The following is a 56,632-nucleotide window of genomic DNA, read 5'->3' as shown; positions in this document are numbered from 1 at the left end:
CTTCAAGCACCCGACAAAACCGGGGCTGGTGACGATTCCCCATCCAAAGAAGGACCTGTTGGACAAGACCGCCAAGAGCATTTTGAAACAGGCTCTGCTGAGTTAACCGTCCGTGGAGGACAACAGACATGCTTTACCCGATTGCAATTTCAACCGGCGACGACGACCACGCCTGGGGCGTAGAAGTCCCGGATATTCCAGGCTGCTACTCCGCCGGCGACGACTTGGACGACGCCATGGCCATGGCTCGCGAAGCCATTGAAGGACATTTCGAAATCCTGGCGGAAGACGGTGCACCGATTCCCAGTGCGCAAAAGGTCACCTTGCACGCCGCCAACCCTCACTATGCAGGTTGCACCTGGGCGGTGGTGGACATTGATGTCACCAAGTACCTGGGCAAGGCGCAGAAGCTCAACATCACGCTGCCCGGTTATCTGTTGAACCGCATCGATGAATATGTGCTGCACCACCCGGAAGAAAAAAGCCGTTCCGGCTTTCTGGCCTCAGCGGCGCTTAAAGTGTTGCAGCAAGACCACTGAACAAACCGAATTCAATCGCAAGAAACGTAGTTTCTCGTTGGGCGGCGTGTTCTAGATTCAACGCTACCCCGCCCACCCAGGAGCCCGCTCATGTCCTACGAATACAAGCTCATGCCTTCGCCTGTCGGCGTACTCACCCTCGTGGCGCGTGCTGGCAAGCTCAGTGCCATCCTCTGGGAAGAGGAACGCGCCAACCGTGTGCGCCTGGGTGAGCTGCACGAGGCCAATGACAGCCCGGTGTTGCTGGAAACCGAACGCCAGTTGCACGAGTACTTTGCCGGCACCCGCAACCAGTTCGACCTGGAGCTGGAGTTTACCGGCACCGATTTTCAGAAGCAGGTCTGGCAGGCGCTGCTGACCATTCCCTTTGGCGAAACCCGCAGCTACAGCCAGATTGCCCAGCAGATCGGCAACCCGAAGGCCGTCCGTGCAGTGGGCGCAGCCAACGGGCGCAACCCGATTTCAATCATTGCGCCGTGCCATCGGGTGATCGGCGCCTCAGGTGGCTTGACGGGCTTTGCCGGAGGTTTGGAAGCCAAGCAATACTTGCTCGCGCTGGAGGGCACCGGCCAGGCGGAAATGGCGTTCTAGCAAAGCCTATAAAAAACGGCGGTTGGAGATGATCCAACCGCCGTTTTTCAATTCAAGTAACAGGTTCAACCGTCGCCTTGATGGCCTTTGCCATAGGTCGACGCCAAGGCACGAGCCTTTTGCAGACGCTCTTCCAGCTTGGGCAACGTCTCATCGACCAGGGCTTTGATTTCCGGCACATCCGACGCCGCGCCTTCCTGCTTGAACAAGGCGATGGCGTCTTCATTTTCCTTCACCTGCTGTGCGGTGTAGGCCGCATCGAAGGAGTCGCCGTCCTTGAGTTCGGGCATCAGGGTTTCGGCTTTATCGACGATCTTCTCGCGCGGCGCCACGGGCAAATCGAGCTTCTTGGCGATGGCCGCCAGATGCTGGTTGGCCAGGGTGCGCTCGTTGATCACCTCGATGGTGTAGTCCTTGATTTCCTGGGACGAGGTCTTGGCGTGGGCCATGCGACTGGTTTCGATATCGGCCATGCCTTTGGCCGAAGCCTGCTCGATGAATTCAGCAGGCGACTGGGCGAAGGCATTGCTGGCGCCGAGGCCCAGCAGCATCGCGAAACTGGCGGTGCGTAACCGGATAGCCATGCGGCTCATGATGGGTTCCTCCAGGGCAAAAAAAGGGACCGGGGAATACACCCCGCCCTCATTTCGAATTTTGAGGGCGGTAAAGGTTTAGAAAAAACTCGCCGGTGCGACGAACGGTCCTCCTCCAATCCGCGGGGTTGCGGTCAAGATCAACCTTTATCGAGGGTGCGCAACTTCTGCGGCAGTCCCCACAGCAACAGCGCCGCCGCCAACAGCGCGCACACACCGATCACGTAAAGCGCCGGGGTGGTACTGCCGGTGAGGTCCTTGATCCGCCCCACCATCACCGGGCTGACAATGCCGCCGAACTGCCCGAGGGTATTGATCACCGCAATGCCTCCCGCCGCGCCGGCACCGGCGCCGGCCAGTAGCTTGGGCGGCAGGGTCCAGAAGGTCGGGATCGAGGCGATGATGCCGGCGCCCAACATGCCCAGGGCAATGATCAGGAAGGTAGTGTGGTCGGCAAAAATCCCGGCACTGAAGAAGCCTACCGCCCCCAGCACCACCAGCCCGCAGACAAACTTGCGCCGCTCGCCGGTGGCATCCGACAGGCGCCCGATCACCACCATGCTGATGGCGCCGCACACATAGGGAATCGCCGTGAGCAGGCCGATCATCACCGGGCTCTGGGTACCGGCGCTGCGGATCAATTGCGGCGCCCAGAAGTTGAGGCCGTAGGACGCCACCTGGATCAGGAAGTAGATAAAGCCGAGCATCAGGAACCCGGGGATGCGGATCGCCGACAGCAGCGAACCGCCGTGCTGGTTCGGCTCATGCTTGGCGATACGGCTCGACAGCAGGGTCTTCTCCGCCGCCGTCAGCCAGTGGGCGTCTTCGATGCGATCCTTGAGCAACGTCAGCACCAGGAACCCCAGGCCGATACAGGGCAAGCCGCCGAGCAGGAACAACCAATGCCAGCCGCGCATTTGCAACACCCCGTCGAGGTGTTCCAGCACCAGCCCAGAAAACGGAGCGCCTACCAGGCCGGCAAACGCCGAGGCCAGGAACAGCATCGACGTGATGCGCCCGCGGAAGTGCTGCGGAAACCACAACGTCAGGTAATACAGCACGCCCGGCGCGAACCCCGCCTCCATCGCGCCGATGATGAAGCGCAGCCCGTAGAACTGCCATTCGGCCGTAACAAACACCATGGCCGCCGTGGCCAGGCCCCACGACATCATGATCCGTGCAATCCAGCGCCGGGCACCGACCTTGTACAGCATCATGTTGCTCGGCACTTCAAAGATCACATATCCCACCACGAACAATCCGGCACCCAGGCCATAGGCGGTGTCGCTCAGGCTCAGGTCCGCTTGCAGCTGAAACTTGGCAAAGCTGATGTTGATCCGGTCAAAAAACGCGAACAGGTAGCACACCATGATCAGCGGCATCAGGCGCCAGGCGACCTTGCTGACCAGGGCTTTTTCGGCATCGATTTCAGCGGCCGGGCGCACGCCAGCCTCCAACGTATTAGTGCTCATGGTTTCTCTCCAGCGGGCTGCTCAGCGGCGCCCGATTGTTTTTGTTGTCTGGTACGGCGTTACAGCGTGGCGATGTAGGCCGGTGGCGCATGCAGGTCGCAATTGCGCCCGGCCTTGGCCACCTGGCCAGGCAGCTCGTGGCCCAACAGGGCTGGCAAGCGGCGGGACATGTGCAGCAGGTGCGGCAGGTCGATCCCGGTGTGAATCCCGACTTCTTCGCACAGGTTCACCAGGTCTTCGGTGCAGATATTGCCCGAAGCCCCCGGCGCAAACGGGCAGCCGCCCAAACCGCCGAGCGCCGCGTCAAAGCGACGGGCACCAGCCTCATAGGCAGCCAGCACATTGCACAGGCCCAAGCCGCGGGTGTTGTGAAAATGCAGGGTCAGGTCACGGGCGGATACGCGCTGCAGCACGCGCTTGACCAGGCGCTCCACCTGACGCGGATTAGCCATGCCTGTGGTGTCAGCCAGGCTGATGCCCTGGATGCCCAGCTCGAGATAAGCGTCAACGATCTGCAGCACGCGGTCTTCGTCGATCCTGCCCTCGAACGGGCAACCGAAGGTGGTGGCGATGCTGCCGTTGAGCGTTACCGGATGCTCGGCGGCAAACCGTGTGATGTCGCCAAACGCCGCCAACGAGGCTTCGCAACGCATACGCAGATTGGCCAGGTTGTGGGTCTGGCTGGCGGACATCACCAGGTTCAACTCATCGGCGCGGGACTCGACGGCGCGCTGGGCGCCCTTGAGGTTGGGGATCAGCGCGACGTAGATCACACCCGGCTTGCGGTCGATACCCTGGAACACCTGCTCACCATCGCGCAATGCCGGGATGGCTTTGGGTGAAACGAACGAACCGGCTTCGATCCGCGAAAAACCGGCGAGGGACAGTTGATCGATCAAGGCGATCTTATCCGCTGTTTCGACCCAGGTTGGCTCGATTTGCAGGCCGTCACGCGGGGAGACTTCCTGCACGATCAGCGGGTCGCAATAGTCTGTGATCATTGCACCACTCCCGAGGTTTTCAGGCGTTGGATATCGGCACCGGCCAGGCCCAGGCTGCCAAGAATTTCGTCGGTGTGTTGGCCCAGGGTCGGGCCTTGCCAGTTCACACCGCCGGGGGTCTCCGAGAGTTTGGGCACGATGCCCGGCATCTTCACCGACACACCGCCGGGCAGCTCGGCATTGAGCAACATCTCACGCGCCTGGTAGTGCGGGTCGCTGACGATATCCGCCACGGAGTAGATGCGTCCGGCCGGCACTTCGGCGGCTTCCAGGGCGCTGAGCACCTGCTCGATGGGCAGGCTGCTGGTCCAGTGGGTGATCGCGGCGTCGAGCAGACCACTCTTGGCGGCGCGGCCATCGTTGTGGGCAAACTCGGGGGCTTCGGCCAGGTCGGCGCGGCCGATGGTGTGCATCAGGCGCTTGTAGATCGGGTCGCTGTTGCCGGCGATCACCACATAAGCCCCGTCGGCGGTCAGGTAGGTGTTGGACGGCGCAATGCCCGGCAAGGCGCCGCCGCTGCGTTCACGCACATGGCCGAGCATGTCGTATTCCGGCACCAGGCTTTCCATCAGGTTGAACACACTTTCGGCCAGCGACACATCGACAATCTGCCCGTCGCCCTGGCCGGTCTTGACCCGCAGCAGCGACATCAGCGCGCCGATCACGCCATGCAGTGACGCCAACGAATCGCCCAGGCTTACGCCGACCCGCGCCGGTGGCGAGTCCGGGTTGCCGGTGGTGTAGCGGATGCCGCCCATGGCCTCGCCGATGGCACCGAAGCCAGGGCGGTCGCGATACGGGCCGGTCTGGCCATAGCCAGAGATACGCACCAGGGTCAGCTTGGGGTTGAGCGCATGCAGCACGTCCCAGCCGAGGCCGAGCTTTTCCAGGCCGCCGGGGCGCAGGTTTTCGATGAGCACGTCGGCATCGCCAAGCAATTGCTTGATCAGGTCCAGGCCTTCCGGCGACTTGAGGTCCAGCGCCAGTGACTTCTTGTTGCGCGATTGCAGGTACCACCACAGCGACGTGCCTTCGTGCAGCTTTCGCCATTTGCGAAGTGGGTCGCCCTGGCCCATGGCTTCGATCTTGATCACCTCGGCACCAAACTCGGCCATCAGCCGGGCGGCGAACGGCGCGGCAATCAGGGTGCCGATCTCGATCACCTTGATACCGCTCAGGGGAGCCGTCATGGGGTGCACCTCTTATTCTTGGAATGTGCGGCCAAGACTAGAGGCCAGGTGCAGGAGAAATCCAACCGTCAGTTGGCAAGCAGCGTTCGCTAAACGCGAACGCTCAAATAATCGAACAACAATCGACTGACCGGTGACAGCTGGGTTTCATCACGCACCACCAGGATCAGGCTGCGATCCGACCAATCGTCCGTCAGCGGTACGGCATGCAAACCCAGTGCGCGACCAAACAATTCGTACGCCTTCTGCGGCAGGATGCCGATGCCCATATTCGCCTGAACCATCCGGCACATCGCATCAAACCCCGGTACATGAATGCGCAGGCGCAGCAGCTTGCCCGCCTCGCGGGCGGCGGCGTGGGTGCGCATGTTGATGGAACTGGCGGCGTGCAGGCCGACGTAATCGCTGTCGAGGGTGTCGACGAACGCCAGGCTTTCACGGGTGGCCAACGAATGATCCTTCGGCATCAGCACCACCAGTTTGTCGTGGCGATAGGTCACGCTGGGCAGGCCTTTGGTGTCGGTGTCACTGGAGCAGATCCCCAGGTCAGCGACCCCATCCAATACGCCCTGCACCACGCCTTTGCTGGGGCGTTCTTCCAGGTCGGTTTTGACTTCGGGGTGCAGTCTGGAAAAGTCCCGCAGGTCTTCCGGCAGGAACTGAATGATCGCCGACAGATTGGCCAGCATCCGCACATAACCGCGCACGCCATGGCTGTGTTCGCCCAGTTCCAGGCCCATCTTCTCGACGTTGAACAACATCTGCCGCGCATGGTGCAGCAGGGTCTCACCAGCGGCCGTCAGGTCCATGCCCTTGGCCCGCCGCACAAACAGGCTCACGCCCAGCACCTGCTCCAGTTCCATCAAGCGCTTGCTGGCGGCCGACACGGCGATGGCTTCGCGGTTGGCGGCACGGGTCAGCGTGCCCTCCTCGAACACCGCGACGAACAGCTGCAGCGTGATCAGGTCCAGCCGACGCACCAGGCTCTTGTGCAGCATCAGCGACGCTCGCTGGCCAGCCGGTTGATCTCGGCCTGTTCCACCACCGGCTGCGGCGCGCCGTGGCTGGCCGCCTGCAACATCGCCCGGCCCACTGTCTCGGTGCTCACCACCCAACCCGGTTTCAGCTGCCGTACACACGACAACAGGGGGCCAAGCACCGAGTAGAAGGATTGGTAAAGCGGCGTCTTCGAACGCACGCCATGCAAGGGTTGGATGACGCCCGGACGGAACAGGTACACCGCCTTGAACGGCAGGCGCAGCAAGGCGTTCTCGGTCTTGCCCTTGACCCGTGCCCACATCGATTTGCCCGCCTCTGAACTGTCGGTACCAGCACCGGACACATAGATGAAGGTCATCTGCGGATTGAGCCGCGCCAGGGTGCTGGCGGCGACCAGGGTGAGGTCGTAGGTGAGGTGGGTGTACCGGGTTTCATTCATGCCCGCCGATGAAACGCCGAGGCAGAAGAAGCACGCATCAAAGCCTTGCAGCAGGTTTTCCAGGGGTTGGAAATCCAGCATGTCGCTGTGCAGCACCTGGTGCAGCTTGCCATGCTCCTGGGTCAGGGGCGTACGGCCGACGGCGACCACTTCCTGCACGTCGGCGGCCAGCAGGCACTCACGCAGCACGCCCTGCCCGACCATGCCGGTGGCGCCGAATAACAGAACTCTCATAAGGGGACCTCAGCGGCAAGCCGCAAGCTTCAAGCGCAAGTTGAGCGCATTCAGCTTGTAGCTTACCGCTTGCAGCTCAAGGCTGCCCCTATTCAGAACGCGCTGCGAAAGATCTCCTCGATCTGCCGCTGGTCCGCGCGCCGTGGGTTGGTCAGGCCGCACGCATCCTTCAACGCGTTGGTCGCCAGCAGGGGAATGTCCTGCAACTTGGCGCCCAGTTCGCGCAACCCAGCCGGGATGTCGACGTCGTGGGCCAGGCTGCGAATCGCGGCGATGGCGGCCTGGGCGCCCTCTTCGTCGGTGATGCCCTTGATGTCCGCGCCCAACGCTCGGCCTACGTCGCTCAGGCGTTTGGCACTGACGCTGGCGTTGAAGCTTTGTACGTGGGGCAACAACACCGCGTTGCACACGCCGTGGGGCAGGTCGTAGAAACCGCCCAGTTGGTGGGCCATGGCGTGTACGAAACCCAGGGACGCATTGTTGAACGCCATGCCCGCAAGGAACTGCGCGTAGGCCATGTTTTCCCGTGCGGCCTTGTCGGTGCCGTCGCGAACGGCCAGGCGCAGGTTGGCGCTGATCAGTTCGATGGCCTTGATCGCACAGGCGTCGGTGATCGGTGTGGCGGCGGTGGATACGTAGGCCTCGATGGCGTGGGTCAGCGCGTCCATGCCGGTGGCGGCCGTGAGGCCCTTGGGCATGCCGACCATCAGCGCCGGGTCGTTGACCGACAGCAGCGGCGTGACGTTGCGGTCGACAATGGCCATTTTCACGTGGCGGCTTTCGTCGGTGATGATGCAGAAGCGGGTCATCTCGCTGGCGGTGCCGGCGGTGGTGTTGATGGCCACCAGCGGCAGTTGCGGCTTGCTCGATTGGTCGACGCCTTCGTAGTCGCCGATATGCCCGCCGTTGGTGGCGCACAGGGCGATACCCTTGGCGCAGTCATGGGGCGAGCCGCCGCCCAGGGACACCACGAAATCGCAGGCGCTCTGCTGCAACAGCGCCAGGCCTTTCTCGACGTTTTCCACATTGGGGTTGGGCTTGGCGCCGTCGTAGATCACCGAGTCGATGTCCTGCATCGCCAGTTTCTCGGCGATCATGCTGGCCACGCCGGCCTTGGCCAGGCCGGCGTCAGTGACGATCAGTGCCTTGCGAAAACCATAGTTGCGGATGGCAGTCATGGCTTCGTCGAGGCAGTCGGTGCCCATGATGTTGACGGCGGGAATAAAGAAGGTGCTGCTCATGGTCAATCCTCAGAGGCTTTATGCCTACAGAATCAACCGGTGACGCGTTCTGCATCTTGATCAGGATCAACGCCCGCTCGTGATAAAGTCACCGTCCAGCCGATTTCGAGTAGACCCGCCCCGATGAAGGATTTCCAGGATATAGACGCCCACCTTGAAGACTGGAGCGCACTGCGCGCGAGCCGCGACTTCAGTGGGATTCTGATCGGCAATGGCGCCAGCCGCACGATTTGGGAAGACTTTGCCTACGACTCACTGTTCGAAAATGCCCGCACCGTCGAAGAAAAACCCCTGAGTCAATCCGAACTCAGCGTGTTCGACGCCCTGCAAACCCGCAGCTTCGAGCAGGCGCTGGGCGCGTTGAAAACCACCAGCCGGGTCAACAAGGCGCTGGCGGTCAGCTCGGCGGCGCCGCGCAACCGCTATTACGCGATCAAGGAAGCGTTGATCAATACCATCCACGCCGTGCATATCCCGTGGCGCCTGGTGCAACCGTCGACGCTGGTGACCCTCAATACTGAGTTGCAGCAGTACGCGACGGTGTTCACCAGCAACTACGACTTGCTCAACTATTGGGCGATCCTGCACACGCCGGGCATCGACGACTTGTTCCGCAGCGCCGACGCCAGCTTCGACCTGCGCAACACCCGCACCGACGCCACGCGCATTTTGTACCTGCACGGCGGCCTGCACCTGGTGCGCAACCTCGACGGCACTGCGCGCAAACTGCCGACTACCGACAGCACTTTGCTCAGCAGTTTTGCGATCAACAACACCATCAAGACCCTGGATGATGTGCCGCTGTTCGTCAGCGAGGGCAAGGTGGAAGAGAAGCTCAAGACCATCCGCAGTTCGGATTACCTGTCGTTCTGTTATGAGCAGTTGCTGAGCCACGAGGGCGCGCTGTGCATCTTTGGCCACGAGCTGGGGGCGCAGGATCAACACTTGGTGGATGCGATTCGCCAGGCCAACGTGACGACGCTGGCGATCTCGGTGTCGGGACGCAGCGATGGGTTTATTCGCCAGCAGAAGCGGCGGTATTCGCAGTTGTTCGACGGGGCTGGAGTGGAGCTGAAGTTCTTTGCGGCGCGTACCCATCCACTGGGTAATCCGGCGCTGTCAGTCCCTGTCGAACGCTGATCACTCTTCGCCGCTGTGCACCACCACCAATAGCTGCGCCTGCACCGGCCCCACCGAGCGCAACCGATGGGGCTTCTGCGCATTGAAGTGCAACGCGTCGCCCCGCTCCAGGATCACCCGTTCATTCATGAAGTCCACCTCCACCTGGCCTTCATGCACGAACAGAAACTCTTCACCCAGATGCTCCTTGAAGGTCTTGTCGGTGAACTCCGCCGGCGGGTAGATGATGAACGGCAGCAGGCTGCGCTCACTGACCTGATGGGCCAGCACCGCATAACCGGGCGAGGTGTCGGGCCGCTCATGGCTGCGCACCAGGCTGTAGCTGTCCAGGCTGACGCTGTCTTCGCTGAACAGTTCCTCGACTTTCACGTTCAATGCCTTGGCCAGTTTCAGCGCGGCGGCAATCGATGGCGTGTTGAGCCCGCGCTCGACCTTGGACAGGTAACTCTTGGTCATCCCGGACTTTTCGGCCAGGGCCTCCAAGGTGACGCCAAGTTTTTTTCTCAATAATTTCAAACGGATAGACATGCGCTGCGGTTAATCCATGCAGTAAGCGATGAGCTGTGCTTGCCAATGACACAAAGTGTCATATAGCATCTTTAGTGTCATTTGCCTTCACCCAACGACCTTGCGAGCAGCGGGAGACAGCAAATCCGACGTCCATTGAACCACCCAAAGGACACCGATATGGCCAAGACATTAGCACTCCCGAAAGACCAACTGGTCAAGCAAGCGCTGATCCAGATGCAAAACACCCTCGCGGATAATACGTGGACCGACCGGCAAAAGCTGGCGCTCACGTGTCGCATCCTGTTCGAGAACGGCCACGACTCCGGACTGGCCGGGCAGATCACCGCGCGTGGGCCGGAACAGGGCACCTATTACACCCAGCAACTGGGCCTGGGGTTTGATGAGATCACCGCCAGCAACCTGTTGCTGGTGAACGAAGATCTTGAGGTGCTGGAAGGTCACGGCATTCCCAACCCGGCCAACCGTTTTCACAGCTGGGTGTACCGTGGGCGGCCGGATGTGAATTGCATCATCCACACGCACCCCACGCACATCGCCGCGCTGTCGATGCTGGAAGTGCCGCTGCAGGTGTCCCATATGGACCTCTGCCCGCTGTACGAAGACTGCGCGTTCCTGGAGGCCTGGCCGGGTGTGCCGGTGGGCAACGAAGAAGGCGAAATCATCACCACGGCTTTGGGCGACAAACGCGCGATCCTGCTTTCGCACCACGGCCAGTTGTCCACCGGGGCGAGCATCGAGGAAGCCTGCGTGATCGCGCAATTGATCGAACGCGCGGCCAAGTTGCAGTTGCTGGCGATGGCGGCCGGCACCATCAAGCCGATCCTGCCAGAGCTGGGTCGCGAGGCCCATGACTGGATCTCCCGGCCCAAGCGCCACGGCGCCGCGTTCAACTACTACGCCCGGCAGAACCTGCGCCAACACGCCGATTGCCTGAACTGACCTGCCCTTTTTCGACCGGAGACTTTCCATGTCCAGCCCAACCATCCACGGCATCATCGGCTACACCATCACCCCGTTCAGCGCCGACCGCCAACGCATCGACCTCGACGCTTTGGGCCGCTCCATCGACCGCCTGATCGCCAGCGGCGTACACGCCATCGCGCCGTTAGGCAGCACCGGCGAAGGCGCCTACTTGAGCGATGCCGAGTGGGATGAAGTCAGCGCCTTCAGCCTGGCCAAGATTGCCCGGCGCGTACCAACCATCGTCAGCGTTTCCGACCTGACCACTGCCAAGGCCGTACGCCGTGCGCGCTACGCCGAGGCCAATGGCGCCGATGCGGTGATGGTGCTGCCGACGTCTTACTGGAAGCTCAGCGAAGCGGAAATCCTCGCCCACTATGCCGCAATCGGCGACAGCATCGGCGTGCCGATCATGCTCTACAACAACCCGGCCACCAGCGGCACGGACATGTCGGTGGAGCTGATCCTGCGCATCATCAAGCAGGTGGCCAACGTGACCATGGTCAAGGAGAGCACCGGGGATATCCAGCGCATGCACCAGTTGCATCGTCACAGCGACGTGCCGTTCTACAACGGCTGCAACCCGCTGGCACTGGAAGCTTTCGTGGCGGGTGCCAAAGGTTGGTGCACGGCGGCGCCGAACCTGATCCCACAGCTCAACCTGGATTTGTACGACGCGGTATTGAGCAACGATCTGACCCAGGCCCAGGCGCTGTTTTACCGCCAGCTGCCATTGCTGGAGTTCATCCTCAAGGGCGGGTTGCCGGCGACAATCAAGGCCGGGTTGCGGTTGACCGGTTTGGAAGTGGGTGCCCCACGGTTGCCGGTGTTCCCATTGAGTGAAACGGCACGCAATCAATTGAAGGCGCTGCTGGACGCCGCCTGAAAAAACGCCCCGGTTCTTGCGAGCCGGGGTGTTTGTTTTTTTGCGACACCTTCAAGTCTTGTCTTTGATCGTGGTCGTCGGGCCATTGGCCTTTACGCTTGCAATGCCGTTGTCCCGTGCCGCTGTCGAGGAATACTGCTCGCTGCTGCCGATCACCTGGTGATTGGCAGCCTTGAGGTTAAAAAACGGCTGGCCATTGCTGGCCACTTTTTTCTCATAGCGCTCGTCATGCGGGCTGTTGGTCTGCACGGAAGCAATACCGTTTTCGGCTGCGCTGCGGGTGACGTAAAGCTCGCTGGTCAAAATGGTTTCTGCGTTCGCCGCCTTCAACACAAAACGGAATTGCCCGTTGCTGCTTTTACTCAACTCATACCATCCAGCCATGACTCTCTCCTTATCAAGTGGGATTTTGTTCACTTGCTTGTAGGATTAAAGGTCACACCCGGCTGATTACAAGCCATGGACTCAGTGGCTGTCATTTAACCGAATGACAAATGACAATAGTTCTCGATATCATTCACGACTTTTCCACGTCGTGCTTCGTCAAGAAGGATATCCATGTCTCGTCCCAAGCCCGACCCGTTGTCGGCCGATGCCTTTCGCGGGTTTTATACAGATATCCTGTATTTCCTGCGCAAACGCACGGACAACGCCAGCGACGCGGCGGACATGACCCAGGATGTCTTCACTCAGTGGCTGGACTACCGCGACCGGGCCAAGGTCGAGCAGCCACGGGCGTTTCTGTTCCAGATGGCGCGCAACCTGCTGCGTGATCACTGGCGCAAACAGAAGGTACGGCACACAGTCCACTCTGATCAGGCCGAAATGGACGCGGAGCCTGTCACCGACGAGCAAAACGATCCCATGGCCGCCGCGCAACGCTTGCAACGCCTGGAACAGTTGAAAGAAGTCCTCGCCGAACTCTCGCCCCGCAGGCGAGAAGCCCTTATGCTGCACCGCTTCGAAGGCCTGAGCCAGGCGCAGATCGCCGAGCGCATGGGCATTTCGACCAGCATGGTGGAAAAGCACATCGCGTTTGCCCTGCTGCATTGCAAGCGACGCCTTCAACACGAACCCGGCACGGAGCAGCCAGAATGAACCGCCTGAGCGACACCGACGTGCTGGACATCGAAGACAGCGACGCCATCGATGCCCAAGCCGCCAGCTGGTTTGCGCGCAACCGCAGCGAAACCGGGCGTGCCGAGCGCAAGGCCTTTGCCGCCTGGCAGGCCGATCCCGCCCATGCCCGTGCCTACGCCGAATTCGAACAGCTGTGGGCAGACCTGGCCCAGTTGCAACAACTGAACAAACCCGTGGCGCTGCCCCAGCGCAAACCGTCGGTATGGCGCCCTGCCCTGGCCGTGGCCGCTGCTCTGCTGTGCGCGGTGTTGGCCACCCATATCGGCGCGCCCCGCGAGCTGTATCACACCCAGGTCGCGGCCCATGCCAAAGGCATGCGCACCCTCAACCTGCCCGATGGCAGCACTTTGTATGTGAATGCCAACACCCGCGTACGCGTGGATTTCACCGCGCACCAGCGCATCCTGCACCTGGACAAGGGCCAGCTGTACATTGAAGTGGCCGCCGACAAGGAACGGCCGCTGTTCGTACAAGCCGGCGAGGCCAATGTGCGCGTGGTCGGCACTGGCTTCGATGTGCGCCGCAGCCAGCAGCAACTGGTGGTCAGCGTCGCCCATGGCCAAGTCGCCTTCGAGCCGGACGCGAAAAGCCCCATCACCCTGCTGGGCGCCCGGCAACGTGCGATCTACAGCTACGCCAAGGGCACGGTGCAGCAGCAGACCCTCACCGCCGAAGAGGTCGCCGACTGGCGCAGCGGTCACCTGTCATTTCGCAACCGCGAGCTGGCCAGCCTGATCGATGAATTGAGCCTGTATCGCCCCCAGGCGCCGCTGCAGGTCAGCAGCGCCGTGGCGCACCTGAAGGTCTCGGGCAATCTGGATGTGAATGATCCGGACGCCCTGCTCAACGCCTTGCCCGCCTTGCTGCCGGTGAAAACCGTGATGTCGACCGACGGCATCGTGAGGATCGAACCGAGCAAATAAACTCACAAGATTCTTATTTGAGAATATTTTGCATTCGCAGGTGTGGATTTTTTCAGCTGCCCCGTCTTCCTCCGGTCTGAGTTCGATACGCACACCTTTTCGGCCACTTGGCCACACCGGGGGATTCCATGTTTCGCGCGCCTTGCCACGCTTCGCACCTGTTTCTTCGACCGACGCTCATCGCCAGCTGCCTGGCGTACAGCCTCAGCGCCCAGGCCGAGCCCTTCACGCTGCCGGCCCAGTCGCTGGCCACGTCCCTGAGCCAGGTGGCGCAGCAGGCACAGATCCAGTTGCTGTTCGATGAAGAGTTGCTCAAGAACGTGCAGGCGCCCGCGCTCAACGGCGACTTCACGCCGGAAGTGGCGATTCGTACCCTGCTGAAAAACGGCGAGTTCACCCTGATCAAGGTCGGCAGTACCTATGTGGTAAGGCCCGAAGAGGCCAAGACCACCAATAGCGGCGTTGTTCAACTGGATGCACTGAGCGTGATCGGCACCGGTAGCCAGGTCGACTCCAGCACCGTGGGCCGCTCTACCCTGAGCCAGGCGGATATCGACCGTTACCAGCCCGATAACATTCCTTCGCTGTTGCAGACCCTGCCCGGGGTATCCATGGGTGGCTCGCCCAAGCCGGGCGGCCAGACCATGAACATTCGCGGCATGGGCGATGCCGAAGATGTGCCGATGACCGTGGATGGCGCGGCCAAAAGCGGTTTCGAGCGTTATCAACAAGGCACTATCTTCATTGAGCCCGAGTTGATCAAAAGCATTGAGGTGGAGAAAGGCCCTTACTCGCCATTTACCGGTAACGGCGGTTTTGGCGGCACGGTCAACATGGTCACCAAGGACGCACCCGACCTGCTCAAGGACGGGCAAAATGCCGGGGCGATGGTCAAATACGGCTACGCCAGCAACAACCACGAGCAGGTCTACACCGGCGCGGTGTATGGCCGCACCGACGACGGCCGCATGGATGGCCTGGCCTACCTGACCAAGCGCGACGGCGGCGACCTCAAGCTCGCCGGCACACCGCCCGACCCGCGCAATGAATACCCGATCAACCCCAAACGCTTGCCCAACAGCGCGCAGGATGTCGAAGGCCAACTGTTCAAGTTCAACGCGTACTTCACCGACGAACACAGCATGGGCCTGTCTTACTCACGCGCCCAAAGCCAGCGTATGACGCCGTTCTCGGCAAAGTCCTACCCATCACCGCCGACACAATCGGCCATCGACCGCTACGGCTACGCCACGGCCGTATCACGCTTTCTGGCCGACCGCGACACGGTGGACACCACCTGGTCGAGCAAGTACGAGTACCACCCGTTGAACAACCCGCTGATCGACCTGAAGCTGAGCTACTCGGAGTCCAATACCGACCAGACCGATGAGCGCGCCGCGAATGCCGTCATTAGCCTGGCGACCGGTGGACGCAAGATGGATACGTCCTACAAAGACCGCATCCTCGAACTGCGCAATACCAGCCTGCTGACCACCGGCCCGTTGGAACACGCGGTGACCACGGGCGTACAGATCCGCAAGCACAAGCGCGAAACCGAAAGCTGGATGCCAGGTGCGACCTACAACACTGCCAGATACAACTATGGGCATTTCCAGCCGTATTTCATGCCCCACGGCAAGGTCGATAGCAACGCGTTCTACATCCAGGACGCGATTACCCTGGGCGACGTGACCCTCACGCCGTCCCTGCGCTACGACCATGTGCGCAATCGCGGCGAAGCCAACGATGCGCCGTACTACAGCAACCCGGACCCGAAAGTGGGTCACGACTACAGCGACCGCACCTACACCGGCTGGTCGCCACGCCTCGCCGCGTTCTGGAACGTAACCCCGGATGTGGCCTTCTTCGCCAGTTGGAACCGCACCTGGCGCGCGCCAGTGATCGATGAACAGTACGAAGTCCAAGGCGCCCTCAGCACCCGCAGCGCCACCAGCCTGAACCTCGACCCGGAGCGCATTACGGCGATTACCGCAGGCAACGTCACTAACTTCTCGGGGCTCTTCACCCACGAGGACAACCTGCAACTGCGCACCACGCTGTTCCACAACCGTATTGAAGACGAGATCATGAAAGCCACCGGCGTCGGCTGCGAACGGCAACTGACAGTATCCGGCAGTATCGATGCGGTATGCAGTGACGCGGCGTCCAGGACCAACTATCGCAATGTGGGCGGCATGACCATCAAGGGCGTCGAGCTGGAAAGCTACTACGACTCGACCTACCTGTTCGGCTCCCTGACTTACTCCTGGGCCACAGGCAAGCGCGACAACCCCTACACCAACCCCTGGGCGACCAACCTGCACGTGTGGGCGCGGGACATCCCACCGGCCAAATGGGTGGTGGTGCTGGGTACCAAGATCCCGAGTTGGGACGCGCAGGTGGGCTGGCAGGGCCAGTTCGTACGCAAGACCGATCGCGTGCCCACCGATATTTACGCGGGCGGTTTGAACTCCAGCATCGGCGACTTTATCTACGACCAGACGGAGAACGCCAGCTACGACACACAAGGCCTGTTCGCCAATTGGAAACCGCAGCAGGCCGGTCTCAAGGGCACCGAGATCAACTTCACCGTCGATAACCTGTTCAACCGCTTCTACCAACCGGCACTCAGCGGTGAAGGTGTCTACAGCCAAGGCCGCAACGCCAAGATCAGCATCACGCGCTTCTTCTGAAAAACTGTACGGATAAATCCGCACCCAGCTGTAGGCCCGCAACCGACGGGGGATGTGGCTAGATGGGCTTCCCTTGAAGCCCTCTCGTTTTGGTTGCCCCATGAGCTCGCGCGAAAACACCGGCATGGCCCTCGGCCTGCTGGGCGTCATCATCTTCAGCCTGACCCTGCCCTTCACCCGCATCGTGGTGCAGGAAATCCACCCGTTGCTCAACGGCCTGGGCCGCGCACTGTTTGCGGCGATCCCGGCGGCGGCGCTGTTGCTGTGGCGTCGCGAACGCTGGCCCAACTGGCGCCAGGTGCGTGGGTTGTGCCTGGTGATCGCGGGGGTGATTCTCGGTTTCCCGGTGCTGTCGGCCTGGGCCATGCAGACCTTGCCGGCATCCCACGGCGCATTGGTCAACGGCCTGCAACCGCTGTGCGTGGCGCTGTATGCGGCGTGGTTGTCCCATGAGCGGCCATCGAAAGCCTTCTGGGCCTGCGCGGCACTGGGCAGTGGCCTGGTGTTGAGTTACGCCTTGATCACCGGCGCCGGCAGTATCCAGGCCGGTGATTTGCTGATGCTCGGTGCAATTGCGGTGGGCGGCCTGGGGTATGCCGAAGGCGGACGATTGGCCAAGGAGATGGGCGGCTGGCAGGTGATCTGCTGGGCGCTGGTGCTGTCGACACCGGTGCTGATCGGCCCGGTGTGGTACCTGGCGGCACAACATCAAAGCGCGATTTCGATGCGCGCATGGTGGGCATTTGGCTATGTGTCGCTGTTCTCGCAGTTCCTGGGGTTCTTTGCCTGGTACGCCGGGTTGGCCATGGGCGGGATTGCGCGGGTCAGCCAGATCCAGCTGTTGCAGATCTTCTTCACCATCGCGTTTTCGGCGTTGTTCTTTGGAGAACACATCGAGCCGATTACCTGGGTGTTCGCGTGCGGGGTGATCGTGACGGTGATGCTGGGGCGCAAGACGGCGGTGCAGCCTGCGCCCGTAGCATTGGCCGATCAGGCCAGGTAACCATCCGCGCGCAGCAGGGTTTCCAGGCAGTGTTCGGTGATGTGGTAGAACGCCTTCAGCTCCTGGATTTTTTCCAGCAACTGCGCATTGTCCAGCGGCTCTGCGCGCTTCACGGCCAGGATCATCTTGTTCTTGTTGGTGTGCTCCAACGAGATGAACTCGAACACCTTGGTCTCATAACCACAGGCTTCGAGGAACAACGCACGCAAACTGTCGGTGACCATTTCCGCCTGCTGCCCCAGGTGCAGGCCGTATTGCAGCATCGGCTTGAGCAGTACCGGACTCTGGATTTGCAGGCGGATCTGCTTGTGGCAGCACGGCGAGCACATGATGATCGACGCGCCGGAGCGGATGCCGGTGTGGATCGCGTAGTCCGTGGCAATGTCGCAGGCATGCAGGGCGATCATCACGTCCAGTTCGCTGGGCGCCACGCTGCGCACGTCGCCACATTTGAACACCAGCCCCGGGTGCTCCAGGCGGGCGGCGGCGGCGTTGCACAGGGTCACCATGTCTTCGCGCAATTCAACGCCGGTCACTTCGCCCTCGGCCTTGAGGGTGTTACGCAGGTAGTCGTGGATGGCGAACGTCAGGTAGCCCTTGCCCGAGCCAAAGTCGGCGACGCGCACCGGCTGGTCCAGCTTCAGCGGTGACGAGGTCAGCGCATGGCTGAACACCTCGATGAACTTGTTGATCTGTTTCCACTTGCGCGACATCGACGGGATCAGCGCCTGCTTGGCGTCGGTCACGCCCAGGTCAGCGAGGAACGGCCGGCTCAGGTCGAGGAAGCGGTTTTTCTCGCGGTTATGCTCAGCCGATGGCGCTTCGCGCAGTTGCTGCGGCTTGCTTTTGAACAACGAGCTTTTGTTCTTCTTGCTGTATTCCAGCTGCGCTTCGTCGCTCAGCGACAGCAGATGGGCGTTCTTGAACGATGCCGGCAGTAGCTCGGCAATCGTTGCCACTCCCTCGGCCACCGGGAAGTTCTTGGTGATATCGCGGGTCTTGTAGCGATAGACGAAGGACAGGCACGGCTGCTCCTTGACCGTTACCGGCTTGATGATCAGCCGCTGCAACTCAGCCTCGTTACCGACGTATTTGGCCAGCACCAGTTTGATAAAGGCACTCTGCGCGAGGCTTGCGCTCAGCAGTTCGATGAACTGGGCATGATGATCCGGTTGAGCAGTGACAGACATGAACAAAAACGCCTCGGGCAGGGAATGCCGGGCATTTTAGGGGGGATAGTGATTCAGAGCACGGGGTTATTTGATCAGTGGTCATTGGATGGAACACCGCCCCTCCCACATTTTTTTGCCCAGTGTTGAGTCTTTTATTCGAGTACGACCAGGCGATTGGGCAGTTCGTTACGGGTTTGGGTGACCGGCACATGCACCTTGAGCAACTCACCGCACGCCTCGATACACGCCACAAACCCCGCCAACGTCTGCCCCTGCTTCACCTGCTGGGTAAACGCCTTGACGATCCCATCCCAGTTGCTGTCATCCAGGCGACTGGAAATGCCGTCATCCACCAGGATCTCCACATACCGCTCGGCCTCGCTGACGAAAATCAGCACACCGGTGCTGCCCAGGGTGTGATGCAGGTTCTGCTCCAGGAACTGGCGTCGCGCCAGGTTGGACGCGCGCCAGTGGCGCACCGAACGCGGGATCAACCGTGTCGTCACCTTGGGCAAGCGGAACACCAGGCACAGCACAATGAAGGTCGCCCATTGCGCCAGCAGCAAGGTGTACATGGTCAGGTAGCCCGACAGGTAATGCACCACACCCGGCACTACCAGCGCGATCAGGCTAGCCCACAACAGCGGGATGTAGGCGTAGTCATCGGCGCGGGCGGCCAGCACGGTCACCAGTTCCGCGTCGGTGGTCTTTTCCACCCGGGCGATCGCTTGCGCGACCTGGCGCTGCTCGTGTTCAGTCAGTAATGCCATGGTTGTGCTTGCTCTCTCATTATTATCATCACCAGCCGCCTGAAGCCCCGCCACCGCCAAAGCCGCCCCCGCCGCCGCGGAAACCACCGCCGCCGCCCCCGCCACCACCGCCACGGCCGCTGCTGCTGAGAATCGCCAGCAGGATCGCACCCACCGGCAGGCCCAAGCGATTGCACAGCCACAACACGCCGATCAGCAGGATAAACAGACCGATGGAAAACCCGGGATTATCCTTGGCAAAGTTGGCGTCCGCCACATGGGCCGGCACGGCCAGCGGTTCGCCGCCCACCACCTGAATCATCGCCGCCACGCCGTCGCTGATGCCCTGGCTGAAGTTGCCGGCCTTGAACTTGGGTGCAATCACCTGGTTGATGATCACCCACGACTGCGCATCGGTGAGCACACCTTCCAGGCCGTAGCCGACTTCGATGCGCAATTTGCGCTCATCGCGGGCGACGATCAACAGCGCGCCGTTGTCCTTGCCCTTCTGGCCGATGCCCCACTCGCGGCCCAACTGATAACCGAAGTCCTCAATCGGCACGCCTTGCAGGTCGGGCACGGTGACCACCACGATCTGGTCGCCGGAGGTCTGTTCCAGCACCTGCAACTGCTGAGTGAGTTGCTGGCGCGTGGCCGGGTCGAGCATCTGGGCGTTGTCCACCACCCGCCCGGTCAGCGCCGGGAAGGTCAGCGCCGCCTGGGCCACGCCCACGCAGGCCAACAGCCACAGTGCCAGGCCTATCCGTAATAAACGCATCGACACCTCAGCGCGGCCTTATTTGAACTTCACTTGCGGCGCTTTATCGGCATCGGCACTGGTGGCTTCAAACGTGGCGCGAACCGGCAAGTCGCTGTACATCACGCTGTGCCACAGACGGCCCGGGAAGGTGCGGATCTCGGTGTTGTAGGCCTGCACCGCCTGGATGAAATCGCGGCGGGCCACGGCGATACGGTTTTCGGTGCCTTCAAGTTGGGATTGCAGGGCCAGGAAGTTCTGGTTGGCTTTCAGGTCCGGGTAACGCTCGGACACCACCATCAAACGGCTGAGTGCACCGCTCAAGCCGTCCTGGGCTTGCTGGAACTGCTTGAGTTTTTCCGGGTTGTCGAGGGTGCTGGCGTCCACCTGGATCGAAGTGGCCTTGGCCCGCGCTTCGATCACGGCGGTGAGGGTGTCCTGCTCATGGGCGGCATAGCCCTTGACCACTTCCACCAGGTTGGGGATCAGGTCGGCGCGGCGCTGGTACTGGTTCTGCACCTGGCCCCAGGCAGCCTTGGCCTGTTCGTCCAGGGTCGGGATGTTGTTGATGCCGCAACCGCTGAGCACCGTGCCGATCAATAGCAGAACCGCGGCTTTCAAGCCCCAGCGATAACCTTGTGCTGCTTGCATGGTGTTTCTCCTGGCGAACCTTGATGGAATTGGGCACCGGTAAGGCATAATCCGTTGCCACGACTGGATTGCATCGAATCAATCAGCTAAAAAGATGCCCACCGCTAATAAGAGTTCCGAAGTGTGCGGCATTTGTCGGTATAACACTCGAACAACAACATACGTTCCCCACATTTTGGCAGAACAGCGCATTTTCGCTGTGCAGTGAGCCGAAAAAGGATATTCATGAAGAAGCTGTGTTTGCTCGGCCTTGTTGCCACACTGGCCACCCACCCCGTCTGGGCAGAAACAAAGCCTGCTGCGCTCAAGGACAAGGACGCCTTCGTCAGCGACCTGCTCAAGCAGATGACCCTCGATGAGAAGATCGGCCAATTGCGCCTGATCAGCATCGGCCCCGAAATGCCCCGCGAGCTGATCCGCAAGGAAATCGCCGCCGGCCGCATCGGTGGCACGTTCAACTCCATCACCCGTCCGGAAAACCGTCCGATGCAGGACGCGGCCATGCGCAGCCGCTTGAAGATCCCGATGTTCTTCGCCTATGACGTAATCCACGGCCACCGCACCATCTTCCCGATCAGCCTGGCCCTGGCCTCCAGCTGGGACATGGACGCCATCGGCCGCTCCGGGCGCATCGCCGCCCAGGAAGCCGCCGCCGACAGCCTCGACATCACCTTCGCGCCGATGGTCGACATCTCCCGCGACCCGCGCTGGGGCCGCACCTCCGAAGGCTTCGGCGAAGACACCTACCTGGTCTCGCGCATTGCCGAAGTGATGGTCAAGGCCTTCCAGGGTGTGAGCCCGGCGAATGCCGACAGCATCATGGCCAGCGTCAAGCACTTCGCCCTGTACGGCGCGGTGGAAGGCGGCCGCGACTACAACGTGGTCGACATGAGCCCGGTCAAGATGTACCAGGACTACCTGCCGCCGTACCACGCGGCGATCAAGGCCGGTTCCGGCGGCGTGATGGTGGCGCTGAACTCGATCAACGGCGTGCCCGCCACCGCCAACACCTGGCTGATGAACGACCTGCTGCGCAAGGACTGGGGCTTCAAGGGCCTGGCCGTGAGCGACCATGGCGCGATCTTCGAGCTGATCAAGCACGGCGTGGCCAAGGACGGGCGTGAAGCCGCCAAGCTGGCGATCAAGGCCGGCATCGACATGAGCATGAACGACTCGCTGTACGGCAAGGAATTGCCCGGCCTGCTCAAGTCCGGCGAAATCGAACAGAGCGACATCGACAACGCCGTGCGCGAAGTGCTCGGCGCCAAGTACGACATGGGCCTGTTCAAGGACCCGTACCTGCGCATCGGCAAGGCCGAGGATGACCCGGCCGACACCTACGCCGAAAGCCGCCTGCATCGCAGCGACGCGCGCGATATCGCACGTCGCAGCCTGGTGTTGCTGAAAAACCAGGACAACACCCTGCCGCTGAAAAAATCCGCGACCATCGCCCTGGTCGGCCCGTTGGCCAAGGCGCCAATCGACATGATGGGTAGCTGGGCCGCCGCCGGCAAACCCGAGCAATCGGTGACCCTGCTCGACGGCATGAACGCGGTGATCGGCGAAAAAGGCAAGATCATCTATGCCCGTGGCGCCAACATCACCAACGACAAGGCAGTGGTCGACTACCTGAACTTCCTCAACTTCGATGCGCCGGAAGTGGTGGATGACACCCGCCCAGCCCAGGTGATGATCGACGAGGCCGTCAAGGCTGCCAAGGATGCCGATGTGGTGGTAGCCGCCGTGGGCGAATCCCGTGGCATGTCCCACGAGTCGTCCAGCCGCACCGACCTGAACATCCCGCAAAGCCAGCGCGACCTGATCAAGGCCCTCAAAGCCACCGGCAAGCCGCTGGTATTGGTGCTGATGAACGGTCGCCCGCTGTCGATCCTTGAAGAGAACCAACAGGCCGACGCCATCCTGGAAACCTGGTTCGCCGGCACCGAAGGTGGCAACGCCATCGCCGACGTGCTGTTCGGTGACTACAACCCGTCGGGCAAGCTGCCGATCACCTTCCCACGTTCGGTGGGGCAGATTCCCACCTACTACAACCACCTGACCATTGGCCGGCCATTCACCCCAGGCAAGCCGGGCAACTACACCTCGCAGTATTTCGATGACACCACCGGCCCACTGTTCCCGTTTGGCTATGGCTTGAGCTACACCACGTTCGGCCTGTCGGACATGGCGCTGTCATCCACCACCCTGAACAAGACCGGCAAGCTGGACGCCAGCGTGACGCTGAAAAACACCGGCAAGGTGGATGGCGAAACCGTGGTGCAGCTGTACATCCAGGACGTGGCCGGTTCGATGATCCGCCCGATCAAGGAGCTGAAGAACTTCCAGAAGGTCATGCTCAAGGCCGGTGAAGAGCGCACCCTGCACTTCACCATCACCGAGGAAGACTTGAAGTTCTACAACACCCAGCTCAAGTACGCGGCGGAGCCAGGCGAGTTCAATGTGCAGATCGGGTTGGATTCCCAGGATGTACAACAGCAAACCTTCGAACTGCTGTAAACATGTGGGAGGGGGCAAGCCCCCTCCCACATTTGCCTCCCAGTGGACTGGCTAGCCGCGTCTATCCAGCAGGTTCACCACCAACCGATCAATCCACCCCCACACCCGCTGCTTCACCCGCCGCCACAACGGTCGCGACTTCCACGCCTCCAGGCTCACCGCCAGGCTTTGCGCGAAATCCCGTTCGAAACTGCCCGCCACCGCCCTCGTCAATTCAGGGTCCAACGCTTCCAGGTTGGCATCCAGGTTGAAGCGCAGGTTCCAGTGGTCGAAGTTGCACGAGCCCACACTGACCCAGTCATCCACCAGCACCATCTTCAGGTGCAGGAAGCACGGCTGATATTCGAAAATCTGCACGCCCGAGCGCAGCAAGCGCGGGTAATAGCGGTGCCCGGCATAGCGCACGGACGGGTGATCGGTGCGCGGGCCGGTGAGCAGCAAACGCACCTCCACACCCCGCCCCGCCGCACGGCGCAGAGCACGACGCACACCCCAGGTCGGCAGGAAGTACGGAGTCGCCAGCCAGATGCGCGTCTTGCTGCTGTTCAAGGCCCGGATAAGCGATTGCAAAATGTCCCGGTGCTGGCGGGCATCGGCATAGGCCACACGACCCAGACCCGGTCCGGTGGCGGGCATCCTGGGCAAACGTGGCAGGCCGAAATGGGTGGCGGGTTTCCACGCGCGACGCGCGTTGTTGGCGTGCCATTGGCGGTCGAACAATGCTTGCCAGTCCTGCACCAACGGGCCGCTGATGTGCACCATCACTTCGTGCCAGTCGGCGCTGTCCTTGCCTGGCGTCCAGAATTCATCGGTCACGCCGGTGCCGCCGACAAAGGCGATGCCCTGGTCGATCAACAGCAGTTTACGGTGGTCGCGGTACAGGTTGCGCATCCAGCGGCGCCAGCGCAGGCGATTGTAGAAGCGCAGTTCCACACCGGCATCGGTCAAGCGCCTGCGCAGCCCGAGGGTAAACGCCAGGCTGCCGTAATCATCGAACAGGCAGCGCACCTGCACACCGCGTTCGGCGGCCAGCACCAGCGCCTGCACCATGGCTTCGGCGCAGGCGCCGGCTTCCACCAGGTACAACTCCAGCTCGACTTGCCGCTCGGCGCGGGCGATACCCACCAGCATCTGCGGGAAAAAACTCGGCCCGTCGATCAACAACTCGAAACGGTTGGCGCTGCGCCACGGGAACACCGCGCCACTCACGTCAGCGCGCCGTAAAGATCAGCACCGCACCCACCGGCACCGACAGACTGATCGACTTGAGCCCCGCCGCTTTACGCAGCACGGCCACCCCCGGCGCCAGGTCGAAGTCCTCGGCATGCACCACCAGCGGCTCCAGAGTGACCACTTGGAAACGCCGGTCATCCAGGCGCGTGGCCAGCAGCTCGGCGCTGTAGGTCTGGGTCTTGCCGTGCAGCGTCACGGATAACGGCAGGCGCAATTCAAGCTGCGCACCGGGCGCCAGGTCGTTGATGGGTTGCAGGTTGATTTGCGCGTTGATCAGCGCCTCGGGGAACGTCTTGATCTCGAACAGCTGATTGCGCATGCGCTCATCGCGCAGCGGGACGCCACTGTTGACCGACTCCAGCTCCACTTCCAGTTGCGCCGCGCCTTTGCTGTCGACCTTGCCGTGCAGCACCAGGAAGCGCTGCACCTCAGCGATCTCGATGTTTTTGGTGGTGACGAAGGAAAGGCGCGAGGACTCGTTATCCAGGTACCAGTCGGCATGGGCAGGCACAGCGGCGGCGGCCAACAGAGCGAAGGCCAGGGGTTTGATGACGCAAGCGTTGAACATTGAAGACTCGTGGGGCGAAAAACCTGAACGAACCTTAAGCGCATGTCACGAACGGCGCAAACCCAATGTGGAAATGGGCTTGTTCGCGAAGAACGTAAGCAACAACGGCACCTGATTAAACGCGTCGCTTATACGTTTCTCACGAGCAAACTTGCGTTCACAAATATTCAACTTCCCCGCGGATCGCATAGTAAACACCAAAGACTTAACACCCACCTTTCGACATCAAACCTTATCACCGACGAGTTTTTATACCCTTTACAAACTCAATATAAAATCCGCAGTATATTGCTTCCCCGACATGAAAAAGCCAGTGATATTAGCCAAAACCCCTCTATCAAATTCAGGATTATCAACAAACTTAAATCCTCGCACTTCCTCCAAGTTAGGCTTTGCAGTTTCGCACCATATTAAATCCGCGTAGGGTGCATAAGCAAGACCACGAACAGCCAAATTGTTAAGCCGTCTCAAAACTGCGGCAGCCCTCTCATCACTACTAATTCCAGTCACAACAATAGCAATACTACCCATGACATCGCCCTCCTATTACTCAAGTTAACCGATCATGACAACAACGCGCTTATTCTTCATCAAAGCGAGCAACACCATCAACTGTCAGAAATAACAGGCTTTTAGAAGACATTGGAATATCACCTATAACAACGCAACTTAATTCAACAGTTAGGCTCATCAGGCAGAAAGCAATAGTACTTCACCCCCCTTCCCTCCCGGAAACTACTGCCCATTAGATTAGGGAAGAGCAACGCATGCGATTAAGACACAAGAAATCTGTTTGAATACAAGCCTCACGGCACCAACCGACACCCCTGCCGATCCCCCAGCCACCTCGCCGTGTGCGTCCTCCCCAACCCACTCGCCGTCACCTCACTGCGCTCCGGGTTATCGCTGAACGCACTCGTCGGCACGTACTGCTTCACATACCCCCGGCAATACGCCGCCGGATTGTTCTCCACATACCGGCACGAACAATATTCCTTGGCCGTGTACGCCGCGATGATGTCGGGGAAGGCTTGCAGGTTGACGCGCTCGTGCCAGATCCACCCCAGCAGGGCGAGCAACAGCAGCAGGAACAGGCTGGTAAACGGCCGACGGCGGATCATGGTTGCACCGCCGCCAGCACGTGCTTGAGCAGTTCGTTATGGCGATAGCTGCCGTCGCGATCATCGCCGTAGCGCACGATCACTAACTGTTCGTCAGGCATCACGTACAACGCCTGGCCCCAGTGGCCGAGGGCGGCGAAGGTGTCGGCGGGGGCGTCGGGCCAGGGGCGCGGTTCGCCTTTGTTAAGCCACCAATGACCACCCGGCGCCGCTTCGTCCTGGCCGACCTTGTAGTTGTCGAACGGCTGGCGGTTGAAGGCGACCCAGTCTTTAGGCAGCAACTGCTGATCGCCCCATCGCCCGTCACGCGCCATCAGCAGGCCGACCCGCGCCAGGTCGCGGGCGGTGAGGTAGGCGTAGGACGAGGCGACGAAGGTTTCGTCGGCGTCGGTTTCCCAGATGGCGTTGCGAATACCCAACGGCTTGAACAGCGCATCCCACGGGTAACTCATATAAGCCTTGTGGCCGAGCATGCCTTTGAGGGCGGCAGAGAGGATGTTGGTGTCGCCGCTGGAGTACCGAAACACCCGGCCCGGCTCAGCCGCCGCGTCGGTGTCAGCGGCAAAGTCCGCCATATCGCCACGGCCTCGGGTGTAGAGCATCGCCACCACCGAGGATTTCAGCGGCGCGTATTCGTAGTCTTCCTGCCAGTCCAGGCCCGAGGCCCAGTGCAGCAAGTCAGCCATGGTCACCTTGGGGTGCTGTTTCATCGGCGGGTAAAAGCGCGCGGCGGGGTCGGTGAGTTTGAAACGGCTTTCACCGTAGGCCACGCCGAGCACCGTGGCCATCAGGCTTTTGCTGACCGACCAGGTGAGGTGCGGCGTGCTGGCGGTGGTGGGAGCGCCGTAGCGTTCATAGATGATCACGCCATCGCGGATCACCAGCAGCGCGTCGGTGCGGATGCCTTTGCGGGTGGTGTCGTCACGCGCTGGGAAAGCGTAGGCATTGAGGGCGTCGACAGCCGGGCCTTCGAGCGGTGTGCCCTTGGCCCAGTCCTTGTCAGGCCAGGTGTCGGCATGGGCGGTGACGGTGACGAACAGCAGGGCAACACACAACAAGCCTCTGACCATGGACGCAGACTCAAGGGGGGCATTCGTGCCCGCGAGCCTAGCCGAGGGTGATGACAGATTTGCTACACAAGGCCTGTCATCCAAGCGTCACCATAACTTCATGGAGATGACACCGAGCCTACATAGCCTGAGTTTGGACAAACAAGTCGACCGGCCGAAAGGTGGCTGGCACTCGGAGATTCGCCATGACTCAGATCGCCCGCATCAGCGACACCGGCAATGAACGCCGTCTGCAAGCCGAACGCCTGGTTGGCGCGCAGGCGTTGCAGGAAGCCCAGGCCCTGCGGTTCAACGTGTTCAGCGGCGAGTTCAACGCCAAGCTGAAAGGCGCGGAACTGGGCCTGGACATGGATGACTATGATGTTCACTGCAGCCACATCGGTGTGCGGGACTTGAACAGCGGTCGACTGGTGGCTACCACCCGTTTGTTGGACCACCAGGCCGCCAGCACCCTGGGCCGGTTCTACAGCGAAGAAGAATTCAGCCTGCATGGCTTGCTCCACCTGCAGGGCCCGATCCTGGAGATCGGCCGCACCTGCGTCGACCCGGCCTACCGCAACGGCGGCACTATCGCGGTGTTGTGGGGCGAGTTGGCCGAGGTGCTCAACCAGGGTGGCTACAGCTACCTGATGGGCTGCGCGAGCATCCCGATGCACGACGGCGGGATCCAGGCCCACGCGATCATGCAGCGCCTGCGCGAGCGCTACCTGTGCAACGAACACCTGCGCGCCGAACCGAAAAAACCGCTGCCGGCGCTGGACTTGCCGTCCAACGTGATCGCCGAGATGCCGCCGTTGCTCAAGGCCTACATGCGCCTGGGTGCCAAGATCTGCGGCGAGCCGTGCTGGGATGAAGATTTCCAGGTGGCCGACGTGTTCATCCTGCTCAAGCGCGATGAGCTGTGCCCGCGTTACGCGCGCCACTTCAAGGCTGCAATGTGATGAGCCGCCTGCGCGTGTACGGGCGCATTGCCCGGGTGCTGCTGGTGGTGGCGCTGGGCTTGAGCATGGCCAGTGTGTTTGGGGTGTTCGAGCGTTTGGGCATCGCCAATTCGATGGTGCGGCGCCAGCGTTGGTCGCGGTTTTTCATGGCGCGGCTGACCAACGCCCTGCCCTTTCGCGTGACGGTGCACGGTGAATTGCCGACGCAGCCGATGCTGTGGGTGAGCAATCACGTGTCCTGGACCGATATACCGCTGCTCGGCGCCGTGGCGCCGATGTCATTCCTGTCCAAGGCCGAAGTGCGCACCTGGCCGGTGGCAGGTTGGTTGGCGGCCAAGGCTGGCAGCTTGTTTATCCGCCGGGGCTCGGGCGACAGCCAGCTGATCCGCAAGCAGATGACCCGTCACCTGGAGCAACAGCACCCGCTGCTGATGTTCCCCGAAGGCACCACCACCGACGGGCGCAGCCTGCGCACCTTCCACGGGCGCCTGCTGGCCAGTGCGATTGATGCGGGTGTGTCGCTGCAACCGGTGGCGATCCGCTACCTGCGTGATGGGCAAGTGGACCCGCTGGCTCCCTTTATTGGCGATGATGATTTGCTCTCGCACCTGATGCGCTTGTTTGCCAATGACCAGGGCGATGTGGAAATCCACGTACTCAAGCCGATTGCCTGTGCTGGGCAGGAACGCGCGGCGCTGGCGTATCAGGCGCAGCAGGCGGTGCAGAAGGCGTTGTTTGGGCCGGTGCCGGAAGCCGAGCAAGTGGATGCTCGACCAGCATTTGCTGCCTGAACTCAAGTGAACACCGTTCAAATGTGGGAGGGGGCTTGCCCCCGATTGAGGTGTGTCAGTCACTGCATGCTTTGACTGAACCATTGCTATCGGGGGCAAGCCCCCTCCCACATTCAGCTTTACCTTGTCAGCTGGATCTGTGCGAATGCTTGCAGATCGGGGTAGAACCGTCGGAAATCTTCACTCAGCGGCTCGTACAACTCTCGCAACTCGTGCATGGCATACCCCAGTTCCTCGGGTTGCGTCAGCCGCCGCGAGATTCCCCGCAACACCTGCTCCATCACCGCAAATTCACGGTACGAACCCAGCCAATCATCCGCCGCCATATACGGTGCAATCTGCGCCAGCCGCCCCGGCAATTGCGGTTCGGCCGCCAGGACGCGGTACACCTGCGAGGTGAAGCGCTCCAGCGGCTGGTCGGCGTACAGCGCCCAATCCCGCGCCAGGCAGTGGTCGAAAAACACATCGAGGACGATCCCGGCATAGCGCCTGCGGGTCAGGCTGAAGCGCGACAACGCCTCACCTACCAGCGGATGGCTGTCAGTGAAGCGATCGATTGAACGATGCAACTGGATCGCCGCTTCGATTTGCGGGCTGAACTGGCCCTGCAGGCGGCCTTTGACGAAGTCGCCATACAGGCTGCCCAGCAGTTGCTCAGGAAGTTGGCCGCCCAGGTGCAGATGTGCGAGATAATTCATGGCGCGCAGTCTATCACTGCCGCCAACGTATCGTTATAACCCGATATACCGAATGAGCCTAGACTCAGACCAAAATCATATTGGTATATCGGGATAGACCGATTTAAAGTTCGCCTCATCGCGATATAACGCTGTACGAAACCGAGCACCTGCCATGTCCATCGACCTCGACGAAATAATAAAAGCCCTGGCACACCCAGTACGACGAGACATCCTCACCTGGCTGAAAGATCCGACCGTGCAATTCCCCGAGCAACTGCACAACCACGAATACGGCATCTGCGCCGGGCAGATCGACCAGCGCTGCGGCTTGTCCCAGTCGACCGTGTCGGCCCACTTGGCCACCCTGCAACGCGCCGGGTTGATCAGCAGCCAGAAGGCCGGCCAGTGGCACTTTTTCAAACGCAACGAGGACACCATCCAAGCCTTCCTCGCGGCGCTCACCACCGAACTCAGCGCGCACGACAGCGCAGCGCTGTAACAAGGAACCACGAATGCCCCTCTCGCTACTCATACTGGCCCTCAGCGCCTTCGCCATCGGCACCACCGAGTTCGTCATCATGGGCTTGCTGCCCGATGTGGCGGCGGACTTGGGGGTGTCGATTCCCGGCGCCGGCTGGCTGGTCACCGGCTACGCCCTGGGCGTGGCGATCGGTGCGCCGTTCATGGCACTGGCCACTGCCAGGCTGCCACGCAAGGCGGCCCTGGTAGCGTTGATGGGGATCTTCATTGTCGGCAACCTTTTGTGCGCCCTGGCCAGTGACTACAACGTGCTGATGTTTGCCCGTGTGGTCACCGCGCTGTGCCACGGTGCGTTCTTTGGGATCGGTTCAGTGGTGGCGGCCAACCTGGTGCCGGCCAACAAGCGTGCTTCGGCCGTGGCCCTGATGTTCACCGGCCTGACCCTGGCCAACGTGCTCGGCGTACCGCTGGGCACCGCACTGGGCCAGGCAGCTGGCTGGCGCTCGACGTTCTGGGCGGTGACGGTGATTGGGGTAGTGGCGCTGATCGGCCTGATCCGCTTTCTGCCGGCCAAGCGTGATGAAGAAAAACTCGACATGCGCGCCGAACTGGCCGCCCTCAAGGGCGCCGGCATCTGGCTGTCGCTGAGTATGACCGCGCTGTTCGCCGCGTCCATGTTCACCCTCTTTACCTACGTCGCGCCGCTGCTCGGCGATGTCACCGGCGTGTCGCCCAAGGGCGTGACCTGGACCCTGCTGCTGATCGGCCTGGGCCTCACCGTGGGCAACATCATCGGCGGCAAGCTGGCGGACAAGCGCCTGGCCGCGACCCTGGTTGGCGTGTTCATCAGCATGGCGGTGGTCTCCACGGCGCTGAGCTGGACCAGCATCGCGGTGATCCCGACGGAAATCACCCTGTTCCTCTGGGCCACCGCCTCGTTTGCCGCCGTGCCGGCGTTGCAGATCAACGTGGTGACCTTCGGCAAGGCTGCACCGAACCTGGTGTCCACCCTGAACATCGGCGCCTTCAACATCGGCAACGCCCTGGGTGCCTGGGTCGGCGGCAGTGTGATCGCCCACGGTTTCGGCCTGACCAGCGTGCCCTTGGCCGCAGCGGCCCTGGCGATTCTCGCGCTGCTGGTGACGCTGATTACTTTCCGTCAGGGCGGCGATGCCGACCTGGCCCTCGCTACCCACTGATCAACCACTTAATAGAGAAAGGTGTTATCCCATGACGACTATTTTCGATCCGATCAAACTGGGCGACCTGGAACTGTCGAACCGCATCATCATGGCGCCGCTGACCCGCTGCCGTGCCGATGAAGGTCGCGTGCCCAACGCGCTGATGGCCGAGTACTACGTGCAACGCGCTTCCGCCGGGCTCATCCTCAGCGAAGCCACTTCCGTGACGCCGATGGGCGTGGGCTATCCGGACACCCCGGGCATCTGGTCCAACGACCAGGTGCGCGGCTGGGCCAACGTCACCAAGGCCGTGCACGGCGCGGGGGGCAAGATCTTCCTGCAACTGTGGCACGTGGGCCGTATTTCCCATGAGTTGTACCTGAACGGCGAAGCCCCGGTGGCCCCGAGCGCGATCCAGCCTAAAGGCCACGTCAGCCTGGTGCGTCCACTGGCGGACTACCCGACCCCACGTGCCCTGGAAACGGCGGAGATCGCCGATATCATCGACGCCTACCGCACCGGTGCCGAGAACGCCAAGGCCGCCGGCTTCGACGGCGTGGAAATCCACGGCGCCAACGGCTACCTGCTCGACCAGTTCCTGCAAAGCAGCACCAACAAACGCACCGACCAGTACGGCGGCTCGCTGGAAAACCGTGCACGCCTGCTGCTGGAAGTCACCGACGCCGCCATCGAAGTCTGGGGCGCCGGCCGCGTGGGCGTGCACCTGGCACCGCGCGCCGACTCCCATGACATGGGCGATGACAATCTGGCGGAAACCTTTACCTACGTCGCCAGTGAACTGGGCAAGCGTGGCATCGCCTTCATCTGTTCCCGTGAGAAAGAAGGTGCGGACAGCCTTGGCCCACAATTGAAGAAAGCCTTCGGCGGCACCTACATCGCCAACGAGCGCTTCACCAAGGACAGCGCCAATGCATGGCTGGCCGAAGGCAAGGCGGATGCGGTGGCCTTCGGTGTGCCATTCATTGCCAACCCGGACCTGCCGGCGCGTTTGAAAGCCGATGCGCCGCTGAACGAAGCGCATCCGGAAACCTTTTACGGCAAAGGCCCGGTCGGCTATATCGACTACCCGACCCTGGCGCTGTAATCGTTATTCCGAAGTAGTACGACTACCCAATGTGGGAGGGGGCTTGCCCCCGATAGCGGCGTGTCAGCCAATGAATCGGGTGACTGACACTGTGCTATCGGGGGCAAGCCCCCTCCCACATTTTGATTTGTAGCGTCCTGTAGGAAACATTCCTTCACAGCCCTGCAACAAAATCGCTACAAAATACTTAGGCGGCTACCTATCAACCGCCCGCCAGCCCGTATATAAAGTCACCCCACTAATCAGGCGTAAGGACGATTGACGGTCCTTGGGCTTTACTGTTGACACAACCTGATGCAATTACGCATTTTGTGTCAATTGCGCAGGCTTGGGCTCCAGCGCAGCATGTCCAGCCCGGCGTCCACCCAACGTTCGGCTTCCTGATGCAGTTGGAAGCTGTCGGGTACCAGTAGCCACTGGCCGATCAGCCCGTTGATGTAGGCGTGGATGCACACCGCGCCACGGGTGGTGTCGAGGTTTTCCGGAAGTTGCCCGCGATGGACCGCGTTACGCAATGTCAGGCCGATGCGCAGGTTGCATTCCAGGCTGTGGGTCTGGCGCTGGCGGCGCATGTCGCACATTTCATCGGTGAATTCGCACTTATGGAACAAGATCTCGTTGATGCGCCGGGTTTTCGGGTCCAGGGCCACTTGATGGAACAAATGAATCAACAACTTGCGCATACAGCCCAGCGGGTCGAGTTCATCCTCGCTTTCACTGGCCCTGGCCAACTCGTCCAGTGGCTCATGCAGCGTGTCGAGCAGCGCCTGCAGCAAATCGGATTTATTGCTGAAATGCCAGTAGATAGCACCCCGCGTCACACCGGCCAGCGCGGCGATATCCGCCAGCGTGGTCCGCGCAACGCCGCGCTCATAGAAGGCTTGCTCGGCGGCTTGGAGAATCTGGCTGCGCGTTTCCTGAGCTTCCTCTTTGGTGCGACGAACCATGGCAGTAAAACCTCAATCAGGACACTGTGGGTGGTGGTTGACCACCGTCTGAATACTTGTGGGACGACACCGTCATGGGCGCCGAACGTACTAAAATCGAGGCTTTGGGCATTGCTTTGTCAACATTCCGCGAAGCCTGTCAAGAGTTTACAAACAACCATGAACGTAAGTATATTGCGTAGCAAGCTACTTATCCACTCGCAGCTTGTTTTTTACCCTTCCACACTTCTTGTGCGCACCCTGCGCGCCTGACCCGAGGATCTTCATGCAACTTAAGCCAGCTGTTACCGCTCTGGTCACTGCCGTCGCCCTGGCATCGCTGCTCAGCGGATGTAAAAAGGAAGAAGCGGCTCCGCCCGCCCAAACCCCTCAGGTCGGCGTGGTCACCATTCAACCGCAAGCCTATACCCTGACGACCGAGCTGCCAGGCCGCACCACCGCCTACCGCATTGCGGAAGTTCGCCCACAGGTCAACGGCATCATTCTCAAGCGCCTGTTCAAGGAAGGTGGCGACGTGAAGGAAGGGCAACAGCTCTACCAAATCGACCCGTCGGTGTATGACGCCACCCTGAAAAGCGCACAGGCCAGCCTGACCCAGACCAAGTCCATCTCCGACCGCTACAAGCAGTTGGTCGATGAGCAGGCCGTCAGCCGTCAGGAATACGACACTGCCGTCGCCAACCGCATGACCGCGGAAGCAAACGTTCAAACCGCCCAGATCAACGTGCGCTACACCAAAGTGTTCGCGCCGATCTCCGGGCGTATCGGCCGTTCTTCGGTCACCGAAGGCGCGCTGGTCAGCAACGGCCAGGCCGATGCCATGGCCGTCATCCAGCAACTGGACCCGATCTACGTCGACGTCACGCAGTCTTCGGCCGAAATGCTGAAACTGCGCCGCGACCTGGAAAGCGGCCAGCTGGAAAAAGCCGGCGCCAACGCGGCCAAGGTCAAGCTGACCCTGGAAGACGGCACTGCCTATGGCCAGGACGGCAAGCTGGAGTTCTCCGAAGTATCGGTCGACCAGACCACCGGCTCCGTGACCCTGCGCGCCGTGTTCCCCAACCCTGACCACACCTTGCTGCCGGGCATGTTCGTGCACGCCCAGTTGCAAGCCGGCGTGAACAGCAAGGCCATCCTGGCACCGCAACAAGGCGTGACCCGTGATATCAAAGGTATCCCGACCGCCATGGTGGTGAACAAGGACAACAAGGTCGAGCAGCGTCAACTGGTGGCAAACCGCACTGCCGGCGCCTACTGGCTGGTGGAAAAAGGCCTGGACGCCGGTGACCGCGTGATCACCGAAGGCCTGCAATTCATCAAGCCGGGCATCGAAGTCAAGGTCAAGGACGCCGACAACGCCAAGCCTGCCGGTTCTGCTCCCGCTCCTGCCGCCGCTGCTGGCCAGGGGGAGTAACCCATGTCGAAATTTTTTATCGACCGTCCCATTTTCGCCTGGGTAATTGCCCTGGTGATCATGCTGGTCGGGGCATTGTCGATCCTGAAGTTGCCCATCAACCAATACCCGGCCATCGCGCCAACCGCCATCGACATCCAGGTGACCTACCCAGGCGCGTCCGCACAAACCGTGCAGGACACCGTGGTGCAGGTCATCGAGCAGCAGCTCAACGGTATCGACAACCTGCGTTATGTCGCCTCGGACAGTAACTCCGACGGCAGCATGACCATCACCGCGACGTTCAACCAGGGTACCAACCCGGACATCGCCCAGGTTCAGGTGCAGAACAAGCTGAACCTGGCGACCCCACTGCTGCCGCAAGAAGTGCAGCAGCAGGGTATCCGCGTGACCAAATCGGTGAAGAACTTCCTGATGGTGATCGGTCTGGTGTCGGAAGACGGCAGCATGACCAAGGACGACCTGTCCAACTACATCGTGTCCAATATCCAGGACCCGATCTCGCGGACGTCAGGTGTAGGTGACTTCCAGGTGTTCGGTTCGCAGTACGCCATGCGTATCTGGCTCGACCCGGCCAAGCTGAACAACTACCAGTTGACCCCGGTCGACGTCAGCACTGCCATTGCGGCACAGAACGTCCAGGTGGCCACCGGCCAATTGGGCGGCCTGCCTGCCCTGCCCGGCACCCAGCTGAACGCAACCATCATCGGCAAGACCCGCCTGCAGACCGCCGAAGAGTTCGGCAAGATCCTGATGAAGGTCAATACCGACGGCTCGCAGGTTCGCCTGCGTGACATCGCACGGATCGAACTGGGCGGCCAGAACTACAGCATCAGTGCACAGTTCAACGGCAAGCCGGCGTCGGGTATGGCGATCAAGCTCGCGTCGGGCGCCAACGCCCTGGACACCGCCAAGGCCATCCGTGCCACCGTGGCGTCCCTGGAACCGTTCTTCCCGCCTGGCATGAAGGCGGTGGTGCCGTATGACACCACGCCGGTGGTGACCGAATCGATCTCCGGTGTAGTCCACACCCTGGTCGAAGCGATCGTGCTGGTGTTCCTGGTGATGTTCCTGTTCCTGCAGAACTTCCGCGCCACCATCATCACCACCATGACCGTACCGGTGGTATTGCTGGGTACCTTCGGGATCCTGGCCGCGTTCGGCTTCACCATCAACACCCTGACCATGTTCGGCATGATCCTGGCCATCGGCTTGCTGGTGGACGATGCCATCGTGGTGGTGGAAAACGTCGAGCGGGTAATGGCCGAGGAACACCTGTCGCCCAAAGAGGCGACGGTCAAGTCCATGGGCCAGATCCAGGGCGCACTGGTCGGTATTGCCCTGGTGCTGTCGGCGGTACTGTTGCCAATGGCATTCTTCGGCGGCTCCACCGGTGTGATCTACAAACAGTTCTCCATCACCATCGTTTCGGCCATGGCGTTGTCGGTACTGGTTGCCCTGATCTTCACCCCGGCCTTGTGCGCCACCATGCTCAAGCCGATCGACCCTGAGAAACACGGCCAACCCAAGCGTGGTTTCTTCGGCTGGTTCAACCGCACCTTCGACCGTGGCGTACTGAGCTACGAGCGCGGCGTGGGCAATATGATCAAGCACAAGTTTCCTGCATTCTTCGTGTACCTGATCATCTTCGCCGGCATGATCTGGCTGTTCACCCGCATTCCGAGCGCGTTCCTGCCGGAAGAAGACCAGGGCGTAATCTTTGCCCAGGTGCAGACCCCGGTCGGATCTTCAGCCGAACGTACGCAGAAAGTCATCGACGACATGCGTGCCTTCCTGCTCAACGACAAGGAAGGCGAGCCAGGCGAAGGCAAGGCGGTGAAATCGGTATTTACCGTTAACGGCTTCAACTTCGCCGGTCGTGGCCAGAGTTCGGGCCTGGCGTTCGTGATGCTCAAGCCGTGGGATGAACGTGATGCATCCACCTCGGTATTCGAAGTGGCCAAGCGTGCCCAGGGTTACTTCTTCGGTGCCTTCAAGGACGCCATGGTGTTCGCCATCGTGCCGCCTTCGGTACTGGAACTGGGTAACGCCACCGGTTTCGACGTGTTCCTGCAAGACCAGGGCGGCGTTGGCCACCAGAAGCTGATGGACGCACGCAACCAGTTCCTCGGGGCTGCCGCGCAAAGCAAGATCCTCGCGGGTGTGCGCCCCAACGGAGTGAACGATGAGCCGCAGTACGAGCTCACCGTCGACGACGAGAAGGCCAGTGCCCAGGGTATTTCGCTGTCGAGCATCAACCAGACCCTGGCGATCGCCCTGGGTGGCAGCTACGTCAACGACTTCATCGACCGTGGTCGGGTGAAGAAGGTGTACGTGCAAGGTGAAGCCGCTGGCCGGATGTCCCCAGAAGACCTGGACAAATGGTACGTGCGCAGCGACTCCGGGAAGATGGTGCCAATGTCGGCCATTTCCTCAGGCAAGTGGATCTACGGTTCGCCCAAGCTCTCGCGTTACAACGGTGTAGCGGCGATGGAAATCCTCGGCACCCCGGCTCCGGGCTACAGTACCGGTGACGCCATGGCCGAAGTCGAACGTATCGCCAAGCAACTGCCGGCGGGTATCGGCTACGCGTGGACCGGCCTGTCGTACGAAGAACGCCTGTCCGGCTCCCAGGCGCCTGCGCTGTACGCCCTGTCGCTGCTGGTGGTGTTCCTGTGCCTCGCGGCCCTGTACGAAAGCTGGTCGATCCCGATTGCGGTGGTGCTGGTAGTGCCGCTGGGTGTGGTGGGTGCGTTGATCGCCACCAGCATGCGCGGGTTGTCCAACGACGTGTTCTTCCAGGTGGGCCTGTTGGTGACGGTGGGCCTGGCAGCGAAAAACGCCATCCTGATCGTGGAGTTCGCCAAAGAACTTCACGAACAAGGCAAGGGCATTGTCGAGTCGGCCATCGAGGCCTCGCGGATGCGTCTGCGCCCGATCATCATGACCTCCATGGCGTTCATCCTCGGCGTACTGCCGCTGGCGATCTCCTCGGGTGCAGGTTCGGGCAGCCAGCACGCAATCGGTACCGGTGTAATCGGCGGTATGATCACGGCCACTGTGCTGGCGATCTTCTGGGTGCCCCTGTTCTTCGCAACTGTATCCGCCGCCGGCGAACGTAAAAAGACTGACACAACTGAAACCCCTAAAGAGGCTGGCCAATGAGCAAGTCGCTACTTTCCCTAGCCGTCACCGCATTCGTGCTTAGTGGCTGCTCGCTGATACCTGACTATCAGCGCCCCGAAGCGCCGGTGGCCGCACAGTTCCCGCAGGGGCCGGCGTATTCGTCGGCCCAGGCGCCGAGCCAGGCCGCTGTCGAGCAGGGCTGGAAGCAGTTTTTCCATGACCCTGCCCTGCAACAGCTGATCCAGACCGCGCTGGTCAACAACCGTGACCTGCGTGTAGCGGCCCTGAACATCGACGCCTATGCCGCGCAGTACCAGATCCAGCGCGCCGACCTGTTCCCGGCCGTGTCGGCCACGGGCAGCGGCAGCCGCTCGCGTACTCCGGCCCGCTTGTCGCAGACCGGCGAATCGACCATCAGCAGCCAATACTCGGCCGGTCTCGGGATCAGCTCGTATGAGCTGGACCTGTTCGGTCGCGTACGCAGCCTGAGCGAAGAAGCCCTGCAAAAGTACTTCGCCACCGAAGAAGCGCGGCGCAGTACCCAGATCAGCCTGGTGGCCAGCGTGGCCAATGCCTACCTGACCTGGCAGGCCGACAAGGAACTGCTCAAGCTGACCCAGGACACCCTGGACGCGTACGAGCAAAGCTTCAAGCTCACCTCGCGCAGCAACGAAGTCGGTGTGGCCTCGGCCCTCGACCTGAGCCAATCGCGTACCTCGGTGGAAAACGCCCGGGTCGCCCTGGCGCGTTATACCCGCCAGGTGGCCCAGGACGAAAACAGCCTGACCCTGCTGCTGGGCACCGGCCTGCCGGCGAATATCGCCAGCAAGCCGCTGTCGGACAACCTGCTCAGCGAAGTGCCGGCCGGCTTGCCATCGGACCTGCTGCAACGTCGTCCCGACATCATGCAAGCCGAGTACAACCTCAAGGCCGCCAACGCCAACATCGGTGCGGCCCGCGCAGCGTTCTTCCCGAGCATCAGCCTGACCGCCAGCGCCGGTACCGCGAGCCCTAACCTGGGCGGCCTGTTCAAAGGCGGTTCGGGCACCTGGTCGTTCGCCCCGCAGATCAACATCCCGATCTTCAACGCCGGTAGCCTGCGCGCCAGCCTGGACTACTCGAAGATCCAGAAAGAGATCAACGTGGCCAACTACGAGAAGGCGATCCAGACCGGCTTCCAGGAAGTCTCCGACGGCCTTGCCGCACGTGAGACCTACAAGCAGCAACTGGACGCCCAGCGTGGCTTCGTCGCGGCCAACCAGGATTACTACCGCCTGGCCGAGCGTCGCTACCGCATCGGTGTCGACAGCAACCTGACGTTCCTCGATGCCCAGCGCCAACTGTTCAGTGCCCAGCAATCGCTGATCACCGACCGCCTGGCGCAGCTCACCAGCGAGGTCAACCTGTACAAGGCCCTCGGCGGTGGCTGGAACGAGCAGACCGCGAAGAATGAGCCGTTGAAAGAAGAAGCACCGGCGTTGAAGTTGTTCTGATAGCGCCCGCGTCAACGAAGCCCACCTTTTGGTGGGCTTTTTGTTTTTCTTCACTGGCCAACTTGCGTTCGATCATCGCCCACAACCGGCTCTCCCCCACTTTCATCGCCCCCGCACCGCCCTGCACCATGGCCGCCACCTGCATAAACCCAATAACAACAGGTCCTTACGCCATGAGCACTTTCCACCCGCGCCGGCTCTTGCTGGCAACCGCTGTCGCCAGTCTTGCCCTGCCCGCCCTCGCCGAGGAACACGGCTTCCTGGAAGACGCCAGCGCCAACCTCAACCTGCGCAATTTCTTCTTCAACCGCAATTTCACCAACCCGACCAAGACCCAGGGCGGTGCGCAGGAGTGGACGCAGAGTTTCATCCTCGACGCCAAGTCCGGCTTTACCCAGGGCACGGTGGGCTTCGGCGTGGATGTGCTGGGGCTGTACTCGTTGAAGCTCGATGGCGGACGTGGCACCGGGGGAACCCAACTACTGCCGTTGGACCACGACGGCCGCCCGGCGGATGAATTCGGACGTCTGGGCGTGGCGTTCAAGGCGCGTATTTCCAAGACCGAAGTGAAGGTTGGCGAATGGATGCTGGTGCTGCCGATCCTGCGTTCGGACGATGGCCGCTCCTTGCCGCAAACCCTGCGCGGCGGGCAGATCACCTCCAAGGAGATCGACGGCCTGACCCTCTACGGTGGCCAGTTCCGCGCCAACAGCCCGCGTGACGACAGCAGCATGAGCGACATGTCGATGTTCGGCAAAGCCGCGTTCACCTCGGACCGCTTCAACTTCCAGGGCGGCGAATACCTGTTCAACGACAAACACACCCAGATCGGCCTGTGGAATGCCCAGCTCAAGGACATCTACAGCCAGCAGTTCATCAACCTGACCCACAGCCAGCCGTTGGGCGACTGGACCCTGGGCGCCAACCTGGGCTTTTTCTATGGCAAGGACGATGGCAGCGCCCGCGCCGGCGAGCTGGATAACAAGACCTGGTCTGGCCTGTTCTCTGCCAAATACGGCGGCAACACCTTCTACGTCGGCCTGCAAAAACTCACCGGCAACAGCGCCTGGATGCGCGTCAACGGCACCAGCGGCGGCACCCTGGCCAACGACAGCTACAACAGCAGCTACGACAATGCCCAGGAGAAGTCCTGGCAAGTGCGCCACGACTACAACTTCGCCGCCCTCGGCGTGCCCGGCCTGACCCTGATGAACCGCTATATCAGCGGCAGCAACGTCCACACCGGCACCATCACTGACGGCAAGGAATGGGGCCGCGAAAGCGAATTGGGCTACACCGTGCAGAGCGGCAGCCTGAAGAACCTGACCGTGCGCTGGCGCAATTCCAGCATGCGTCGCGACTACAGCAACAACGAGTTCGACGAGAACCGGTTGATCGTCAGTTACCCGATCAGCCTGCTGTAAAGCCGCATAACATTTACCCTGGGAACGATTTGAAGCGTCCGGTCGACTTCACGAGACAGGGCCAATGCCTGGCTCTCCCACAGGGATCTCACATGGACGCTTCAAATCGTATTGCATGCGCCACGGTCTTCAGCAACAGCCGCTATACACCCGACACTCCTCCTCAACTGGCGTTCACGCCCGACAATCCGGTTCAAGCGCATCGGCATCCGTTTCTGGATGATGGAAATTTGAAGGCCGGCGGGCAATCAGTCTGGGAGTACGACTTTGACAACAGCCTCAGCAACAGCCTGATCCTTGAAACCGGCGACAAAGCGGACCAGGTCCACATCAGCCAGACCCTGCCAGGCCAGTTGGACGTGAAGGTCAATGGCCATACCGTGCTGCATGGCGGCGCTGATAATGACCGCTTGGTTCGGCCGACTTCATCCAACGGGTCGAAGACGATCTGGCCTTGCTGCGCAGTTCCCCTCAGGGCAAACAGATACTTGCCGAAATGAACGCGATAGCCCGGCGCACCGGTGACAGTGGTGGAGGACCTGCTCGACACAGGAAGCGGCTACACCTATGGCAGCCAGGAACTCAAAGCCTTGTTGCAATACGAACGCCCACCGGTGGTCGGCGGCGACCCCAAGTGGGGTTTCATGGTCGACGGCGTGCCGGGGTCGCGGGCTGACCGGGCTGAAATCTCCTATAATTGCTCAGCCTTGGAAGTACTGGCCGGCGTGACATACTCACCTATCACCGTTCTCTATCACGAAATGGTCCACGCCTATGACGCCGGTAACGGCACTGCGCTGGCAGGCACGACTGTGGAGATGTTCAAGGGTGAATCATTCGATGTCCCCAACAGCGAACGTCAAGCCGTAGGGTTGCCGACCACGCCCGAGTTTCCCCCCAATCCCAAACCCTTCACTGAAAATGCCTTGAACGAAGAAATGGGCAAGCTGCTGCGTACCTAATACGTCGGTTGAGCCTGAACCGCGCTCGTTGGTCAGGCGGTAACCTCACACCAACCATCTTGCTGTATCGTGCGCGCCTGCCGCTGCTGATCCACCCAACAGCGGCCTCCTATTCGAGCCCGCGCCCACCATGAAACCCTTCGCCATCGCCTCCGCCGTGCTTGCCCTGGCCCTGAGCCTCAGCGGCTGTATTGGCGCGCCCATTGCCCTGACACCGCAGACCGAGCAGCGCCTGCAAGGCCAGGCGCCGATCCGCTTTCTGCTGACCTTCGACGACGGTCCCAGCGCGTCGGGCTACAACAATCCGAGCCGCTCAGTGGTGGCTGACCTGGCGCAAAACCCGGTGCTGCCGGGGATCAAGGCGGTGTTCTTCCTGCAAACCGAAGCCTCGCGCTCCGGTGGCAGTTCACGGGGCCGCAAGACCATGCAGCGCGAGTATGCGGCGGGCCACATCCTGGCCTTCCACACCGCCACGGCGTTTCACACCAACCATCGCTGGCTGAATGACGCCGAACTGGAACGCACCCTCACCCAGGGTGCCGCTGACATTGCGGCGATCACCGGCAACCCGCCGGTACTGGTCCGCCCGCCGTTCTGGAATTACGACCGCCGCACCTTCGCCGCCTACCAGCGTCACGGCATGCAGGTGCTGCTCACGGATTTGAGTGCCAATGACGGCAAGATCTGGGGCTTCAACGGCAGCCCACGGCGCCGGGCCAATTTGTATCGGCAACTGTCGGTGGTGCGCGAACACATTGCGTTGGGCGAGTTGCCGACGGTGGATGGGGTGATCCCTGTGGTGGTGACCTTCCACGACATCAATCGCTACACCGCACGGCATATGCAGGAGTACTTGCAGATCCTGCTGGACAGTGCACGGATCAACGGCATGAAGACCGCCGCTGAACCGTTCTACACCGATACGGCAGCTCTGCAGCGTGCGGCACTGGCGCGCACGGTGAAGGACGTGAATGAGCCGGTGCATCTGCCGGGCGTGTGGAATTGGGTGTGGGATGCCGATTCCCACTGACGCCTATTCGCGCGATTCAACCCCCAACTCATCCCACACCGATTCAGCCAGGTGAAACGTCGCATTCGCCGCCGGAATCCCGCAGTAGATCGCGCTCTGCATCAGCACTTCCTTGATCTCGGCGCGGGTCACGCCGTTGCTGGCGCCGAAGTGGAGGTGTCTAACCGACCTGCCTGCAATTGGATTGGGGATTCTGACTCTCGCTAAACTGAAAATGGAACTATTACGTAAAAAAATCCAATCAGGAGGTACCTCACGTTTTTAATTTAATGGTCAACCGATGATTAAAAATTACCCACCCCTGCCCTCACCCGCTGAAAAATATAAATTAGCAGAGTCTACTAAAAATTCTGACACACCTATATTTATCAGCGGAGAACGCAACAGCTCAAGTGCGCATACTGAGCGACCAGGAACACCTCGCCCCACCACAGACCAAGAACCTTTATATACAACCATCATTCAACCAACCCTTGTGTATCAAGATGAAAATATAAAAGTCACTAGGGAAGAAACCATAAAATCAATAAAAAACTCCCCCTCTAAGGACGCTGAGCTAACGTCCGACAACCTTATTATAGAAACCGGCAACAAAGCCGACTCTATTCGCGTGCGCAAAGGCAAAGATGAAACCCTCGACATCGTAGTTAACGAAAAGCGCTACACTGTACAGCCTAACCGTTACACGATAGGTGACGCTAATCAAAAAATAACTATTCGAACTCACGGAGGAAACGACACCATCAAAGTCGACAAAGATGCATCAAATGAAATCATTATAGAAAGCGGAGACGGTGATGACGACATCACTGCACGCGGGGCCCGCTCCCGCATCTTTGGCGGAGGGGGTAATGACACAATAAGACTTGGTTCCGGAACTTATTATGTTGAAGGCAATGACGGCAACGATACCATACGTGCGGGCCGGGGCATAAGTTATATATACGGCAATAAGGGTAACGACCGTATATTCGGAGCCAAGGCGCAAATGGTCTACATGGATGGAGGCCCTGGAGATGACAAACTTTATGGTAGTGAACGTGGACACACCGTGATGAGCGGAGGCTTAGGTGACGACCTATTACAAGGTAAATCTTTGACTACCTTCTATGCAGGTGCAGGCAATGACAAAATAGAGTCAAACAATCGCTTTGATTCTATCTACGCGAAGCCAAGCGACTCAGTACAAAAACACCCAGACAATATTGTCAACCCTATTAACTACCTGCACGTCGGAGCCACAGGAATTAAAGTTGAAGGCTCGCCTGAATTTAAGCAGCGCGTCCAAGATGACTTGGAAATGATGAGATCCTCGCGTACAGGTCAAAAAATGCTGCAATTTCTAGATTCGAAAGCAGCAGCGAATGGTGTGCCACTAAAAATATTCGAAGTTGAATCCTGGGACAACAGCTCTTACTACGGGTACAACCCAAACGAGATGAAACTCACAGAAGAAGGCAGAGAATCCGAATACGCAGAAACATCAGATTTTGGTTTTATTCAAAATGGAAAAAGTGGCACACCCGACAGGGGAGGCGAAGTAGGCTACAATCGCTCCTATATCGAATTCAAGCCCAACCGTGTCATTGGACCTCACAACTTCCTATATCATGAACTGTCGCATGCCTGGACCGGTATGAATGGTACAAAGCAACCCGGCTACAACTCCGGCGAACAGAACGTCGAACTTCAAGCCGTCGGCCTACCCACCAACAAACCCGACTTTGATCACGATAACGATCCAAAAACACCGCTCACTAATACCAACCCGGACCCCTTCAATGAAAACGCTCTTCGTAAAGAGATGGGGGAGCCAAAGCGGGAAAGTTACGTATACATTAGCGATTACATGAGCGATGAATAAATCCAACCGGATATCACGCTTGTCTCAGGTCCCAAGCTTACGCTTGGGACTCAACCCCCAGCTCATCCCACACCGATTCAGCCAGGTGAAACGTCGCATTCGCCGCCGGAATCCCGCAGTAGATCGCGCTCTGCATCAGCACTTCCTTGATCTCGGCACGGGTCACGCCGTTGCTGGCGGCGGCACGCAGGTGCAGCTTGAGTTCTTCGCTGCGGTTCATGCCGATCAGCATGGCGATGGTGATCAGGCTGCGGGTGTGCCGCGGCAGTCCCGGACGAGTCCAGATGTCACCCCAGGCATGGCGGGTGATCATCTCCTGGAATTCGCTGTTGAACTCGGTCAGGGCATTGAGACTGCGGTCGACATGGGCATCGCCCAGCACTTCGCGGCGCACTTGCAGGCCTTCGGCGTAACGTTGTTTCTCGTTCACAAACAGCTCCTCAGTGGGCCAGCAGGAATTCAATGACACAGTCGCTGAACGCAGCGCCCGCCTGCACATTGGACAGGTGCGCCGCATAGAACTCGGCGTACTCGGCGCCCTGCACATGGTTCTGGATAAAGTGGCTGCCGGCCGGTGGGGTGACCGCATCGTCGGTGCCGGCAATCACTAACGTCGGCACCTTGATCAGGGCCAGTTGCTCACGAAAATCCGCATCGCGCACCGCTGCGCAATTGGCGGCGTAACCTTCAGGCGAGGTCGCCGCAAGCATGTCGGTAATCTGCTTGGCCTGATGCGGGTTAGCGGCCGCGAAGTCCGCCGTGAACCAGCGTGCGATCGACGCATCGCGCAGCGCCACCATCGCCGCTGCGCCGTCTCGCAACACCATCTCGATGCGTGGGTTCCACACCTCGGGCGTGCCGATCTTGGCAGCGGTGTTGCATACCACCAGGCGGTTCAGGCGCTCGCCCGCGTTGATCCCCAGCCATTGGCCGATCAGGCCGCCCATGGACAAACCGCAGAAATGCGCGCGTTGGATATCCAGCGCATCCAGCAGCGCGATCACGTCGCGGCCGAGCTGCTCGATACTGTACGGCCCAGGAGTGACCAGGGATTTGCCATGGCCACGGGTATCGAAACGCAGCACGCGAAAGTGCTGGGTGAAGGCCGGGATTTGGATGTCCCACATATGCAGGTCGGTGCCCAGTGAGTTGGACAGCACCAGCACAGGCGCATCCACAGGCCCGTCCAGTTGGTAATGCAGGTCGCCTTCGGCGAGGTGTACAAATGCCATGGTGGTCTCCTCAAGCAAAGTGTTCGGCTACGGCGCGGGTGACCCAGGTGCGGGCCTGGCCCAGGTAGTGGGCCGGGTCGAGCAGGCGGTCCAGTTCGGCCGCCGACAGCTCGGCGGTGACTTGCGGCTCATCGGCCAGTACCGCACGCAGTTGACGCCCTTCTGCGACGGCACGTTTGCAGCAGTGTTCCAGCAGGTGATGCGCAGTCTCCCGGCCCAGGCGTTGGGCGAGCACGCTGCTGACGGCTTCAGCCAGCACCAGACCCTGGGTCAGGTCGAGGTTTTTGCCCATGCGCTCGGGGTCGACTTCCAACCCTTCGCTCACCAGCAGCGCCTGTTGCAATGCGCCGGAGACCAAGCAGCAAATCTGCGGCAGGGTTTCCCATTCCGCATGCCACAGGCCCAGGCTGCGTTCGTGCTCCTGGGGCATGGCGCTGAACATCGTCGATACCAGGCCCGGCACGCGGGTCGCCGCGCTGATCAGCACGGCCGCGCCCACCGGGTTGCGCTTGTGCGGCATGGTGGACGAACCACCCTTGCCCGGTGCGGACGGCTCGAACACCTCCGCCGCTTCGGTCTGCATCAGCAGGCTGATGTCGCGACCCAGTTTGCCGAGACTACCGGCGATCAAACCGAGGGCGCTGGCAAACTCCACCAAACGATCACGCTGGGTGTGCCAGGGTTGTTCGGGCAGGGTCAGTTGCAACTCGTTTGCCAAGGCTTCGGCCACCGGCATGGCCTGCTCGCCGAGCGCGGCCAACGTTCCGGAAGCACCGCCAAATTGCAGCACCAGCAAGCGCGGCTTCAGCTCCACCAGCCGTTGCCGGCTGCGCGTCACCGCCCCCAGCCAACCGGCGATTTTCATCCCCAGGGTGACCGGCGTCGCGTGTTGCAACCAAGTGCGTCCAGCCAACGGCACGGCGGCGTAACGCTGGGCCTGGGCGGCCAGAATATCCCCCAGGCGCGCCAGGTCGGTTTCGATCAGCGCCAGCGCCCGGCGCAGTTGCAACACCAGGCCGGTGTCCATCACATCCTGGCTGGTCGCGCCCAAATGCACATAGCGCTCAGCCCCGGCATCTTCACTGGCAATCAACTTGCCCAGCGCCTTCACCAACGGAATCGCCGAATTCCCCGCCGTGGCAATCGCCACGCCGAGGGCATCCACGTCGTACAGCGAGGCCAGGCACGCCTGGGCAATCGGTGCGACCGCGGCCTCAGGGATCAGCCCGACCCGGGCCTGCGCCCTGGCCAATCCCGCTTCGAAATCCAGCATGCCCTGCAAGCGTCCCCTATCGCAGAACACCTCGGCCATGCTGTCCGCCGTGAAGTAAGCGTCGAACAATTGATTGCTCGGGCGCAGTGTCATAGCTCATCCCTTACAGATCGTGGTGCAAGTACTCCGCCTGTTTCGGCAGGCGCAAGCTGAACAGGAAGGCCACCGCCATCATGCCGGTGACGTACCAGTAGAAGGTGTTTTCCATGCCCATGGACTTGAGGCCCAGGGCCACGTATTCCGCCGAGCCACCGAAGATCGCATTGGCCACTGCATAGGCCAGGCCCACACCCAGGGCGCGGACGTGAGGCGGGAACATTTCCGCTTTCACCAGGCCGCTGATGGAGGTGTAGAAGCTGACGATGGCCAGGGCCAGGGAGATCAGCACGAACGCCAGGAACGGGCTGGTCACGGTTTTCAGGGTCAGCAGGATCGGTACGGTGCACAGGGTGCCGAGGGCGCCGAACCAGAGCATCGAGTTACGACGGCCGATCTTGTCCGAGAGCATGCCGAACAGCGGCTGCATGCACATGTACACGAACAGTGCGCCAGTCATGATGTAACTGGCGGTCTTGGCGTTCATCCCGGCGGTGTTCACCAGGTACTTCTGCATGTAGGTGGTAAAGGTGTAGAAAATCAGCGAGCCGCCAGCGGTGTAGCCGAGCACGGTGATAAACGCCGCCTTGTGGTTGCGGAACAATGCGGCCACGCTGCCGGCGTCCTTGTCCTGGCGCATTTCCTTGCTGGTGGTTTCCTTGAGGGTGCGCCGCAGCAGCAGGGAGATCACCGCCGCGATCGCGCCGATCACGAAGGGGATCCGCCAGCCCCAGGCGCGCAGTTCTTCTTCGGTAAGGATCTGTTGCAGGATCACCACCACCAGCACCGCCAGCAGTTGCCCACCGATCAGGGTCACGTACTGGAACGAGGCGAAGAAACCGCGCTGGCCCTTGAGCGCGACTTCACTCATGTAGGTCGCGGTGGTGCCGTATTCACCACCCACCGACAAGCCCTGGAACAGGCGCGCCACCAACAGCAACGCCGGGGCCCAGGCGCCGATGTCCTTGTAGGTGGGCAGGAAAGCGATGACCAGGGAACCGGCGCACATCATCAGCACCGAGATCATCATCGAGTTCTTGCGCCCGTGCTTGTCGGCCACCCGGCCAAACAGCCAGCCGCCGATAGGCCGCATCAGGAAGCCGGCGGCGAACACGCCAGCGGTGTTGAGCAGTTGCACCGTGGGGTCGTCCGACGGGAAAAACGCCGGGGCAAAGTAAATGGCGCAGAAGGCATAGACGTAGAAGTCGAACCATTCGACGAGGTTGCCGGAGGATGCCCCGACAATCGCAAAAATCCGTTTGCTGCGTTCTTCTCCGGTGTAGTGACTCGTTGTTGTTGTCATGTTTTTTTCACTCAGTGGGAACGGTTATAGCCTAGACATACTTTGCAACAACCATGTTCCGCAAGAAGACTTTTGGGTAGGTGGTGCTTGAACCGGCCCCATCGGGGGCAAGCCCCTCCCACATGTTGACCGCACCGCCTATCAAATGTGGGAGGGGGCTTGCCCCCGATGAGGCCCTGAAAAACCACTCAATAATCGAAGAACACTGTTTCCCTATCGGTCCCCTGCAGAATCACATTCCACTGATACACCCCCGCCGCATCCTGTTGCGCAATCAAGGTACTGCGACGCTCTGCTGGCACACACGCCAGCAACGGGTCCTCCCCATTCAGCGCCTCGCCCTCGAAATAAATCCGCGTAAGCAAGTGCTTCACCAACCCACGGGCAAACACCAGTACCACCAGGTGCGGCGCCTGGGTGGTGCCCTTCAGGCCCGGCACGGCGCCCGGCTTGATGGTGGTAAAGCGGAACCGCCCTTCGGCATCCACCGGCACCCGGCCGAACCCTTCGAAGTTCGGGTCCAGGGCCTTGTCCTGCTCATCCTCCGGGTGGTCGTACTTGCCAGCGGCGTTGGCCTGCCAGACTTCGAGCATGGCGTCGTTGACGACATCGCCGTTGCCATCCACCACCTGCCCGCTGATCGCCACGCGCTCGCCAAGGGTGGCGGCCACGGTGAGGTCTTCGCGGTTCAGCCAGGTCAGGCCGATGTGGTAATACGGCCCAACGGTGTGGGACGTGGTCGCGTTGAGTGTCATCTCATTTCTCCATCGGCGTGGCGTCGCGGCCGCGCAGGACGATGTCCCAGCGGTAGCCGAGGGCATAGGAAGGAATGGTCTTTTCCAGGTCGAAACGGGCGATCAAGCGTTCCTTGGCCGAAGTGTCCGGTACGCAGTTGTAGATCGGGTCGTACGCCAGCAGCGGGTCGCCGGGGAAGTACATCTGCGTGACCAGGCGCGTCAGCACGCTCGGGCCGAACAGCGAAAAGTGGATATGCGCCGGGCGCCACGCGTTGTGGTGGTTGCCCCACGGGTACGCGCCGGGCTTGATGGTCTGGAACTGGTACCAGCCGTCGGCGTCGGTGACGGTGCGGCCGGTGCCGGTGAAGTTCGGGTCCAGCGGTGCGTCGTGCAGGTCGCGCTTGTGGTTGTAGCGCCCGGCGGCGTTGGCCTGCCAGATTTCCACGAGGATGCCCGGCACCGGTAGACCGTTTTCATCCAGCACACGGCCGTGAATGATGATGCGTTCGCCCTGGGGCTCGCCTGCATGTTGGGCGGTGAGGTCGTTGTCCTTCTCGTTGACGCGCTCGGCACCGATGGTCGGGCCGGTGATTTCCGACAAGGAATGGGGCAGGAACACCAAAGGCTGCGACGGCGAACGCAGGTTCGTCGACTGGTAGGCCGGGTGCAGGTAATCCGGTTGAGTGCCCGCTTGCGGGCGCCGGTATCCGGGCTTGTCACTCATGGAGCAGTCCTCTCTTATTAGATGCGTTCAATCGCCAGGGCCAGGCCTTGGCCAACACCGACACACATGGTCGCCAGGCCTTTGCGGCCGCCGGTTTTTTCCAGCTGATGCAGCGCAGTCAGCACCAGCCGTGCGCCGCTCATGCCCAGCGGATGGCCGAGGGCGATGGCGCCACCGTTCGGGTTGACCTGGGGTGCGTCGTCGGCAATGCCCAGCTCGCGCAACACCGCCAGGCCTTGGCTGGCGAAGGCTTCATTGAGTTCGATGACGTCAAAGTCAGTGACCGCCAAGCCAAGACGCTCGACCAGTTTGCGCACGGCCGGCACCGGGCCGATGCCCATGACGCGTGGCGCAACACCGGCACTGGCCATGCCCAATACGCGAGCGCGGGCGGTCAGGCCATGTTTCTTGACGGCTTCGGCGGAGGCCAGGATCAGCGCCGCCGCACCGTCGTTCACACCCGACGCATTGCCGGCGGTGACGGTCTTGTCGGGGCCATTGACTGGCTTGAGTTTGGCCAGGGCTTCCAGGGTGGTGTCGCGGGGATGCTCGTCCTGCTCTACCACGGTTTCGCCTTTTTTATGGGCGACCCGCACCGGCACGATTTCTTCAGCGAAGAAACCGGCGGCTTGCGCGGCGGCAGTGCGTTGCTGGCTGCGCAGGGCAAAGGCATCCTGGTCGGCACGGGACACGTGATAATCGTCGGCGACGTTATCGGCGGTCTGTGGCATCGCGTCCACGCCGTACTGCTCTTTCATCAACGGGTTGATAAAACGCCAGCCGATGGTGGTGTCTTCCAGCTTCATGTTGCGCGAAAACGCCGCGTCGGCCTTGCCCATTACGAACGGCGCGCGGGACATCGACTCGACGCCGCCGGCAATCGCCAGCTCCATTTCGCCGCTGGCAATCGCACGGAAAGCGGTGCCAATCGCGTCCATGCCCGAGGCGCACAAGCGGTTGAGGGTCACCCCCGGAATGCTTTCCGGCAAGCCCGCCAGCAACAGCGCCATGCGCGCCACATTGCGGTTGTCTTCACCGGCCTGGTTGGCGCAGCCGAGGAACACCTCGTCGACTGCCGTCCAATCCACCGACGGGTTGCGTTCGATCAATGCCTTGATCGGCAGCGCCGCCAGATCATCCGCCCGCACGGTGGACAGGCCACCGCCAAAACGGCCGATGGGGGTACGAATGGCGTCACAGATATATACATCGCGCATCAGGCTTCTCCCGGTGCTTGGCCATGGGCGGCTGCGGTGCGTGCTTCAAGGTCACGCAGGGCGGTCAGCTCAACTTCAGTGGGTTCGGCGGTGGTGTCGACCTGCTCGGCAAACCGAATCGCCCAACCGGTGGCGGCCACCACTTGCTCACGGGTCACGCCCGGGTGCAGCGCGGTGACCACGAATTCGTTCGTATCCGCTTCCGGTTCCATGATGCACAGGTCGGTAATAATCCCTACCGGCCCCGCGCCCGGCAGGCCCAGGCGCTTACGCGAGTCGCCGCCTTCGCCGTGGCCGACCGAGGTGATGAAGTCCAGCTTGTCGACAAACGAACGCGCCGACTGCTTGAGGATGATCAGCACGCTCTTGGCGGAACCGGCGATCTCCGGCGCGCCACCTGCGCCCGGCAGGCGCACTTTGGGCTGGTGGTAGTCACCCACCACGGTGGTGTTGATGTTGCCGAAGCGGTCGACCTGGGCCGCGCCGAGGAAGCCCACGTCGATGCGCCCGCCCTGCAGCCAGTAGCGGAAGATCTCGCCGGTCGGCACCACGGTATCAGCGGTTTCCGCCAGTTCGCCGTCACCGATGGACAGTGGCAGTACCGATGGCTTGGCGCCAATCGGGCCGGACTCGTAGATCAGCACCACATCCGGCGACGACGTCAGGCGTGCCAGGTTGGCCGCCTTGGACGGCAAGCCGATACCAACAAAGCACACGGAGCCGTTCTTGAGGCGGCGCGCGGCGGCGACGGTCATCATTTCATTGGTCGAGTAAGCCATTACTTGGCCTCCTGCGCGGTGGCGAGCTTGGCCTGGAATTCGGTGAAGTCGGCGGTGCCGTGGATGTATTCGTTGATCCAGGCGGTAAAGGTCCCACGGTCGCGGGCAATCGGGTCCCACGCCTGGTAGAAGCGGTTATCGCGCTCGTTGTAACCATGAGCGTAGGACGGGTGCGCACCACCGGGCACATGGCACACCGCCGTCAGGGCCCAGGTCGGCAAGACGCAGCTGTTCATCGGCGCATTCAGGTCATCGACGATTTCTTCGACGGTGACGATGCAGCGCTTGGCCGCCAGTGCCGCCTCCTTCTGCACACCGAGGATGCCCCACAGCAACACGTTGCCCTTGCGGTCGGCTTTTTGCGCGTGGATCACGGTGACGTCCGGACGCACCGACGGCACCGCCGCCAGCACTTCGCCGGTGAATGGGCAGGTCACGGTCTTGATCAGCGGGTTGACCTTGGGCAGGTCGGAACCGGCGTAGGCACGCAGCACCGCGAACGGCAGGCCCGATGCGCCGGCGACGTAGGCATTGGCCAGGTCGGCGTGGCTGTGCTCTTCAATTTCCAGCGGTTGCGGCCATTGCTTCTCGACCGCGTCACGCAGGCGATGCAGGGAGCCCACGCCGGGGTTGCCGCCCCAGGAGAAAATCAGCTTGCGGGCGCAGCCGGCACCGATCAACTGGTCGTAGATCAGGTCAGGCGTCATACGCACCAGCGTCAGGTCTTTCTTGCCCTGACGAATGATTTCATGACCCGCTGCCGTAGGGATCAGATGGGTGAAGCCTTCGAGGGCGACGGTGTCGCCGTCGTTCACAAATTGCTTCACCGCGTCACGCAGCGCGAGGATTTCAGCCATGGGGTTCGGGCTCCCGGTGTGGATCGAAAAAGGCGCTGAGGTGGCGCCGAAGTGCTTGAAGATTAAGCCGGGGAAATGGGCCAAACAATCCGATAATCGACTCAACGTTCGATTATCGAACAGATTGTTACCTCACTAATCATTCAGACAACGCTCAATCAATGTGGGAGGGGGCTTGCCCCCGATAGCGGTGTATCAGCCACGAGATGTGTTGGCTGAACCACTGCCATCGGGGGCAAGCCCCCCTCCCACAGGCGTCAGGTGGCGTCGGCATGGCTGACCATGCCCTTGATCACCACGGCAGTGGTGGCCAATGCGGCCGGGATCACCAACGCGGTGAGCACTTGCTCGAAGTTCCAGCCCAGGCCCAGCAAGGTCGCGCCCATCCACGCGCCGAGGATCGCGCCGAAACGGCCGATGCCGAGCATCCACGACACGCCCGTGGCACGGCCTTGAGTGGGGTAGAAACGTGCGGCCAGGGACGGCATCGCCGATTGCGCACCGTTGACACACATCCCGGCAATCAGCACCAGGGTCGCCAGTAAGGTGATATTGCCCAGGCTCTGCCCTACCGCGTAGGCAAACACCCCGGCCAGCAGGTAGAACGTGCCGATGACCTTGTGCGGATTGAACCGGTCCATCGCCCAGCCCACGCCCACCGCGCTCAATACACCACCGAACTGGAACAACGCGCCGATAAACGCGGCCTGCTCCATGCTCGCGCCGCTGTCGCGCATCAGGGTCGGCAGCCAACTGGTGAGCAGGTACACGATCACCAGGCCCATGAAATAGGTGAGCCACAGCAACAACGTGCCAGCGCTATAGGTGCCGGAGAAGATCACCGCAAACACGTTGCGCGCCTTCACGGTTTTTTGCTCGGGCACGCTGAAGCTGCTGGCCTGGGCGACGATGTTCGGCTCAATGGGCGACAGGATTTTGCGCACCTTGTCGGTGCCCCGATTGCGCACCACCAGGTAGCGTGCCGATTCCGGTAGCCACACCAGCAACACCAGCGCCAGGATCAACGGCAGGATGCCGCCGATCAGCAGCAGGCTGTGCCAGCCAAATGCAGGGATCAGCTTGGCCGAGATAAACCCGCCGCCGGCCATGCCCAGGTTGAAGCCGCAGAACATGCTGGTCACCAGCAACGACTTGTGGCGCTCAGGGGTGTATTCGGACAGCAGCGTGGTGGCATTCGGCATGCCGGCGCCCAGGCCGAGCCCGGTCAGGAAGCGCAGCACCAGCAGTTGATCGACGTTGCTGCTGTAGGCCGACGCCAGGCTGAACGCGCCAAACACCAGCACCGCGCCCACCAGCACCACTTTGCGACCAAAGCGATCCGCCAGCGGGCCGGAGCCGAGTGCGCCGAAGACCATGCCGATCAACGCGGCGCTCATCACCGGGCCGAGGCTGGCGCGGTCGATGCCCCAATCCTGGGACAGCGCCGGCGCAATAAAACCCATGGCGGCGGTGTCGAGGCCATCGAGGAAAACAATCAGGAAACACAAAATCACCACGCGCCACTGATAGCGTGACAGTGGCTGGGTGTTGATGAAGGACTGCACGTCCAAAGGGGTACCGACAGAGGGCTGATTCATTGTTTTTATTTCCACACCGATGGCGGGCTGACGACCTTGGGCCGTCGTTATTATTGCGCGCTCCCTAGAGCGCTGCCGCACAGTAATAAGCCAGGGGAAACAGCGCAATTGACCAAACCGGGATCTGTGCGGTCACCGAACAGCTTAAGCAAATAGCTGCGCACTCAACTCGCGACTGGCGCTGAGCATGCTCGGCAGGAAGCGCTGCTCCAACTCGCTGCGGCTGACCCGGCCGGCGTGGGTGCTGACGTTCAGCGCAGCCAGCACCTGGCCCGAGGCGTCATACACCGGCACCGCGATGGAGCGCAGGCCCTGCTCCAGTTCCTGGTCGACGATGCACCAGCCTTGCTGACGCACTTGTTGCAAGCAGTCGAAAAGCGCGGCGGGCGTGGTCAGGGTGCGGCTGGTCTTGGTCTGCAGGTCGGCGTGGTCGAGGTAATCCTGCAGCGAGGCATCATCCAGCGCCGCGAGCAGGATGCGGCCCATGGAGGTGCAATAGGCCGGCAATCGGCCGCCTACCGACAGGTCCACCGAAATCAAACGCTGGGTGGTGGCCGAACGGGCGATGTAGAGAATGTCGTCGCCTTCGAGGGTCGCCATGTTGCAGGCTTCGTGGAGTTGCTCGCTCATGCGGTCCAGATAAGGCTGGGCCGACACCGCCAGTGGTGTGGAGGACAGGTATGCATGGCCCAGGGTCAGGACCTTGGGCAACAGCGAATAGGTACGCCCATCGGTAGTGGCGTAGCCGAGCTTGATCAAGGTGTGCAGGCAACGGCGCACGGCAGCGCGGGGGATTTCGGTGCGGTGGCTGATCTGGGCGATGGTGAGGTGGCGCTTGCGTTCCTGGAACGCCTGCACCACGGCCAGGCCACGGGCCAGGGAGGTCATGAAGTCCGGATCACCGGTAAACGCCTGGATACGCTTGGCCGGGGACGCAACGATCGGCGGCGCCACTGACGCGAAAGAGTTGCGCAATTGATCGTTCATGTCGGGATCCTTTGTCTTATTGTCAACCGCGGGGGAGGTTTGGCCACTATTACAAGCCGCGTCAGCCGAGATGCACAAGGCAAGGCCGCCAACTTTGTGCGATTATCGGACGATCATTCGATTATCGCAATTTGCTCGCAACCTCCCCCTTCACCCATGGCGGATTGAAAAAAACCAGAGGCGTCTTATTAACGCCTGAAGTTCGGATGGATTCATGACACCCGAATGTGTGCAATTACCAACAGGCACGTGTAACAGAACACTCATACAAAGTTGACGGTTTTTAACTTTATACCGATAGTGTTATTCAAATGCGCCGCTATAATGCACCCTGTGTACTGGTCCGCCCGGTTTCATTATCGGCAACGGAGCTGGCCACGTGATGCACACGCCGTGCATCGTCGATAGCAACTACCTGCCTTGAATGACGGCACTAACAAGTGTTCACCCATGTCTGTTTCAAACTTGAACGCTATGGCGGTTCGACTTGAAACACCCCGAGGGCGCATTCCGGCATAACGCTGCAACGTATTTACACTCAACTCAATTAGGTAACGATGTGACGAAAGATGAACTGCGCGCGGAACTTGAGCGCCAGGAGCAACGTTACAAGGACGTTTACGGCGGGGAAGTCACCACCTACGCCGCCCAGCCTGAACCTGAACGCAAACCATGGCGCAAGCGCGCCAGCCTGCTCGACCAGGCATTTGCACAGGAAATCCAAAAGATTGAACAGGAACTAAAAACCGAAGAGCCCTAAGCGATTCGGTTTGAGCATCAAGGTTTTGGCCCAGGTTGCTGGCACTTAGCTAGCAGCCAGAAATCTTGCACCCTACCAAGAACGGTAAAATTTCATACAAATGTTTCAGCCGTGACGTTTTTGTGACAATCCCCCGCTTCCAGCGCCCTCTCCTATATAAATCAAAGACTTGCCCAAGCCCCGAAAACCCTGGGATGCACGCCTTTTCCGGGATTTTT

The 56,632-nt window shown here is 61.1% G+C and carries 58 protein-coding genes (1 of these 58 running past the window's edge); 26 read left to right on the top strand and 32 right to left on the bottom strand.

The window, feature by feature from the left end; all coding sequences use genetic code 11:
* From M2497_RS08190 to M2497_RS08180, 3 genes are all read left to right on the top strand, one after another.
* A protein-coding gene (locus M2497_RS08190) for a type II toxin-antitoxin system HicA family toxin (RefSeq protein ID WP_248486783.1) crosses the window boundary here: on the top strand, positions 1–106 show its 3' portion. 77 nt of this gene lie to the left of the window's left edge; only the last 106 of its 183 coding nucleotides appear in the window; the start codon falls outside the window, past its left edge; it ends in the stop codon at positions 104–106.
* Positions 107–128: 22 nt separating this feature from the next.
* Entirely contained in the window at positions 129–539 is a 411-nt protein-coding gene (locus tag M2497_RS08185; protein WP_071496822.1) for a type II toxin-antitoxin system HicB family antitoxin, read from the top strand.
* A gap of 90 nt (positions 540–629) precedes the next feature.
* The gene (locus tag M2497_RS08180; RefSeq protein ID WP_248486781.1) at positions 630–1,130 is read left to right on the top strand and encodes a methylated-DNA--[protein]-cysteine S-methyltransferase; all 501 of its coding nucleotides are present in this window, start codon (positions 630–632) and stop codon (positions 1,128–1,130) included.
* 65 nt (positions 1,131–1,195) lie between these two features.
* Here the strand turns inward: M2497_RS08180 and M2497_RS08175 are convergent, their stop codons facing one another.
* The 7 genes from M2497_RS08175 to yiaY all read right to left on the bottom strand — a co-directional run bounded on the left by M2497_RS08175 (position 1,196) and on the right by yiaY (position 8,299).
* A complete protein-coding gene (locus tag M2497_RS08175; protein ID WP_016975135.1) occupies positions 1,196–1,723 on the bottom strand; it encodes a DUF4142 domain-containing protein in 528 nt (175 codons plus the stop codon).
* Between the two features lie 140 nt (positions 1,724–1,863).
* Complete coding sequence (locus M2497_RS08170; protein WP_248486779.1) at positions 1,864–3,195, bottom strand: MFS transporter; 1,332 nt, start codon at positions 3,193–3,195, stop codon at positions 1,864–1,866.
* Between the two features lie 59 nt (positions 3,196–3,254).
* Entirely contained in the window at positions 3,255–4,196 is a 942-nt protein-coding gene (locus M2497_RS08165; RefSeq protein WP_248486777.1) for a hydroxymethylglutaryl-CoA lyase, read from the bottom strand.
* The gene (locus M2497_RS08160) at positions 4,193–5,386 is read right to left on the bottom strand and encodes a CaiB/BaiF CoA-transferase family protein (protein ID WP_248486776.1); all 1,194 of its coding nucleotides are present in this window, start codon (positions 5,384–5,386) and stop codon (positions 4,193–4,195) included. Before M2497_RS08160 ends, M2497_RS08165 begins: the two co-directional genes overlap by 4 nt.
* Positions 5,387–5,475: 89 nt before the next feature.
* Positions 5,476–6,384 carry a LysR family transcriptional regulator gene (locus M2497_RS08155; RefSeq protein WP_248486775.1) on the bottom strand — a complete coding sequence of 303 codons (909 nt, stop codon included), beginning with the start codon at positions 6,382–6,384 and terminating at the stop codon, positions 5,476–5,478.
* Positions 6,384–7,058 carry an NAD(P)H-binding protein gene (locus tag M2497_RS08150; protein WP_248486774.1) on the bottom strand — a complete coding sequence of 225 codons (675 nt, stop codon included), beginning with the start codon at positions 7,056–7,058 and terminating at the stop codon, positions 6,384–6,386. Before M2497_RS08150 ends, M2497_RS08155 begins: the two co-directional genes overlap by 1 nt.
* Positions 7,059–7,150: 92 nt before the next feature.
* Entirely contained in the window at positions 7,151–8,299 is a 1,149-nt protein-coding gene (gene yiaY / locus M2497_RS08145; RefSeq protein WP_248486773.1) for an L-threonine dehydrogenase, read from the bottom strand.
* Between the two features lie 123 nt (positions 8,300–8,422).
* Between yiaY and M2497_RS08140 the strand changes: the two genes are divergently transcribed.
* Complete coding sequence (locus tag M2497_RS08140) at positions 8,423–9,439, top strand: DUF4917 family protein (protein ID WP_248486772.1); 1,017 nt, start codon at positions 8,423–8,425, stop codon at positions 9,437–9,439.
* On the opposite strand, the gene M2497_RS08135 is transcribed toward M2497_RS08140, so the two are convergent.
* Entirely contained in the window at positions 9,440–9,967 is a 528-nt protein-coding gene (locus M2497_RS08135) for an XRE family transcriptional regulator (RefSeq protein WP_071488902.1), read from the bottom strand.
* A 159-nt stretch (positions 9,968–10,126) separates the two neighbouring features.
* Here M2497_RS08135 and M2497_RS08130 point away from each other — a divergent pair, with 159 nt between their 5' ends.
* Both M2497_RS08130 and M2497_RS08125 read left to right on the top strand, forming a co-directional pair.
* Positions 10,127–10,909, top strand: coding sequence for an aldolase (locus tag M2497_RS08130; protein ID WP_071496831.1), 783 nt, complete (start codon positions 10,127–10,129; stop codon positions 10,907–10,909).
* Between the two features lie 28 nt (positions 10,910–10,937).
* Complete coding sequence (locus tag M2497_RS08125) at positions 10,938–11,816, top strand: dihydrodipicolinate synthase family protein (protein WP_248486771.1); 879 nt, start codon at positions 10,938–10,940, stop codon at positions 11,814–11,816.
* A gap of 51 nt (positions 11,817–11,867) precedes the next feature.
* On the opposite strand, the gene M2497_RS08120 is transcribed toward M2497_RS08125, so the two are convergent.
* A complete protein-coding gene (locus M2497_RS08120) occupies positions 11,868–12,200 on the bottom strand; it encodes a YegP family protein (RefSeq protein WP_058425182.1) in 333 nt (110 codons plus the stop codon).
* A 174-nt stretch (positions 12,201–12,374) separates the two neighbouring features.
* Here M2497_RS08120 and M2497_RS08115 point away from each other — a divergent pair, with 174 nt between their 5' ends.
* From M2497_RS08115 to M2497_RS08100, 4 genes are all read left to right on the top strand, one after another.
* Positions 12,375–12,914 carry an RNA polymerase sigma factor gene (locus M2497_RS08115; RefSeq protein WP_071488898.1) on the top strand — a complete coding sequence of 180 codons (540 nt, stop codon included), beginning with the start codon at positions 12,375–12,377 and terminating at the stop codon, positions 12,912–12,914.
* A complete protein-coding gene (locus tag M2497_RS08110; protein ID WP_248486770.1) occupies positions 12,911–13,879 on the top strand; it encodes a FecR domain-containing protein in 969 nt (322 codons plus the stop codon). The genes M2497_RS08115 and M2497_RS08110 overlap by 4 nt, the downstream gene beginning before the upstream one ends.
* A 128-nt stretch (positions 13,880–14,007) precedes the next feature.
* Positions 14,008–16,572 carry a TonB-dependent receptor gene (locus tag M2497_RS08105; protein WP_248486769.1) on the top strand — a complete coding sequence of 855 codons (2,565 nt, stop codon included), beginning with the start codon at positions 14,008–14,010 and terminating at the stop codon, positions 16,570–16,572.
* A 100-nt stretch (positions 16,573–16,672) separates the two neighbouring features.
* Complete coding sequence (locus tag M2497_RS08100) at positions 16,673–17,575, top strand: DMT family transporter (protein ID WP_248486768.1); 903 nt, start codon at positions 16,673–16,675, stop codon at positions 17,573–17,575.
* Here the strand turns inward: M2497_RS08100 and M2497_RS08095 are convergent.
* The 4 genes from M2497_RS08095 to M2497_RS08075 form a co-directional block, all read right to left on the bottom strand.
* Complete coding sequence (locus M2497_RS08095) at positions 17,563–18,765, bottom strand: SAM-dependent methyltransferase (protein WP_248486767.1); 1,203 nt, start codon at positions 18,763–18,765, stop codon at positions 17,563–17,565. The two genes, M2497_RS08100 and M2497_RS08095, sit on opposite strands and share 13 nt — an antisense overlap.
* 134 nt (positions 18,766–18,899) lie before the next feature.
* Entirely contained in the window at positions 18,900–19,517 is a 618-nt protein-coding gene (locus M2497_RS08090) for a TPM domain-containing protein (RefSeq protein WP_071496837.1), read from the bottom strand.
* 28 nt (positions 19,518–19,545) lie between these two features.
* The gene (locus tag M2497_RS30660) at positions 19,546–20,274 is read right to left on the bottom strand and encodes a TPM domain-containing protein (RefSeq protein ID WP_282579046.1); all 729 of its coding nucleotides are present in this window, start codon (positions 20,272–20,274) and stop codon (positions 19,546–19,548) included.
* A gap of 18 nt (positions 20,275–20,292) precedes the next feature.
* Positions 20,293–20,904, bottom strand: a complete 612-nt coding sequence (locus tag M2497_RS08075) for a LemA family protein (RefSeq protein WP_058425190.1) — start codon at positions 20,902–20,904, stop codon at positions 20,293–20,295.
* 225 nt (positions 20,905–21,129) lie between these two features.
* Here M2497_RS08075 and bglX point away from each other — a divergent pair, with 225 nt between their 5' ends.
* Positions 21,130–23,421 (top strand): beta-glucosidase BglX, encoded by a 2,292-nt coding sequence (gene bglX, locus M2497_RS08070; RefSeq protein ID WP_248486766.1) that lies wholly within the window; start codon positions 21,130–21,132, stop codon positions 23,419–23,421.
* Positions 23,422–23,472: 51 nt separating this feature from the next.
* Here the strand turns inward: bglX and M2497_RS08065 are convergent, their stop codons facing one another.
* From M2497_RS08065 to M2497_RS08045, 5 genes are all read right to left on the bottom strand, one after another.
* Entirely contained in the window at positions 23,473–24,630 is a 1,158-nt protein-coding gene (locus M2497_RS08065) for a phosphatidylserine/phosphatidylglycerophosphate/cardiolipin synthase family protein (RefSeq protein WP_248486765.1), read from the bottom strand.
* 1 nt (position 24,631) lies between these two features.
* Positions 24,632–25,222 carry a YceI family protein gene (locus M2497_RS08060; protein ID WP_248486764.1) on the bottom strand — a complete coding sequence of 197 codons (591 nt, stop codon included), beginning with the start codon at positions 25,220–25,222 and terminating at the stop codon, positions 24,632–24,634.
* 258 nt (positions 25,223–25,480) lie between these two features.
* Positions 25,481–25,753: a hypothetical protein gene (locus tag M2497_RS30725; protein WP_348984782.1), complete on the bottom strand. Its 273-nt coding sequence runs from the start codon at positions 25,751–25,753 to the stop codon at positions 25,481–25,483.
* A gap of 275 nt (positions 25,754–26,028) precedes the next feature.
* Positions 26,029–26,343 carry an amidase gene (locus M2497_RS08050; RefSeq protein WP_248486763.1) on the bottom strand — a complete coding sequence of 105 codons (315 nt, stop codon included), beginning with the start codon at positions 26,341–26,343 and terminating at the stop codon, positions 26,029–26,031.
* The gene (locus M2497_RS08045; protein WP_248486762.1) at positions 26,340–27,413 is read right to left on the bottom strand and encodes a serine hydrolase; all 1,074 of its coding nucleotides are present in this window, start codon (positions 27,411–27,413) and stop codon (positions 26,340–26,342) included. The genes M2497_RS08050 and M2497_RS08045 overlap by 4 nt, the downstream gene beginning before the upstream one ends.
* 185 nt (positions 27,414–27,598) lie before the next feature.
* Between M2497_RS08045 and olsB the strand changes: the two genes are divergently transcribed.
* Together olsB and M2497_RS08035 are read left to right on the top strand one after the other, a co-directional pair.
* Positions 27,599–28,354 (top strand): L-ornithine N(alpha)-acyltransferase, encoded by a 756-nt coding sequence (gene olsB, locus M2497_RS08040; protein ID WP_003172415.1) that lies wholly within the window; start codon positions 27,599–27,601, stop codon positions 28,352–28,354.
* Positions 28,354–29,145: a lysophospholipid acyltransferase family protein gene (locus tag M2497_RS08035; protein ID WP_248486761.1), complete on the top strand. Its 792-nt coding sequence runs from the start codon at positions 28,354–28,356 to the stop codon at positions 29,143–29,145. Before olsB ends, M2497_RS08035 begins: the two co-directional genes overlap by 1 nt.
* A 119-nt stretch (positions 29,146–29,264) precedes the next feature.
* Here the strand turns inward: M2497_RS08035 and M2497_RS08030 are convergent, their stop codons facing one another.
* Positions 29,265–29,843, bottom strand: coding sequence for an ACP phosphodiesterase (locus M2497_RS08030; RefSeq protein WP_248486760.1), 579 nt, complete (start codon positions 29,841–29,843; stop codon positions 29,265–29,267).
* 154 nt (positions 29,844–29,997) lie between these two features.
* Between M2497_RS08030 and M2497_RS08025 the strand changes: the two genes are divergently transcribed.
* From M2497_RS08025 to M2497_RS08015, 3 genes are read left to right on the top strand one after another with little or no spacing between them, the layout of a single operon-like run.
* Positions 29,998–30,324, top strand: coding sequence for a helix-turn-helix transcriptional regulator (locus M2497_RS08025; RefSeq protein ID WP_248486759.1), 327 nt, complete (start codon positions 29,998–30,000; stop codon positions 30,322–30,324).
* Positions 30,325–30,337: 13 nt separating this feature from the next.
* Complete coding sequence (locus M2497_RS08020) at positions 30,338–31,504, top strand: MFS transporter (RefSeq protein ID WP_248486758.1); 1,167 nt, start codon at positions 30,338–30,340, stop codon at positions 31,502–31,504.
* A gap of 31 nt (positions 31,505–31,535) precedes the next feature.
* Positions 31,536–32,591: an alkene reductase gene (locus M2497_RS08015; protein ID WP_248486757.1), complete on the top strand. Its 1,056-nt coding sequence runs from the start codon at positions 31,536–31,538 to the stop codon at positions 32,589–32,591.
* Positions 32,592–32,905: 314 nt separating this feature from the next.
* Here the strand turns inward: M2497_RS08015 and M2497_RS08010 are convergent, their stop codons facing one another.
* Complete coding sequence (locus M2497_RS08010) at positions 32,906–33,538, bottom strand: TetR family transcriptional regulator (RefSeq protein ID WP_010212311.1); 633 nt, start codon at positions 33,536–33,538, stop codon at positions 32,906–32,908.
* Positions 33,539–33,803: 265 nt separating this feature from the next.
* On the opposite strand from M2497_RS08010, the gene M2497_RS08005 reads away from it, so the two are divergent.
* The 8 genes from M2497_RS08005 to M2497_RS07975 all read left to right on the top strand — a co-directional run bounded on the left by M2497_RS08005 (position 33,804) and on the right by M2497_RS07975 (position 42,987).
* A complete protein-coding gene (locus M2497_RS08005; protein WP_058425202.1) occupies positions 33,804–34,952 on the top strand; it encodes an efflux RND transporter periplasmic adaptor subunit in 1,149 nt (382 codons plus the stop codon).
* 3 nt (positions 34,953–34,955) lie between these two features.
* Positions 34,956–38,117, top strand: a complete 3,162-nt coding sequence (locus tag M2497_RS08000) for an efflux RND transporter permease subunit (RefSeq protein ID WP_248486756.1) — start codon at positions 34,956–34,958, stop codon at positions 38,115–38,117.
* Positions 38,114–39,571 (top strand): AdeC/AdeK/OprM family multidrug efflux complex outer membrane factor, encoded by a 1,458-nt coding sequence (adeC, locus tag M2497_RS07995; protein ID WP_248486755.1) that lies wholly within the window; start codon positions 38,114–38,116, stop codon positions 39,569–39,571. The genes M2497_RS08000 and adeC overlap by 4 nt, the downstream gene beginning before the upstream one ends.
* A gap of 173 nt (positions 39,572–39,744) precedes the next feature.
* On the top strand, positions 39,745–40,995 hold the full coding sequence (locus M2497_RS07990) for an OprD family porin (protein ID WP_248486753.1): 1,251 nt from the start codon (positions 39,745–39,747) through the stop codon (positions 40,993–40,995).
* Positions 40,996–41,087: 92 nt separating this feature from the next.
* Positions 41,088–41,495 carry a hypothetical protein gene (locus M2497_RS07985; protein ID WP_248486751.1) on the top strand — a complete coding sequence of 136 codons (408 nt, stop codon included), beginning with the start codon at positions 41,088–41,090 and terminating at the stop codon, positions 41,493–41,495.
* The gene (locus M2497_RS30720; protein WP_348984770.1) at positions 41,450–41,671 is read left to right on the top strand and encodes a hypothetical protein; all 222 of its coding nucleotides are present in this window, start codon (positions 41,450–41,452) and stop codon (positions 41,669–41,671) included. Before M2497_RS07985 ends, M2497_RS30720 begins: the two co-directional genes overlap by 46 nt.
* On the top strand, positions 41,640–41,957 hold the full coding sequence (locus M2497_RS07980; RefSeq protein WP_348984769.1) for a M91 family zinc metallopeptidase: 318 nt from the start codon (positions 41,640–41,642) through the stop codon (positions 41,955–41,957). Before M2497_RS30720 ends, M2497_RS07980 begins: the two co-directional genes overlap by 32 nt.
* A gap of 130 nt (positions 41,958–42,087) precedes the next feature.
* Positions 42,088–42,987, top strand: coding sequence for a polysaccharide deacetylase family protein (locus M2497_RS07975; RefSeq protein ID WP_248486747.1), 900 nt, complete (start codon positions 42,088–42,090; stop codon positions 42,985–42,987).
* Between the two features lie 3 nt (positions 42,988–42,990).
* Here the strand turns inward: M2497_RS07975 and M2497_RS07970 are convergent, their stop codons facing one another.
* Positions 42,991–43,179 carry a carboxymuconolactone decarboxylase family protein gene (locus M2497_RS07970; protein WP_282579054.1) on the bottom strand — a complete coding sequence of 63 codons (189 nt, stop codon included), beginning with the start codon at positions 43,177–43,179 and terminating at the stop codon, positions 42,991–42,993.
* A gap of 88 nt (positions 43,180–43,267) precedes the next feature.
* Here M2497_RS07970 and M2497_RS07965 point away from each other — a divergent pair, with 88 nt between their 5' ends.
* Entirely contained in the window at positions 43,268–44,851 is a 1,584-nt protein-coding gene (locus tag M2497_RS07965) for a M91 family zinc metallopeptidase (RefSeq protein ID WP_248486745.1), read from the top strand.
* A 37-nt stretch (positions 44,852–44,888) separates the two neighbouring features.
* On the opposite strand, the gene pcaC is transcribed toward M2497_RS07965, so the two are convergent.
* The 11 genes from pcaC to pcaR form a co-directional block, all read right to left on the bottom strand.
* Entirely contained in the window at positions 44,889–45,281 is a 393-nt protein-coding gene (gene pcaC / locus M2497_RS07960; RefSeq protein WP_248486743.1) for a 4-carboxymuconolactone decarboxylase, read from the bottom strand.
* A 10-nt stretch (positions 45,282–45,291) separates the two neighbouring features.
* Positions 45,292–46,083, bottom strand: coding sequence for a 3-oxoadipate enol-lactonase (gene pcaD / locus M2497_RS07955; RefSeq protein ID WP_248486741.1), 792 nt, complete (start codon positions 46,081–46,083; stop codon positions 45,292–45,294).
* A 10-nt stretch (positions 46,084–46,093) separates the two neighbouring features.
* Complete coding sequence (locus M2497_RS07950; protein WP_248486739.1) at positions 46,094–47,449, bottom strand: 3-carboxy-cis,cis-muconate cycloisomerase; 1,356 nt, start codon at positions 47,447–47,449, stop codon at positions 46,094–46,096.
* Positions 47,450–47,459: 10 nt separating this feature from the next.
* Positions 47,460–48,755 (bottom strand): MFS family transporter, encoded by a 1,296-nt coding sequence (locus tag M2497_RS07945; RefSeq protein WP_248486737.1) that lies wholly within the window; start codon positions 48,753–48,755, stop codon positions 47,460–47,462.
* 188 nt (positions 48,756–48,943) lie between these two features.
* On the bottom strand, positions 48,944–49,510 hold the full coding sequence (pcaG, locus tag M2497_RS07940) for a protocatechuate 3,4-dioxygenase subunit alpha (protein WP_248486736.1): 567 nt from the start codon (positions 49,508–49,510) through the stop codon (positions 48,944–48,946).
* A gap of 1 nt (position 49,511) precedes the next feature.
* A complete protein-coding gene (gene pcaH, locus M2497_RS07935) occupies positions 49,512–50,216 on the bottom strand; it encodes a protocatechuate 3,4-dioxygenase subunit beta (protein ID WP_248486734.1) in 705 nt (234 codons plus the stop codon).
* A gap of 17 nt (positions 50,217–50,233) precedes the next feature.
* A complete protein-coding gene (gene pcaF, locus M2497_RS07930) occupies positions 50,234–51,436 on the bottom strand; it encodes a 3-oxoadipyl-CoA thiolase (protein ID WP_179040773.1) in 1,203 nt (400 codons plus the stop codon).
* On the bottom strand, positions 51,433–52,212 hold the full coding sequence (locus M2497_RS07925) for a CoA-transferase subunit beta (protein WP_248486732.1): 780 nt from the start codon (positions 52,210–52,212) through the stop codon (positions 51,433–51,435). The genes pcaF and M2497_RS07925 overlap by 4 nt, the downstream gene beginning before the upstream one ends.
* Positions 52,212–53,069, bottom strand: a complete 858-nt coding sequence (locus tag M2497_RS07920) for a CoA transferase subunit A (RefSeq protein ID WP_010212331.1) — start codon at positions 53,067–53,069, stop codon at positions 52,212–52,214. The genes M2497_RS07925 and M2497_RS07920 overlap by 1 nt, the downstream gene beginning before the upstream one ends.
* A gap of 257 nt (positions 53,070–53,326) precedes the next feature.
* Positions 53,327–54,667, bottom strand: a complete 1,341-nt coding sequence (locus M2497_RS07915) for an MFS transporter (protein ID WP_248486730.1) — start codon at positions 54,665–54,667, stop codon at positions 53,327–53,329.
* A gap of 144 nt (positions 54,668–54,811) precedes the next feature.
* A complete protein-coding gene (gene pcaR / locus M2497_RS07910; protein ID WP_071488865.1) occupies positions 54,812–55,654 on the bottom strand; it encodes a pca regulon transcriptional regulator PcaR in 843 nt (280 codons plus the stop codon).
* Positions 55,655–56,213: 559 nt separating this feature from the next.
* Here pcaR and M2497_RS07905 point away from each other — a divergent pair.
* On the top strand, positions 56,214–56,414 hold the full coding sequence (locus M2497_RS07905; RefSeq protein WP_003189295.1) for a hypothetical protein: 201 nt from the start codon (positions 56,214–56,216) through the stop codon (positions 56,412–56,414).
* The last annotated feature ends 218 nt before the right edge of the window (positions 56,415–56,632 follow it).

The organism is Pseudomonas sp. CYM-20-01 (assembly GCF_023169845.1).
Classification (GTDB): domain Bacteria; phylum Pseudomonadota; class Gammaproteobacteria; order Pseudomonadales; family Pseudomonadaceae; genus Aquipseudomonas; species Aquipseudomonas azotoformans.
The sequence above is the reverse complement of the archived record's forward strand: the minus strand, read 5'-3'. Positions and strand labels throughout refer to the sequence as shown.

Coding starts and splice junctions, on each gene's coding strand:
- M2497_RS08030 (WP_248486760.1), bottom strand. CDS start 29,843: ATGAATTATCTCGCACATCTGCACCTGGGCGGCCAACTTCCTGAGCAA.
- pcaG (WP_248486736.1), bottom strand. CDS start 49,510: ATGACACTCAACGCGACCACGTCCCACACCGTTGGGCCGTATTACCAC.
- M2497_RS08180 (WP_248486781.1), top strand. CDS start 630: ATGTCCTACGAATACAAGCTCATGCCTTCGCCTGTCGGCGTACTCACC.
- M2497_RS08130 (WP_071496831.1), top strand. CDS start 10,127: ATGGCCAAGACATTAGCACTCCCGAAAGACCAACTGGTCAAGCAAGCG.
- M2497_RS08140 (WP_248486772.1), top strand. CDS start 8,423: ATGAAGGATTTCCAGGATATAGACGCCCACCTTGAAGACTGGAGCGCA.
- M2497_RS08000 (WP_248486756.1), top strand. CDS start 34,956: ATGTCGAAATTTTTTATCGACCGTCCCATTTTCGCCTGGGTAATTGCC.
- M2497_RS07980 (WP_348984769.1), top strand. CDS start 41,640: ATGGTCGACGGCGTGCCGGGGTCGCGGGCTGACCGGGCTGAAATCTCC.
- M2497_RS08060 (WP_248486764.1), bottom strand. CDS start 25,222: ATGTTCAACGCTTGCGTCATCAAACCCCTGGCCTTCGCTCTGTTGGCC.
- M2497_RS08075 (WP_058425190.1), bottom strand. CDS start 20,904: ATGCAAGCAGCACAAGGTTATCGCTGGGGCTTGAAAGCCGCGGTTCTG.
- yiaY (WP_248486773.1), bottom strand. CDS start 8,299: ATGAGCAGCACCTTCTTTATTCCCGCCGTCAACATCATGGGCACCGAC.
- M2497_RS08120 (WP_058425182.1), bottom strand. CDS start 12,200: ATGGCTGGATGGTATGAGTTGAGTAAAAGCAGCAACGGGCAATTCCGT.
- M2497_RS07915 (WP_248486730.1), bottom strand. CDS start 54,667: ATGAATCAGCCCTCTGTCGGTACCCCTTTGGACGTGCAGTCCTTCATC.
- M2497_RS08100 (WP_248486768.1), top strand. CDS start 16,673: ATGAGCTCGCGCGAAAACACCGGCATGGCCCTCGGCCTGCTGGGCGTC.
- M2497_RS08010 (WP_010212311.1), bottom strand. CDS start 33,538: ATGGTTCGTCGCACCAAAGAGGAAGCTCAGGAAACGCGCAGCCAGATT.
- M2497_RS30725 (WP_348984782.1), bottom strand. CDS start 25,753: ATGGGTAGTATTGCTATTGTTGTGACTGGAATTAGTAGTGATGAGAGG.
- pcaH (WP_248486734.1), bottom strand. CDS start 50,216: ATGAGTGACAAGCCCGGATACCGGCGCCCGCAAGCGGGCACTCAACCG.
- bglX (WP_248486766.1), top strand. CDS start 21,130: ATGAAGAAGCTGTGTTTGCTCGGCCTTGTTGCCACACTGGCCACCCAC.
- M2497_RS08175 (WP_016975135.1), bottom strand. CDS start 1,723: ATGAGCCGCATGGCTATCCGGTTACGCACCGCCAGTTTCGCGATGCTG.
- M2497_RS07965 (WP_248486745.1), top strand. CDS start 43,268: ATGATTAAAAATTACCCACCCCTGCCCTCACCCGCTGAAAAATATAAA.
- M2497_RS08015 (WP_248486757.1), top strand. CDS start 31,536: ATGACGACTATTTTCGATCCGATCAAACTGGGCGACCTGGAACTGTCG.
- M2497_RS08185 (WP_071496822.1), top strand. CDS start 129: ATGCTTTACCCGATTGCAATTTCAACCGGCGACGACGACCACGCCTGG.
- M2497_RS07990 (WP_248486753.1), top strand. CDS start 39,745: ATGAGCACTTTCCACCCGCGCCGGCTCTTGCTGGCAACCGCTGTCGCC.
- M2497_RS08095 (WP_248486767.1), bottom strand. CDS start 18,765: ATGTCTGTCACTGCTCAACCGGATCATCATGCCCAGTTCATCGAACTG.
- M2497_RS08025 (WP_248486759.1), top strand. CDS start 29,998: ATGTCCATCGACCTCGACGAAATAATAAAAGCCCTGGCACACCCAGTA.
- M2497_RS08005 (WP_058425202.1), top strand. CDS start 33,804: ATGCAACTTAAGCCAGCTGTTACCGCTCTGGTCACTGCCGTCGCCCTG.
- M2497_RS08160 (WP_248486776.1), bottom strand. CDS start 5,386: ATGACGGCTCCCCTGAGCGGTATCAAGGTGATCGAGATCGGCACCCTG.
- M2497_RS08110 (WP_248486770.1), top strand. CDS start 12,911: ATGAACCGCCTGAGCGACACCGACGTGCTGGACATCGAAGACAGCGAC.
- M2497_RS08170 (WP_248486779.1), bottom strand. CDS start 3,195: ATGAGCACTAATACGTTGGAGGCTGGCGTGCGCCCGGCCGCTGAAATC.
- M2497_RS08155 (WP_248486775.1), bottom strand. CDS start 6,384: ATGCTGCACAAGAGCCTGGTGCGTCGGCTGGACCTGATCACGCTGCAG.
- M2497_RS08165 (WP_248486777.1), bottom strand. CDS start 4,196: ATGATCACAGACTATTGCGACCCGCTGATCGTGCAGGAAGTCTCCCCG.
- adeC (WP_248486755.1), top strand. CDS start 38,114: ATGAGCAAGTCGCTACTTTCCCTAGCCGTCACCGCATTCGTGCTTAGT.
- M2497_RS07950 (WP_248486739.1), bottom strand. CDS start 47,449: ATGACACTGCGCCCGAGCAATCAATTGTTCGACGCTTACTTCACGGCG.
- M2497_RS08035 (WP_248486761.1), top strand. CDS start 28,354: ATGAGCCGCCTGCGCGTGTACGGGCGCATTGCCCGGGTGCTGCTGGTG.
- M2497_RS08115 (WP_071488898.1), top strand. CDS start 12,375: ATGTCTCGTCCCAAGCCCGACCCGTTGTCGGCCGATGCCTTTCGCGGG.
- M2497_RS08105 (WP_248486769.1), top strand. CDS start 14,008: ATGTTTCGCGCGCCTTGCCACGCTTCGCACCTGTTTCTTCGACCGACG.
- olsB (WP_003172415.1), top strand. CDS start 27,599: ATGACTCAGATCGCCCGCATCAGCGACACCGGCAATGAACGCCGTCTG.
- M2497_RS07925 (WP_248486732.1), bottom strand. CDS start 52,212: ATGGCTTACTCGACCAATGAAATGATGACCGTCGCCGCCGCGCGCCGC.
- M2497_RS08020 (WP_248486758.1), top strand. CDS start 30,338: ATGCCCCTCTCGCTACTCATACTGGCCCTCAGCGCCTTCGCCATCGGC.
- M2497_RS08090 (WP_071496837.1), bottom strand. CDS start 19,517: ATGGCATTACTGACTGAACACGAGCAGCGCCAGGTCGCGCAAGCGATC.
- M2497_RS30660 (WP_282579046.1), bottom strand. CDS start 20,274: ATGCGTTTATTACGGATAGGCCTGGCACTGTGGCTGTTGGCCTGCGTG.
- M2497_RS07945 (WP_248486737.1), bottom strand. CDS start 48,755: ATGACAACAACAACGAGTCACTACACCGGAGAAGAACGCAGCAAACGG.
- pcaR (WP_071488865.1), bottom strand. CDS start 55,654: ATGAACGATCAATTGCGCAACTCTTTCGCGTCAGTGGCGCCGCCGATC.
- M2497_RS08050 (WP_248486763.1), bottom strand. CDS start 26,343: ATGATCCGCCGTCGGCCGTTTACCAGCCTGTTCCTGCTGCTGTTGCTC.
- M2497_RS08135 (WP_071488902.1), bottom strand. CDS start 9,967: ATGTCTATCCGTTTGAAATTATTGAGAAAAAAACTTGGCGTCACCTTG.
- pcaD (WP_248486741.1), bottom strand. CDS start 46,083: ATGGCATTTGTACACCTCGCCGAAGGCGACCTGCATTACCAACTGGAC.
- M2497_RS07975 (WP_248486747.1), top strand. CDS start 42,088: ATGAAACCCTTCGCCATCGCCTCCGCCGTGCTTGCCCTGGCCCTGAGC.
- M2497_RS08045 (WP_248486762.1), bottom strand. CDS start 27,413: ATGGTCAGAGGCTTGTTGTGTGTTGCCCTGCTGTTCGTCACCGTCACC.
- M2497_RS07920 (WP_010212331.1), bottom strand. CDS start 53,069: ATGGCTGAAATCCTCGCGCTGCGTGACGCGGTGAAGCAATTTGTGAAC.
- M2497_RS08150 (WP_248486774.1), bottom strand. CDS start 7,058: ATGAGAGTTCTGTTATTCGGCGCCACCGGCATGGTCGGGCAGGGCGTG.
- M2497_RS07985 (WP_248486751.1), top strand. CDS start 41,088: ATGGACGCTTCAAATCGTATTGCATGCGCCACGGTCTTCAGCAACAGC.
- M2497_RS08125 (WP_248486771.1), top strand. CDS start 10,938: ATGTCCAGCCCAACCATCCACGGCATCATCGGCTACACCATCACCCCG.